General features: G+C 72.2%; 47 protein-coding genes, 1 pseudogene and 2 riboswitches (1 of these 50 running past the window's edge). Of the genes and pseudogenes, 27 read left to right on the forward strand and 21 right to left on the reverse strand.

Annotated features, from left to right (window positions below; translation table 11 throughout):
• The 4 genes and pseudogenes from PV410_RS36550 to PV410_RS36565 all read right to left on the reverse strand — a co-directional run.
• Positions 1 to 319, reverse strand: a pseudogene (locus PV410_RS36550) (1,4-alpha-glucan branching enzyme); the annotation flags it as partial.
• Between the two features lie 37 nt (positions 320 to 356).
• Positions 357 to 1,814 (reverse strand): maltokinase N-terminal cap-like domain-containing protein, encoded by a 1,458-nt coding sequence (locus tag PV410_RS36555; protein WP_500330382.1) that lies wholly within the window; start codon positions 1,812 to 1,814, stop codon positions 357 to 359.
• Positions 1,815 to 2,067: 253 nt separating this feature from the next.
• Positions 2,068 to 3,768 carry a maltose alpha-D-glucosyltransferase gene (gene treS, locus PV410_RS36560; protein ID WP_499514093.1) on the reverse strand — a complete coding sequence of 567 codons (1,701 nt, stop codon included), beginning with the start codon at positions 3,766 to 3,768 and terminating at the stop codon, positions 2,068 to 2,070.
• A complete protein-coding gene (locus PV410_RS36565; RefSeq protein ID WP_500330384.1) occupies positions 3,765 to 5,762 on the reverse strand; it encodes an alpha-1,4-glucan--maltose-1-phosphate maltosyltransferase in 1,998 nt (665 codons plus the stop codon). The genes treS and PV410_RS36565 overlap by 4 nt, the downstream gene beginning before the upstream one ends.
• A gap of 567 nt (positions 5,763 to 6,329) precedes the next feature.
• Here PV410_RS36565 and glgP point away from each other — a divergent pair.
• Positions 6,330 to 8,966 carry an alpha-glucan family phosphorylase gene (gene glgP, locus PV410_RS36570; RefSeq protein ID WP_500330385.1) on the forward strand — a complete coding sequence of 879 codons (2,637 nt, stop codon included), beginning with the start codon at positions 6,330 to 6,332 and terminating at the stop codon, positions 8,964 to 8,966.
• Positions 8,967 to 9,056: 90 nt separating this feature from the next.
• Here glgP and PV410_RS36575 read toward each other — a convergent pair whose 3' ends face one another.
• The 5 genes from PV410_RS36575 to glgX all read right to left on the reverse strand — a co-directional run bounded on the left by PV410_RS36575 (position 9,057) and on the right by glgX (position 19,073).
• Positions 9,057 to 11,432, reverse strand: coding sequence for a M4 family metallopeptidase (locus tag PV410_RS36575; RefSeq protein WP_500330387.1), 2,376 nt, complete (start codon positions 11,430 to 11,432; stop codon positions 9,057 to 9,059).
• Between the two features lie 339 nt (positions 11,433 to 11,771).
• On the reverse strand, positions 11,772 to 13,667 hold the full coding sequence (locus PV410_RS36580) for an ABC transporter ATP-binding protein (RefSeq protein WP_500330388.1): 1,896 nt from the start codon (positions 13,665 to 13,667) through the stop codon (positions 11,772 to 11,774).
• A complete protein-coding gene (locus PV410_RS36585; RefSeq protein WP_500330389.1) occupies positions 13,664 to 15,508 on the reverse strand; it encodes an ABC transporter ATP-binding protein in 1,845 nt (614 codons plus the stop codon). The genes PV410_RS36580 and PV410_RS36585 overlap by 4 nt, the downstream gene beginning before the upstream one ends.
• Before the next feature lie 34 nt (positions 15,509 to 15,542).
• Positions 15,543 to 16,742 (reverse strand): MFS transporter, encoded by a 1,200-nt coding sequence (locus PV410_RS36590; protein ID WP_500330469.1) that lies wholly within the window; start codon positions 16,740 to 16,742, stop codon positions 15,543 to 15,545.
• Positions 16,743 to 16,877: 135 nt separating this feature from the next.
• On the reverse strand, positions 16,878 to 19,073 hold the full coding sequence (glgX, locus tag PV410_RS36595; RefSeq protein ID WP_500330471.1) for a glycogen debranching protein GlgX: 2,196 nt from the start codon (positions 19,071 to 19,073) through the stop codon (positions 16,878 to 16,880).
• Between the two features lie 334 nt (positions 19,074 to 19,407).
• Between glgX and PV410_RS36600 the strand changes: the two genes are divergently transcribed.
• The 5 genes from PV410_RS36600 (at position 19,408) to PV410_RS36620 (ending at position 24,695) form a co-directional block, all read left to right on the forward strand.
• Complete coding sequence (locus PV410_RS36600; protein ID WP_500330473.1) at positions 19,408 to 20,559, forward strand: L,D-transpeptidase; 1,152 nt, start codon at positions 19,408 to 19,410, stop codon at positions 20,557 to 20,559.
• A 202-nt stretch (positions 20,560 to 20,761) separates the two neighbouring features.
• Complete coding sequence (locus PV410_RS36605) at positions 20,762 to 21,940, forward strand: L,D-transpeptidase (protein WP_500330475.1); 1,179 nt, start codon at positions 20,762 to 20,764, stop codon at positions 21,938 to 21,940.
• Between the two features lie 58 nt (positions 21,941 to 21,998).
• The gene (locus PV410_RS36610; protein WP_500330390.1) at positions 21,999 to 22,766 is read left to right on the forward strand and encodes an enoyl-CoA hydratase/isomerase family protein; all 768 of its coding nucleotides are present in this window, start codon (positions 21,999 to 22,001) and stop codon (positions 22,764 to 22,766) included.
• A 254-nt stretch (positions 22,767 to 23,020) separates the two neighbouring features.
• Positions 23,021 to 23,518: an ATP-binding protein gene (locus tag PV410_RS36615; protein ID WP_499514100.1), complete on the forward strand. Its 498-nt coding sequence runs from the start codon at positions 23,021 to 23,023 to the stop codon at positions 23,516 to 23,518.
• Positions 23,519 to 23,807: 289 nt separating this feature from the next.
• Positions 23,808 to 24,695, forward strand: coding sequence for a scabin-related ADP-ribosyltransferase (locus PV410_RS36620; RefSeq protein WP_500330391.1), 888 nt, complete (start codon positions 23,808 to 23,810; stop codon positions 24,693 to 24,695).
• 217 nt (positions 24,696 to 24,912) lie between these two features.
• Here the strand turns inward: PV410_RS36620 and PV410_RS36625 are convergent, their stop codons facing one another.
• A complete protein-coding gene (locus PV410_RS36625; RefSeq protein ID WP_500330393.1) occupies positions 24,913 to 26,550 on the reverse strand; it encodes an FAD-dependent oxidoreductase in 1,638 nt (545 codons plus the stop codon).
• 53 nt (positions 26,551 to 26,603) lie between these two features.
• Entirely contained in the window at positions 26,604 to 26,822 is a 219-nt protein-coding gene (locus PV410_RS36630; RefSeq protein ID WP_500330483.1) for a hypothetical protein, read from the reverse strand.
• Here PV410_RS36630 and PV410_RS36635 point away from each other — a divergent pair.
• The 10 genes from PV410_RS36635 (at position 26,742) to PV410_RS36680 (ending at position 35,548) form a co-directional block, all read left to right on the forward strand.
• The gene (locus PV410_RS36635) at positions 26,742 to 27,797 is read left to right on the forward strand and encodes a SchA/CurD-like domain-containing protein (RefSeq protein ID WP_500330477.1); all 1,056 of its coding nucleotides are present in this window, start codon (positions 26,742 to 26,744) and stop codon (positions 27,795 to 27,797) included. The genes PV410_RS36630 and PV410_RS36635 overlap by 81 nt on opposite strands.
• Positions 27,798 to 27,877: 80 nt before the next feature.
• Entirely contained in the window at positions 27,878 to 28,315 is a 438-nt protein-coding gene (locus tag PV410_RS36640; RefSeq protein ID WP_499514104.1) for a cupin domain-containing protein, read from the forward strand.
• On the forward strand, positions 28,312 to 29,580 hold the full coding sequence (locus tag PV410_RS36645; RefSeq protein ID WP_500330395.1) for a beta-ketoacyl-[acyl-carrier-protein] synthase family protein: 1,269 nt from the start codon (positions 28,312 to 28,314) through the stop codon (positions 29,578 to 29,580). Before PV410_RS36640 ends, PV410_RS36645 begins: the two co-directional genes overlap by 4 nt.
• On the forward strand, positions 29,577 to 30,797 hold the full coding sequence (locus PV410_RS36650; protein ID WP_499514106.1) for a ketosynthase chain-length factor: 1,221 nt from the start codon (positions 29,577 to 29,579) through the stop codon (positions 30,795 to 30,797). Before PV410_RS36645 ends, PV410_RS36650 begins: the two co-directional genes overlap by 4 nt.
• Positions 30,798 to 30,825: 28 nt before the next feature.
• Positions 30,826 to 31,083: an acyl carrier protein gene (locus tag PV410_RS36655; protein WP_500330397.1), complete on the forward strand. Its 258-nt coding sequence runs from the start codon at positions 30,826 to 30,828 to the stop codon at positions 31,081 to 31,083.
• 2 nt (positions 31,084 to 31,085) lie between these two features.
• Positions 31,086 to 31,547, forward strand: coding sequence for an SRPBCC family protein (locus PV410_RS36660; RefSeq protein WP_500330399.1), 462 nt, complete (start codon positions 31,086 to 31,088; stop codon positions 31,545 to 31,547).
• Positions 31,544 to 31,876, forward strand: coding sequence for a TcmI family type II polyketide cyclase (locus PV410_RS36665; RefSeq protein WP_499514109.1), 333 nt, complete (start codon positions 31,544 to 31,546; stop codon positions 31,874 to 31,876). Before PV410_RS36660 ends, PV410_RS36665 begins: the two co-directional genes overlap by 4 nt.
• Positions 31,869 to 33,557 carry a carboxyltransferase subunit alpha gene (gene accA / locus PV410_RS36670; protein ID WP_500330401.1) on the forward strand — a complete coding sequence of 563 codons (1,689 nt, stop codon included), beginning with the start codon at positions 31,869 to 31,871 and terminating at the stop codon, positions 33,555 to 33,557. The genes PV410_RS36665 and accA overlap by 8 nt, the downstream gene beginning before the upstream one ends.
• Positions 33,554 to 34,195 carry an acetyl-CoA carboxylase biotin carboxyl carrier protein gene (locus PV410_RS36675; protein WP_500330402.1) on the forward strand — a complete coding sequence of 214 codons (642 nt, stop codon included), beginning with the start codon at positions 33,554 to 33,556 and terminating at the stop codon, positions 34,193 to 34,195. Before accA ends, PV410_RS36675 begins: the two co-directional genes overlap by 4 nt.
• 6 nt (positions 34,196 to 34,201) lie before the next feature.
• The gene (locus PV410_RS36680) at positions 34,202 to 35,548 is read left to right on the forward strand and encodes an acetyl-CoA carboxylase biotin carboxylase subunit (RefSeq protein WP_500330404.1); all 1,347 of its coding nucleotides are present in this window, start codon (positions 34,202 to 34,204) and stop codon (positions 35,546 to 35,548) included.
• A gap of 4 nt (positions 35,549 to 35,552) precedes the next feature.
• Here the strand turns inward: PV410_RS36680 and PV410_RS36685 are convergent, their stop codons facing one another.
• The 3 genes from PV410_RS36685 to PV410_RS36695 form a co-directional block, all read right to left on the reverse strand.
• Positions 35,553 to 36,629, reverse strand: coding sequence for a methyltransferase (locus tag PV410_RS36685; protein WP_500330405.1), 1,077 nt, complete (start codon positions 36,627 to 36,629; stop codon positions 35,553 to 35,555).
• A complete protein-coding gene (locus PV410_RS36690; protein WP_500330406.1) occupies positions 36,626 to 37,693 on the reverse strand; it encodes a right-handed parallel beta-helix repeat-containing protein in 1,068 nt (355 codons plus the stop codon). The genes PV410_RS36685 and PV410_RS36690 overlap by 4 nt, the downstream gene beginning before the upstream one ends.
• Positions 37,694 to 37,783: 90 nt before the next feature.
• On the reverse strand, positions 37,784 to 38,827 hold the full coding sequence (locus PV410_RS36695) for a hypothetical protein (RefSeq protein ID WP_500330408.1): 1,044 nt from the start codon (positions 38,825 to 38,827) through the stop codon (positions 37,784 to 37,786).
• Between the two features lie 184 nt (positions 38,828 to 39,011).
• Here PV410_RS36695 and PV410_RS36700 point away from each other — a divergent pair, with 184 nt between their 5' ends.
• Positions 39,012 to 39,569 carry a sigma-70 family RNA polymerase sigma factor gene (locus tag PV410_RS36700; protein WP_500330409.1) on the forward strand — a complete coding sequence of 186 codons (558 nt, stop codon included), beginning with the start codon at positions 39,012 to 39,014 and terminating at the stop codon, positions 39,567 to 39,569.
• Positions 39,566 to 40,264, forward strand: a complete 699-nt coding sequence (locus PV410_RS36705) for an anti-sigma factor family protein (protein WP_500330411.1) — start codon at positions 39,566 to 39,568, stop codon at positions 40,262 to 40,264. Before PV410_RS36700 ends, PV410_RS36705 begins: the two co-directional genes overlap by 4 nt.
• A gap of 61 nt (positions 40,265 to 40,325) precedes the next feature.
• Here the strand turns inward: PV410_RS36705 and PV410_RS36710 are convergent, their stop codons facing one another.
• Positions 40,326 to 40,778: a MarR family winged helix-turn-helix transcriptional regulator gene (locus PV410_RS36710; protein WP_500330413.1), complete on the reverse strand. Its 453-nt coding sequence runs from the start codon at positions 40,776 to 40,778 to the stop codon at positions 40,326 to 40,328.
• 69 nt (positions 40,779 to 40,847) lie between these two features.
• On the opposite strand from PV410_RS36710, the gene PV410_RS36715 reads away from it, so the two are divergent.
• Both PV410_RS36715 and PV410_RS36720 read left to right on the forward strand, forming a co-directional pair.
• Entirely contained in the window at positions 40,848 to 41,936 is a 1,089-nt protein-coding gene (locus tag PV410_RS36715; protein ID WP_500330415.1) for a YhgE/Pip domain-containing protein, read from the forward strand.
• An 85-nt stretch (positions 41,937 to 42,021) separates the two neighbouring features.
• On the forward strand, positions 42,022 to 42,807 hold the full coding sequence (locus PV410_RS36720; protein WP_500330417.1) for a hypothetical protein: 786 nt from the start codon (positions 42,022 to 42,024) through the stop codon (positions 42,805 to 42,807).
• A 57-nt stretch (positions 42,808 to 42,864) separates the two neighbouring features.
• Here the strand turns inward: PV410_RS36720 and PV410_RS36725 are convergent, their stop codons facing one another.
• From PV410_RS36725 to gcvT, 4 genes are all read right to left on the reverse strand, one after another.
• Positions 42,865 to 44,247, reverse strand: coding sequence for an L-serine ammonia-lyase (locus PV410_RS36725; RefSeq protein ID WP_500330419.1), 1,383 nt, complete (start codon positions 44,245 to 44,247; stop codon positions 42,865 to 42,867).
• Between the two features lie 155 nt (positions 44,248 to 44,402).
• On the reverse strand, positions 44,403 to 45,674 hold the full coding sequence (gene glyA / locus PV410_RS36730) for a serine hydroxymethyltransferase (protein WP_500330421.1): 1,272 nt from the start codon (positions 45,672 to 45,674) through the stop codon (positions 44,403 to 44,405).
• A 64-nt stretch (positions 45,675 to 45,738) separates the two neighbouring features.
• Positions 45,739 to 46,119 (reverse strand): glycine cleavage system protein GcvH, encoded by a 381-nt coding sequence (gene gcvH, locus PV410_RS36735; protein ID WP_499514124.1) that lies wholly within the window; start codon positions 46,117 to 46,119, stop codon positions 45,739 to 45,741.
• 85 nt (positions 46,120 to 46,204) lie between these two features.
• Positions 46,205 to 47,317: a glycine cleavage system aminomethyltransferase GcvT gene (gene gcvT, locus PV410_RS36740; RefSeq protein ID WP_500330422.1), complete on the reverse strand. Its 1,113-nt coding sequence runs from the start codon at positions 47,315 to 47,317 to the stop codon at positions 46,205 to 46,207.
• A gap of 51 nt (positions 47,318 to 47,368) precedes the next feature.
• Positions 47,369 to 47,495, reverse strand: a riboswitch (glycine riboswitch).
• Between the two features lies 1 nt (position 47,496).
• Positions 47,497 to 47,598, reverse strand: a riboswitch (glycine riboswitch).
• 172 nt (positions 47,599 to 47,770) lie between these two features.
• Here gcvT and PV410_RS36745 point away from each other — a divergent pair.
• Entirely contained in the window at positions 47,771 to 48,448 is a 678-nt protein-coding gene (locus PV410_RS36745) for an AAA family ATPase (protein ID WP_500330424.1), read from the forward strand.
• A 34-nt stretch (positions 48,449 to 48,482) separates the two neighbouring features.
• Here the strand turns inward: PV410_RS36745 and PV410_RS36750 are convergent, their stop codons facing one another.
• On the reverse strand, positions 48,483 to 49,238 hold the full coding sequence (locus PV410_RS36750) for a hypothetical protein (RefSeq protein ID WP_500330426.1): 756 nt from the start codon (positions 49,236 to 49,238) through the stop codon (positions 48,483 to 48,485).
• 183 nt (positions 49,239 to 49,421) lie between these two features.
• Here PV410_RS36750 and PV410_RS36755 point away from each other — a divergent pair, with 183 nt between their 5' ends.
• Complete coding sequence (locus PV410_RS36755) at positions 49,422 to 50,204, forward strand: enhanced serine sensitivity protein SseB (protein ID WP_500330428.1); 783 nt, start codon at positions 49,422 to 49,424, stop codon at positions 50,202 to 50,204.
• Positions 50,205 to 50,281: 77 nt separating this feature from the next.
• Positions 50,282 to 51,067, forward strand: coding sequence for an enhanced serine sensitivity protein SseB C-terminal domain-containing protein (locus tag PV410_RS36760; protein ID WP_500330429.1), 786 nt, complete (start codon positions 50,282 to 50,284; stop codon positions 51,065 to 51,067).
• Positions 51,068 to 51,240: 173 nt separating this feature from the next.
• Here PV410_RS36760 and PV410_RS36765 read toward each other — a convergent pair whose 3' ends face one another.
• Positions 51,241 to 52,752 (reverse strand): DUF885 family protein, encoded by a 1,512-nt coding sequence (locus tag PV410_RS36765; RefSeq protein WP_500330431.1) that lies wholly within the window; start codon positions 52,750 to 52,752, stop codon positions 51,241 to 51,243.
• Positions 52,753 to 53,075: 323 nt separating this feature from the next.
• Here PV410_RS36765 and PV410_RS36770 point away from each other — a divergent pair, with 323 nt between their 5' ends.
• The 4 genes from PV410_RS36770 to PV410_RS36785 form a co-directional block, all read left to right on the forward strand.
• Entirely contained in the window at positions 53,076 to 54,068 is a 993-nt protein-coding gene (locus PV410_RS36770; protein WP_499514131.1) for an ABC transporter permease, read from the forward strand.
• Between the two features lie 104 nt (positions 54,069 to 54,172).
• Positions 54,173 to 55,951, forward strand: coding sequence for an ABC transporter substrate-binding protein (locus tag PV410_RS36775; protein ID WP_500330433.1), 1,779 nt, complete (start codon positions 54,173 to 54,175; stop codon positions 55,949 to 55,951).
• A gap of 105 nt (positions 55,952 to 56,056) precedes the next feature.
• Positions 56,057 to 57,055: an ABC transporter permease gene (locus PV410_RS36780; RefSeq protein WP_500330435.1), complete on the forward strand. Its 999-nt coding sequence runs from the start codon at positions 56,057 to 56,059 to the stop codon at positions 57,053 to 57,055.
• Positions 57,052 to 57,671, forward strand: partial view of an ABC transporter ATP-binding protein gene (locus tag PV410_RS36785; RefSeq protein ID WP_500330437.1) — the 5' portion only. 496 nt of this gene lie beyond the right edge of the window; 620 of the gene's 1,116 nt are visible here — the first part of the coding sequence; its start codon is at positions 57,052 to 57,054; its stop codon lies beyond the right edge, outside the window. Before PV410_RS36780 ends, PV410_RS36785 begins: the two co-directional genes overlap by 4 nt.

The raw sequence follows: 57,671 nt of genomic DNA on the forward strand, positions 1-57,671 counted from the left end.
CGCCAGGGTCGTAGCCCCGCGCGACGGCCTCGGAGGAGCCGGACGCCTCCGGTCGCGGGCGGTCCGCTGCGGCCGGGCGGGCGCCCTCGGACGCGGGTTCCGCGCCGACGGTCTTCCCCCCACGTGCGGGCTTCGCACCGGCGGCCTTCTGCGGCCCGGCGGCCGAGGCCGGCGGGGTCTGCGGGGCGGCGGGGGGCGGCGGGGGAGCCGAGCCCTCGGACCCGGTGCCGCGTGCGGGACGTGCGGCGCGGGCCCTCCCGTTCCCGCCCGGGCCGGGGGTGCCGGGGGTGGAGTCGGGGAACGGCTGGCGATGGGTCACGGTCAGGTCCTCCTCGGATGGGCGTGGGGGCGCCCGGTCAGGGGGTGCGGCCGTGCGGCGGCTGCGCGAGGCGGCGCACCGCGGCCATGGGGATGGGGAGCCAGGCCGGCCGGTGCCTGGCCTCGTAGAGCACTTCGTAGACGGCCTTGTCGGTCTCGTAGGCGCGTATGACGACGGGCTCGTCCCTCGGATCGGTCCCGGTGGCCTCCGCGTAGCCCGCGCAGAAGGCGGCGCGCTGCGTCTTGGCCCATTCGGGCGCCCCGGAGGCGGACGGGTCGTGGTGCCGGGCGGCGTAGTCGAAGGAGCGCAGCATCCCGGCGACGTCCTGCACCGGGGACGCGGGACGGCGGCGTTCGGGCAGCGGCCGCGCCGGCTCGCCCTCGAAGTCGATCAGCACCCACCCTCCGGGCCCGGTCCGCAGGGCCTGGCCGAGGTGGAGGTCGCCGTGGATGCGCTGGGCGGCCAGCGTCGTGCCGAGCGCCCCGAGTGCGGCGAGGTCGTCGAAGGCGGCCCGCAGCGCCGCGCGGTACGGCCGCAGGGCGGGCACCGCCGCGGCGGCGGCGTCCAGCCGTCCGGCCATCGCGGCGGCGAGCAGTTCGATCTGCGGACGGCGCAGGGTGCTCGTCGGCAGGGCACGCGCCAGCGCCAGGTGGACCTCCGCGGTCGCGCGCCCCAGCGCGTGCGCCTCGCCGGAGAAGTCCGTGCCGTCCTCCACCGCCTGCAGGGCGAGTTCCCAGGCCCCGGCGGAACCGGGCAGGAAACGCTGCAGCACGCCGAGCGTGGCGGGCTCGTCGTACAGGCCCAGCGCCTCGAACCAGGCGGCGGGCGCCGCGACGCGCCGCGAACCGGCCCGCGCGAGGGCGAGCGACAGCTCCAGGTCGGGGTTGGGGCCCGGGGCGACCCGCCGGAACAGCTTGAGGATGAACGTGTCGCCGTAGATGACCGAGCTGTTGGACTGCTCCGCGGTGGACAGCCGCGGCGCCAGCCCCGCCGGGATCGCCGCAGCGGGCTCGGAGCCGAAGCGCAGGTGCCCGGTGCGGCCGGGCGCCCGCAACCGCTCCAACAGCAGGGACGTCAGACGCGGGTCGTGCAGCGCCTCGTAGATGGTGAGGCCGTCCAGGGGTCCGCCGACGGCGTGCCCGACGAGCGCCGGGGCCAGCGCGGGCGGCAGCAGCGCCCGGGTGCCGAGCAGCAACTGGTAGGTGTCGGCCGGCTTCCCGTGCCCGGTGCCCGGCATCCGCTCCTGCACGTCCTGGTGGACGTTGAGCAGAAGATGGAGCAGTCCTGGGGTGCCGAGCCGCCCGTCGGCGGGCAGCAGCTCGGTGGCCGAGACCAGCCCGAAGCCGCTGATCGGCCGCCCCTTCCCGGCGAACCACCGCTGCCGGGGCAGCCATTCCCGCAGCAGCGGGCCGAGCGCGGAGAGCAGTCCCGGTGCCGGGGGCACGGTGGTCCCCGGCCGGACTGCTGAGGTGCGAAGCCACGAGGTGTCCGACATGACGTCCTTTCCTCGGGTGCCGGGCCTGCTGGTTCCCTAAGTGAAGGGGCGCGCTGCGGCGATGGTCCGACGAGTGGGACGTGTCGGACGAATATCATCCGAGCCGGTGGAGCAATTGGCGTACTTGGCGTACGAGGGACAAGGGCCCGTACAGCATCCGATTTGACGCTGGATCCGGCAGGGGGAGCCTGCCCCGGCGGCCCGGCACGAAACCGTGCCGGGCCGCCGGGTCGCCGTCACCCGGCAGGTCCGCCTACGCCACGTCGCGGCGGAGCCGGAACCAGTAGAAACCGTGACCGGCGAGGGTGAGCAGGTAGGGCCACTCGCCGATGGCCGGGAAGCGCACCCCGCCGATCAGCTCGACGGGATGCCGGCCGGTGAAGGCCCGCAGGTCGAGTTCGGTGGGCTGGGCGAAGCGCGAGAAGTTGTTCACGCACAGGACGAGGTCGTCCTTGTACTCGCGCAGGAAGGCCAGGACGGCCGGGTTGGTGGAGGGCAGCTCGGTGTACGAACCGAGTCCGAAGGCCGGGTTCTGCTTGCGGATCTCCACCATCCGGCGGGTCCAGTGCAGCAGCGAACTCGGCGAGCTCATCTGCGCCTCGACGTTGGTGACTTGGTAGCCGTAGACCGGGTCCATGATGGTCGGCAGGTAGAGCCGGCCCGGGTCGCAGGAGGAGAAGCCCGCGTTGCGGTCCGGGGTCCACTGCATCGGCGTGCGCACCGCGTCGCGGTCACCGAGCCAGATGTTGTCGCCCATGCCGATCTCGTCGCCGTAGTAGAGGATCGGCGAGCCCGGCAGGGAGAGCAGCAGGGCGGTGAAGAGCTCGATCTGGTTGCGGTCGTTGTCCAGCAGCGGGGAGAGCCGGCGCCGGATGCCGATGTTGGCCCGCATGCGCGGGTCCTTGGCGTACTCCGCGTACATGTAGTCGCGCTCTTCGTCCGTCACCATCTCGAGCGTCAGCTCGTCGTGGTTGCGCAGGAAGATGCCCCACTGGCAGTTGTGCGGGATGGCCGGGGTCTTGGCCAGGATCTCCGAGACCGGGTAGCGGGACTCCCGGCGCACCGCCATGAAGATGCGCGGCATGACCGGGAAGTGGAAGGCCATGTGGCACTCGTCGCCGCCCTTGGCGTAGTCGCCGAAGTAGTCGACCACGTCCTCGGGCCACTGGTTGGCCTCGGCGAGCAGGACGGTGTCGGGGTAGTGGGCGTCGATCTCCTCGCGCACCATCTTCAGGAAGCCGTGGGTGCGCGGCAGGTTCTCGCAGTTGGTGCCCTCCTCCTGGTACAGGTACGGCACCGCGTCCAGCCGGAAGCCGTCGATGCCGAGGTCCAGCCAGAAGCGCAGGGCGGCCAGGATCTCCTCCTGGACCTTGGGGTTCTCGTAGTTGAGGTCCGGTTGGTGCGAGAAGAAGCGGTGCCAGTAGTACTGCTTGCGTACCGGGTCGAAGGTCCAGTTGGAGCTCTCGGTGTCGACGAAGATGATGCGGGCGTCCTGGTACTGCTTGTCGTCGTCCGCCCAGACGTAGTAGTCGCCGTAGGGGCCGTCGGGGTCCGTGCGGGACTGCTGGAACCAGTCGTGCTGGTCGCTGGTGTGGTTGACGACGAAGTCGATGATCACGCGCATACCGCGTTGGTGGGCGGCGTCCACGAACTCCACGAAGTCGGCCAGGTCCCCGAACTCCGGCAGCACGGCCGTGTAGTCCGAGACGTCGTAGCCGCCGTCGCGCAGCGGCGAGGCGAAGAACGGCGGCAGCCACAGGCAGTCGACCCCGAGCCACTGCAGGTAGTCCAGTTTGGCGGTGAGCCCTTTGAGGTCGCCGATGCCGTCGCCGTTGCTGTCCTGGAAGGACCGTACGAGCACTTCGTAGAAGACGGCCCGCTTGAACCAGTCGGGGTCCCGGTCCTTGGCCGGGGTGTCTTCGAACGTGTCAGGTACGGGTTCGTTGACGATCAAGTGGGTGACCCTCCTGTCGATGGAGTAGGTCGCAGGGTGAGGATGTGCGCGGGCGCGCGGCCCGGCTCGAGGCGCACATAGTTGTCCCTGCCCCAGTGGTAGGTCTCGCCGGTGAGCTCGTCGCGCACCGGGGTGGACTCGTGCCACGCGAGGCCGAGTTCCGGCATGTTCAACGACACGGTCGCCTCCTGGGTGTGGTGCGGGTCCAGGTTGACGACCACCAGTACGACGTCGCTGCCGTCGCCCGAGCGCTTGGAGTACGCCAGCACCGCGTCGTTGTTCACGGGGTGGAAGCGCAGGTCGCGCAGCTGCTGGAGCGCGGGGTGGCGGCGTCGCAGCCGGTTCAGCGTGGTGAGCAGCGGAGCCAGCGAACGGCCTTCGGCCTCGGCTGCCGCCCAGTCACGGGGCTTGAGCTCGTACTTCTCCGAGTGTAGGTACTCTTCGCTTCCCTCGCGCACCGGCGCGTTCTCGCAGAGCTCATATCCGGCGTACACCCCCCATGTGGGGGAAAGGGTCGCGGCGAGTACCGCGCGCGCCTCGAACGCCGGGCGGCCGCCGCGCTGCAGGTAGGCGTGGAGGATGTCCGGGGTGTTGACGAAGAAGTTGGGCCGCATGTAGGCCGCGGCCTCACCGGACAGTTCCGTCAGGTACTCCGTCAGTTCCTGCTTGCCGTTGCGCCAGGTGAAGTAGGTGTACGACTGCTGGAAGCCGATCTGGGCCAGTGTGTGCATCATGGCCGGACGGGTGAACGCCTCCGCCAGGAAGATGACGTCGGGGTCGGTGCGGTTGATGTCGGCGATGACCTTCTCCCAGAAGACCACCGGTTTGGTGTGCGGGTTGTCGACCCGGAAGATCCGCACCCCGTGGTCCATCCAGTGCCGCAGCACCCGCTCGGTCTCCTGCACGATGCCGCTGAAGTCGGCGTCGAAGGCGATCGGGTAGATGTCCTGGTACTTCTTCGGCGGGTTCTCGGCGTACGCGATCGAGCCGTCCGCCCGGGTGGTGAACCACTCGGGGTGCTTGCCGACCCACGGGTGGTCCGGCGAGCACTGCAGCGCGAAGTCCAGCGCGATCTCCAGGCGCAGCTCACGGGCCCGCTCCACGAAGAAGTCGAAGTCCTCGATCGTCCCGAGGTCCGGGTGCACGGCGTCGTGGCCGCCCTCCGCGGAGCCGATCGCCCAGGGCGAGCCCACGTCGTGCGGGCCGGGGTCGAGCGTGTTGTCGGGCCCTTTGCGGAACGCTGCGCCGATCGGGTGGACGGGCGGCAGGTAGACCACGTCGAAGCCCATCGCGGCGATCGCCGGCAGTCGCTGGGCCGCCGTGCGGAAGGTCCCGGACCTCGGTGGCCGGCGGCCCGTGGGGTCCACCACGGCGCCTTCGGACCGGGGGAACATCTCGTACCAGGACCCGAACAGCGCCCGCTGCCGCTCCACCTGGAGGGCCGCCGGCCGCGAGGCGCTCACCAGGTCGCGCAGCGGGTGCCGGTCGAGCACCGCCACCACGTCCGGTGCGAGGGCGGCGGTGTGCCGCTCGGCGGCCGTACGGGAGGTGTCGCGCAGGGCGTCGACCGCGGCCAGCACCACGGCCCGGCCGTCCTTCTTCGGTACCCCGGCCGCCGCGCGCTCGTGCAGCTCGGCCCCCTCGGCGAGGACCAGTTCGGTGTCGATGCCGGCGGGGACCTTGATGCCCGCGTGGTGCCGCCAGGTGGCCACCGGATCGCTCCAGGCCTCCACCGTGTACGTCCAGCGGCCCTCCGCGGTGGGCGTCACCTCGGCGCCCCACCGGTCGGTGCCGGGGGCGAGTTCGCGCATGGGGATCCGTGGCCCGGAGCGTCCCGCGGGGCTGCGCAGGACCACGTTCGCCGCCACCGCGTCATGTCCCTCCCGGAACACCGTGGCGGTGACCTGGAAGGTTTCGCCGACCACGGCCTTGGCGGGGCGGCGGCCGCAGTCGACCAGCGGGCGGACGTCCAGGACGGGGATGCGACCGATCATTGCGCCTCACCAGTTTGTGCGGGTGGCCGGACGGGTACCTTCCGCTCTTTTTATCTGCTCCTTGGGATGCCTGCCTGTGGGCATGACCGCTCCTGTCCGCGTTCACTCGGGTGGGCGGATACGAGTTGTGGTGTGGGAGGGTTCGGCGCCGCGTCGCGCAAGGGTGAGCCTGCCCATTGGATGACGGTCGAATACTCCCCGGGAAGGGGTACTGGCGCGTAAGTTGCGCGCCGGGCGGCCCCGGAGGCGCCCGGACGCAGACAACCGGCCACCGTCCGGCGCCCCGGCGCGCGCGGCCGCCGGGGCGCCGGGTCCCGCCCGTGCCCCGGTCCTGGCCGCCGGTCGTAGCTCCCGCGGTGCGCCCCGGCCCGGGGGTCGTGCTGCGGCTGTCGTAGGCGCCGCCCGACACGCTGACGAGGCGTCCGCCGGGCCGCGCGCGGGTGCGTCGGGACGCCCGGCGCGTCCTGGTGCGCCAGGCGACGGGTGCCGCGCGGCGGCGCCGGGCCGAGGGGTGTTGGGGCCCCGGTTGTCACCACCGCACCGAAAGATGCCGCTACCGTCGGAGATGTGAAGGCTATTCGTCGATTCACCGTGCGAACCGTCCTGCCCGAACCACTACGTCCCCTGGGGGAGCTCGCGCAGAATCTGCGCTGGTCCTGGCACAACGAGACCCGTGAGCTGTTCCAGTCCGTCGACCCCGAGGGCTGGAGAGCGGCGGCCGGCGACCCGGTGCGGCTGCTCGGCGCGGTCTCGAAGGACCGGCTGAACGCCCTCGCCAAGGACCGCAGGTTCCTCCGCCGGCTCGGCACCGCCGTCGAGGACCTCCACGACTACCTCGGCAACCCGCGCTGGTACCAGGGCGCCGCCGAGGCCGGGGAACTCCCCGCCGCCATCGCCTACTTCTCGCCCGAGTTCGGCATCACCGCGGCGCTGCCGCAGTACTCCGGCGGCCTCGGCATCCTGGCCGGCGACCACCTCAAGGCCGCCAGCGACCTGGGCGTGCCGTTGATCGGCGTCGGTCTGCTCTACCGGCACGGCTACTTCCGCCAGTCCCTGTCCCGGGACGGCTGGCAGCAGGAGCACTACCCCGTGCTCGACCCCAACGAGCTGCCGCTGTCGCTGCTGCGGGACGAGGACGGCGGCCCCGTCCTGATCGCCCTGGACCTCCCCGGCGGGCGCAGCCTGCGCGCCCACGTGTGGCTGGCCCGGGTCGGCCGGGTCCCGCTGCTGCTGCTCGACTCCGACGTCGAGGAGAACCACCTCAACGAACGGGACGTCACCGACCGCCTCTACGGCGGCGGCAGCGAGCACCGGCTGCTCCAGGAGATGCTGCTCGGCATCGGCGGCGTCCGTGCCGTGCGCACCTACTGCGCGCTGACCGGGCACCCGGCGCCCGAGGTCTTCCACACCAACGAGGGGCACGCGGGCTTCCTCGGCCTGGAACGCATCCGCGAGCTCGCGGCCGACGGAGAAGGGCTGGATTTCGACTCCGCCCTGGAGGCCGTGCGGGCCGGCACGGTCTTCACCACCCACACCCCCGTACCGGCCGGCATCGACCGCTTCGACCGCGAGCTGCTCGCCCGGCACCTGGGCGACGACGGCGAGCTGCGCGGCGTCGACGTCCAGCGGGTGCTGGAGCTGGGGATGGAGACCTACCCCGGCGGCGACCCCAACGTCTTCAACATGGCCGTGATGGGGCTGCGGCTGGCGCAGCGCGCCAACGGCGTGTCCACCCTGCACGGCGGTGTCAGCCGCGAGATGTTCGCCGGGCTGTGGCCGGGCTTCGACCCGGAGGAGGCGCCGATCACCTCCATCACCAACGGCGTGCACGCCCCCACCTGGGTCGCGCCCGAGGTGTTCCGGCTCGGCGCCCGGCAGGCCGGCGTCCAGAACGCCGAGGACGCGATGACCACCGGGCTCGCCGACACCTGGGAGAGCGTCTTCCGCATCCCCGACGCCGCGATCTGGGAGCTCCGCCGGGAGCTGCGCGAACAACTGGTGCGGGAGGTGCGCCGCAGGGTGCGCGCCTCCTGGCGGCAGCGCGGCGCCGGCTCGGCCGAGCTGGGCTGGGTCGACGACGTCCTCGACCCGGACGTGCTGACCATCGGCTTCGCGCGCCGGGTCCCGTCGTACAAGCGGCTCACCTTGATGCTGCGCGACCAGGACCGGCTGATGGAGCTGCTGCTGCACCCGACCCGGCCGATCCAGATCGTCGTCGCGGGCAAGGCGCACCCGGCCGACGACAGCGGCAAGCGGCTGGTGCAGGAGCTGGTGCGCTTCGCCGACGACCCCAGGGTGCGGCACCGCATCGTCTTCCTGCCGGACTACGACATGGCCATGGCCCAGCACCTCTACCCCGGGTGCGACGTCTGGCTCAACAACCCGTTGCGGCCGCTGGAGGCCTGCGGCACCTCCGGCATGAAGGCCGCCCTGAACGGCTGCCTCAACCTGTCCGTCCTGGACGGCTGGTGGGACGAGTGGTTCGACGGCAACAACGGGTGGGCGATCCCCACCGCGGACGGCTTCGGCGCGGCCGGCGACCCCGACCGCCGCGACGACATCGAGGCGGCCGCCCTCTACGACCTGGTCGAGAACCAGGTCGCGCCCCGGTTCTACGACCGCGGCACGCACGGTCTGCCGGTCCGCTGGATCGAGATGGTCCGGCACACCCTGAGCACCCTGGGGCCGAAGGTGCTCGCCGGGCGCATGGTCCGCGAGTACGTGACCCGGCTGTACGCGCCCGCCGCCCGCGCCCACCGCCTCGCGGGCGGCGGGGAGTCCGTCGAACTCGCCGCGTGGAAGCGGCGGGTGCGGGAGCAGTGGCCGCTGGTCGCGGTCGACCACGTGGAGACCGGTGCCTCGGTCGGCGGCTCCCCGGAGCTCGGGACCACGCTCACCCTGCGCGTCCAGGTGGCCCTCGGCGGCCTGGAGCCCGGGGACGTGGACGTCCAGGTGGTGTCCGGGCGCGTCGACGACTCCGACCGGATCGCCGATCCGACCGTGGTCTCCCTCAAACCGGGCGGGCGGCCGGACCTGGAGGGCCGCTGGCTCTACGAGGGCCCGCTCACCCTCGACCGCACCGGCCCCTTCGGCTACACCGTCCGCGTGCTGCCGATGCACCGGCTGCTCGCCTCGGTCGCCGAGCTCGGGCTGATCGCGGTGCCGCCCGAGGCGACGGGGATGACGGCCGGCGTGCTGCGCTGAGCCGGACGTCCCCGGAAGCGGGAACGGGACCGGGCCCCGGCCGTCGTTGACGACGGCCGGGGCCCGGCGTGTGCGGTCAGCCGACGGGGATCAGCTGCTGGTGTTCACCGCGGTGTCGTCGACCACGAAGCTCGTCTGCAGCGAGGAGTCCTCGGTGCCGGTGAACTTCAGGGTGACGGTGGAGCCTGCGAAGGAGTTCAGGCTGAAGGACTTCTGGGTGTAGCCCGAGGCCTTGTTGAGGTTGGAGTAGGTGGCCAGGGTGGTCGACCCGGCCGTGACGGTCAGCTTGTCGTACTGGGTGCTGGTGGTCGTCTCGGCGGAGTCGATGTGCAGCCAGAAGGTGAAGGTCGCCTTGCAGCCGGCCGGGATCGTCACCGACTGGGTGAGCGTGTCGGTGTGCGTCGAGCCGTAGCCGTCCAGCCACGCCTTGTACGAACCGCCGTGGGCGGCCTGGCTGCTGGAGTTGGTGATCACACCGCTGGTGGCCGTCCAGGAGGCGCTGCCGGACTCGAAGCCCGGGTTGCCGAGCAGCTGGCTGGAGGCGCAGCTACCGGGGGTGGTGACGGTCCAGGTGAAGGAGGCGGTGCCGGTCTTGGACGCGGAGTCGGTGACCGTGACCGTGGTGTTGTACGTGCCCGCGGCGGACGGGGTGCCGGAGATCAGGCCCGTGGAGGCGTTGATCGACAGACCGGTGGGCAGGCCGCTCGCGGCGTAGCTCAGCGCGCCGCTGTTGGTGCTGCTGGCCTGGATCTGCAGGCTGGCGGCGGTGCCGACGGTGCTGCTCTGGTTGCCCGGGTTGGTGACCGTGACGCCCGAGACGGGCGCGTGGCTGCCGACACCGATGCCCGCGAAGGCGTTCTGCACGCCCGCGTACTGGGCGGAGCCGGCGCCGTACAGGGCCGTCGCGGCGTTCAGGGCGGCGGTGCGGGCGGCCGCGTAGTTGGTGCTGCTCGTCATGTACGTGCTCAGCGCCTTGTACCAGATCTGCAGCGCGGCGGCGCGGCCGATGCCGGCGACGGCGATGCCGTCGGCGGTCGGGCTGTTGTAGCTGACCCCGTTGATGACCTTGGCGCCGCTGCCCTCGGAGAGCAGGTAGAACATGTGGTTCGCCGGGCCCGAGGAGTAGTGGACGTCCAGGTTGCCGATGCCGGAGTACCAGTTGTCCGGCGAGGTGCCGTCGCGGGACGGTTTGTCCTGGTACCGCAGCGGGGTGCCGTCGCCGTTGATGTTGATCTCTTCACCGATGAGGTAGTCACCGATGTCGTTGCTGTTGTTGGCGTAGAACTCGACGCCCGTGCCGAAGATGTCGGAGGTCGCCTCGTTCAGGCCGCCGGACTCGCCCGAGTAGGTGAGGTTCGCGGTGGCGGAGGTGACGCCGTGGCTCATCTCGTGGCCCGCGACGTCCAGCGAGGTCAGCGCGTGGGTGTTGCCCGAGCCGTCGCCGTAGGTCATGCAGAAGCAGCTGTCGTCCCAGAAGGCGTTGACGTAGCCGCTGCTGTAGTGGACCCGCGAGTACGCGGCGACACCGTCGTTGCGGATGCCGCTGCGGCCGAAGGTGTTCTTGTAGAAGTCCCAGGTCGTCTGGGCGCCGTAGGCGGCGTCGGCACCCGCGGTCTGGGTGTTGGAGCCGGTGCCGTCGCCCCAGACGTCGTCGGCGTCGGTGAACAGCGTCCCGGTGCCGGAGGTGCCGCGGTTGAGGTTGTACGTCTTGTGGCCGCCGCGGGTCGTGTCGTACAGCTGGTACGTCGAGCCGGAGAGCGTCGTGGTCAGCGACACCTGGCCGCTGTACTGGGTGTTGCCGGTGCCGGTCTTGATGTCCTGGTACCGGTAGAGCTCCTTGCCGGTCACGGCGTCGGTGACGACGTGCAGCCGGCTCGGCGTGCCGTCGTCCTGCAGGCCGCTCACGACGGTCTCCCAGGCGAGCTTCGGCGTGCCCTGGCCGGCCCAGATCACCTTGCGGGCGTCGTCGGCCGCGGGCGCCTGGGCCTTCAGCGTCTTGGCGGTCTTCAGCGCGGCGGTCGTCGCGGCGGACTCGGCGACCTTCGGCGTCGTCGAGGCGACCGTGATCCTCTGGTTCGTGTTGAACGTCGTGCCGACCGTTCCCGTGCCCTTGGCCGGCGTGTGCACCACGAGGTCGCCGCCGAGCACCGGGAGCCCGGCGTAGGTGCGCTCGTAGCGGGTGTGCAGCGTGCCGTCGGCGTCCTTGACGACGTCCTTGACGACCAGCTTCTCCTTGCTGCCCAGACCCAGCGACTGCGCCGTGACGGCCGTGCGGTCGCTCGCGCTCTTGATGAGCGCGGTGCGCTGGGCGGGGGTGAGCTTCGCCTCGAGGGCTCCGGTGCGGAGCTGGCTCGTGTGGGGGGCGGCGTTCGCCGTGGCGGAGGTGGCCGGTATGCCGACGGCGATGAACGCGGCGGTGGCGACCACACTGGCGGCCGCGACTGCCTTGCGGGGGGATCGTCTCACTCGGACTCCTACTGCGTCGGCCGCGGTTGGCGGCCGGGGACAGCCGGGCAGACGGGGTGTGCTGCCCGGGCGGAACTAGCCGTGCGGGTGGGACGTGCGGAGTTCGGCCGGTGCGTCAGTACGAAGCGGTGCGGTGTGTGGGCGTACTGACGGCCGACGGGGGGAAGAGTGCCACTGTTCATGGCTTGGTGTCATGTACGTGGCGAGAAGTTGGCCGAATTCGTCCTTTGAGGGGGACGTCGGGTTCGCATTCCGGACAGGGCGGGGCGAAGCGTGCCGGAAAGCGGCCGGGGCGTGCGGGGCCGGCCGGCCTCGCACGCCCTGGAAGGAGCCGGTGGCTCAGACGAGGCTGTCGCGCCAGGCCTGGTGCAGATCGGCGAAGCGGCCCGCGCCGGAGACGAGTTCGGCCGGGGTGCCGTCCTCCACGACGCGGCCCTGGTCCATCACCAGCACCCGGTCCGCGATCTCCACCGTCGACAGCCGGTGGGCGATGATCACGGCGGTGCGGCCGCGCAGCACCTCGCGCATCGCCTGCTGCACCGCGCGCTCGCCCGGGACGTCCAGCGAGGAGGTCGCCTCGTCCAGGATGAGCACGGCCGGGTCGGCGAGCAGGGCGCGGGCGAAGGCCACCAACTGGCGCTGGCCCGCCGAGATGCGGCCGCCGCGCTTGCGGACGTCGGTGTCGTAGCCCTCGGGCAGCGCCGCGATGAAGTCATGGGCGCCGATCGCCCTGGCCGCGCCCTCGATCTCCTCACGGGTGGCCTCCGGGCGGCCGATGGAGATGTTCTCGGCGACCGTGCCGGAGAAGAGGAACGCCTCCTGGGTCACCATCACCACCCCGCGGCGCAGCTCCGGCAGGGCCAGCTCGCGCAGGTCCACCCCGTCCAGGGTGACCCGGCCGTCGGTCGGGTCGTAGAACCGGGCCAGCAGCTTGGCCAGCGTCGACTTGCCCGCGCCGGTGGCGCCGACCACCGCGACCGTCTGCCCGGCGGGCAGCCGCAGGTCGAAGCGGGGCAGCACCTCGCCGCCCGTGCGGTAGGCGAAGCGGACCCCCTCGAAGGCGACCTCGCGGCCCGGGATGTCCGCCTGCGTGGCCGGTAGCGCCCGCGGTGCCTGCGGCTCGGGCACCGTCGGCCGCTGGGCCAGCAGCCCGGCGATCTTCTCCAGCGAGGCGGCCGCCGACTGGTAGGAGTTGAGGAACATGCCGAGCGGGTCGATCGGCGCGTACAGCCGCCGCAGGTAGAGCACGAAGGCGGCGAGCACGCCCAGCGCGAGCGAGCCGGAGGCGACGCGGTACGCGCCCCACAGCACCACCAGCGCCACCGAGGTGTTGGCGATCAGCCAGGAACTCACGGTGAAGCGGCCCATCTCCAGGATCGCGTCACCGTTGGCCTGCCGGTGGGCGGCGTTGAGCTCGTCGAACGCCTCGTCGTTCGCCTCCTCGCGGCGGAAGGCCTGTACGGGCCGGATGCCGTTCATCGTCTCGGTGAAGCGCACGATGACGGAGGCGATCGCCGCGGAGCGGCGTGTGTAGACCGTGGCCGACCGGCGCCGGAAGATCCGGACGGTCACCACCAGCGGCACAGCGGTGGCGAGCGCGAACAGGCCGAGCCCCCAGTCCAGCCACAGCAGGACCGCCGAGATGTAGAGCACCGACAACCCGACGTTCAGCAGCTCCTGGAGGCCCTCGGTCAGCAGCTCCCGGATCGACTCCACGTCGGAGGTGGCGCGGGCGATGATCCGGCCCGAGGTGTAGCGCTCGTGGAAGTCCAGGCCGAGCGCCTGGGCGTGCCGGAAGATCCGGCCGCGCAGGTCGACCAGCACGTCCTGGCAGACCCGGCCGGCCTGCCGGACGAACGTCCGCTGCAGGAGACCGCCGGCGACGGCGCAGCCGATGTAGCCGACCGCTACCGCGATCAGCGGGCCGTGGTCGTCGCGGCGCAGCGCCGGGATGGCCCGGTCGATGGCCACCGCGACGATGAGCGGGCCCGCCTGCACGGCCGCCTGCTGCAGCAGCAGCACCACGGCCGCCAGCCACACGCGCCGCCGGTGCGGCCCGACCAGTTCCCGCAGCAGGGCGCGTGACGCCCCCTCGGGCGCCGGGAGCCGGTCCCGGTCGAAGAGGTCGTCCTCCCGGGCTTGCCGGGCCTCCCGGGCCTCCTCGGTCTCCCGGTGCCCCGCCGGTTCCCCGTCGGCCGACTGTTCGGCAGGCTGCGACTCCGCGACGGAGGTCATCGGGTGCTGCTCCCTTCGAATTGCGGACGGTCCGGCGCGGCGGGCGCGCTCCCGTCCTGGCCGGACATCAGGCGGCGGTAGACCGCGGAGGAGGACAGGAGCTCCTGGTGGGTGCCGACCGCGGTGACCCGGCCCTCCGACAGCAGCGCCACCCGGTCGGCGAGCATCACCGTGGAGGGGCGGTGGGCGACCACCAGCGCCGTCGTGGTGGCCAGCACCTGGCGCAGGGCCGCCTCGACGAGGGCCTCGGTGTGCACGTCGAGCGCGGACAGGGGGTCGTCCAGCACCAGGAAGCGGGGGCGGCCGACGACCGCGCGGGCCAGTGCGAGCCGCTGCCGCTGACCGCCGGACAGGCTCAGGCCCTGCTCTCCCACCTGGGTGTCCACACCCTGCGGCAGCTTGTGGACGAAGTCGCACTGGGCGATCTCCAGCGCCCGCAGCAGGTCCGTCTCGCCTGCGTCGGGAGCGCCCATGAGCACGTTCTCCCGCACGCTGGCGGAGAACAGGGTCGGTTCCTCGAAGGCCGTCGCGACCAGGGAGCGCAGCGCGGACCGGGTGAGCTGCGCGGCGTCGGTGCCGTCCAGCGTGATGCGGCCGCCGGTCGGCTCGTACAGCCGCGGGATGAGCGAGGTCAGGCTCGTCTTGCCGCTGCCCGTCGCGCCGACCAGCGCCACGGTCTCGCCGCTGCGGATGTGCAGGTCGATCCCGGTGAGCAGGTCGGGGCTGCCCTCGGGGGCGTCGGGGTAGCGGAAGCGCACGGCGCTGAAGCGGATGCCGTCGGCGGGCCGCCCGTCCTCGCCGTCGACCGGGCCGGTCCCCGTCCCCGAGCCGGTCTCCGGCGGGATCTCGGTGTCCAGGACCTCGAAGACGCGGTCGGCGGCGGTGGCCGCCTCGTTGCTGAAGGAGAGCAGCCAGCCCAGCGACTCCACCGGCCAGCGCAGCGCGAGCGCCGTGGACAGGAAGGCGACCAGCGTGCCCGCCGACAGGTCGCCGTCGGCGACCTGCACCGCGCCCAGGACCAGCGCCGCGCCCAGCGCCACGTCCGGCAGCGCGGTGATCACCATCCACAGGTCCGCCAGCAGCCCGGCCTTGCGCAGCTCGGTGCCGCGCAGTTCGCGCGACTGCCGGTGGAAGGCGTCGGCCTGGCTGCGGTGCCGGCCGAAGGCCTTGATGATGCGGATGCCGAGCACCGACTCCTCGACCAGCGTGGTCAGGTCGCCGACCTGGTCCTGCGCGGTGCGGGAGGCGACCTGGTAGCGCGCCTCGAAGTACGAGCAGAGGATCACCAGCGGCACGACCGGGCCCAGCAGGATCAGCCCCAGCGACCAGCGCTGCACGAACAGGATGCCGAAGCCCGCCGCGATGGTGGCCGTGTTGACCGCCAGGAAGACCATCGGGAAGGTCAGGAACATCCGCAGGATCTGCAGGTCGTTCGTGGCCCGTGAGAGCAGCTGGCCCGAACCCCACCGGTCGTGGAAGGACACCGGCAGGCGCTGCAGCCTCCGGTACAGCTCGGCCCGCATCCCGGCCTCCAGCGCGGCCATGGGGCGCGCCACCAGCCAGCGCCGTACGCCGAAGAGCCCGGCCTCCAGGAGACCGAGCAGCAGCACCAGCCCGCCGCCGAGCCACACCCCTGACGGCTCGTGGTCGGCGACCGGGCCGTCCACGATCCACTTCAGGACCAGCGGGATCAGCAGCGCCAGGCACGACGCGACCACGGCCACGCCCGCGGAACCGAACAGCCGGTGGCTGATCGGCTTCACGTACGGCCACAGGCGCAGCAGTGAGCGCACGGCGGATCGGGAACGTTCGGGCTCGGGTTGGTTGGTTGGCTCAGGCATCGTTTCAGAGACTACGTGCGACCACCGACAACCCTCATCCGGATTTTCGGCCGAGGTCGCGCACGGCGGGCACCGCCAGCAGCGCCACGCACACCAGCAGGGTCACCGCACCACCGGCCACCAGCACCGGGCGCGCCCCGAAGACACCCGCCGCCGGCCCCGCGAGGGCCTGCCCGACGGGCAGCATGGCGACCGAGCCGGCGACCTCGTACGCGTGGATGCGGTTGAGGATCTCGCCGGGCACCTGGGTCTGGACGCTGGTGGCCCACATCACACTCCAGAACGCCCAGGCCGTCCCGGCGACCAGCACCGCCGCCGCGACCGCCGGCACCGGCAGCCCGGCGCCGACCGCGGCCGGGTAGAGCGCGAAGCCGAACAGCGCCACGGCCCCGCCCCGCAGCGGCCGGGCCGGCCGCAGCCGTATCGCCAGCAGCCCGCCGAGCGCGGTGCCCGCCCCCAGGGCGGAGGAGACCAGGCCGTACGCCTTCGGGCCGTGCGCCGGCAGGATCTCGCCGGCCGCCAGCGGGGTGACCGGGCCCATGACGAGGATCATGAAGCCCATCCAGATGACGATCACCGACCACATCCAGGTGCGGGCCCGGAACTCCCGCCACCCCTCGACCAGGTCGGCCCGGAAGCTGCTGCGCCGGGCGGCGTCCTGCGGCTCCCGCGCGGTCCGGGCCGGCAGCCGGAGCAGCAGCAGGCAGAGGGCGCTCACCGCGTACGTGGCGGCGTGCGCGGCGAACACCCCGCCCGCCGAGGTGAAGGCCACCAGCACGCCGGCGAGCGCCGGGCCGGCCAGCGCCATCAGCGACTCGGCGGTGCGGACCACCCCGTTGGCCTCCTGGACGTCCCGTGCCACCTGGGGCACCGTGCTGGCCACCCCTGGCTGGAACATGGCGCCCGCCACGCCGTTGACGGCGCCGATCAGGCAGATCTGCCAGAGCACGACGTGCCCCGAGAAGAAGAGCCAGGCGGCCAGGGACTGCGTGCCGACCCGCACCAGGTCGGCGCCGATCATCAGGCCGCGGGCGCTGAACCGGTCGGCGAACACGCCGCCGAGGACGACCAGCCCGGCGAAGCAGGCGGTGAAGGAGGCCATGGCGTAGCCGATGTCGCCGGCGCCGTAACCGTGCTGGAGCAGCCCGGCCGACAGGGCGACGGGCAGCATCGAGTCGCCGAGCATGGCGACGCTGCGGGCGGTGAAGTACAGGCTGAACCCCCGTGACCACAGGCGGTCCCGGGGGGTGGCCGGCAGGGCGTGGCCGGAGGCGCACGGCGGCGAGGGCGGGGGTGCGGAGGTCACGGACGACCAGTGTGGACTGGACCAATCGGCCGAGTCCACACCTTTGCCGCCGCGTCTCGTCCCTCAGACGGCGCGCAGCAGCAGCACCGTCCTCCCCGGCACGGTCAGCGCCTTCCCGCCGCGGTGCCGGCTGCCCGGTGCTTCCGTCTGGTCCTCACGGGAGGTGTCGAGCAGCAGCTCGTACTCCCGGGCCCACGGCCCGCCCGGCAGCGTGAAGCGGACCGGGCGGTGCGAGGCGTGGAAGACCGCCAGGAAGCTGTCGTCGGTGACCGGGCGGCCGCGCGCGTCGCGGTGCGGGATGTCGGCGCCCGACAGGTACATCCCGAGCGTGGACGTGGGGCTGTACCAGTCGCCGTCGGTCATCTCCCGGCCCTGCGCGGTGAACCAGGCCAGGTCCCGCAGGCCCTCGGCGGACTGCGGCCGGCCGGAGAAGAAGGCCCTCCTGCGCAGCACGGGGTGGGCGCGACGCAACGCGATCAGCCGGGCCGTCAGCTCGCGCAGCGAGGCCCAGTCCGGATCCTGCGGCAGCGACCAGTCCAGCCAGCTGATCTCGTTGTCCTGGCAGTACGCGTTGTTGTTGCCGCCCTGGGTGCGGCCCGTCTCGTCACCGGCCACCAGCATCGGCACGCCGGTCGACAGCAGCAGCGTCGAGAGCATGTTGCGCAGCTGACGGCGGCGCAGCCCGCCCACGGCCGGGTCGTCGGTCTCGCCCTCGTGCCCGCAGTTCCAGGCGCGGTTGTCGTTGGTGCCGTCGCGGTTGTCCTCGCCGTTGGCCTCGTTGTGCTTGCGCTCGTAGCTCACCAGGTCGCGCAGGGTGAAGCCGTCGTGCGCGGTGATGAAGTTGACCGAGGCGTACGGACGGCGCCCGCCCCAGGCGTACAGGTCGCTGGAGCCGGACAGCCGGTAGCCCAGGTCGCGCACGTCGTGCTGGGTGCCGCGCCAGAAGTCCCGGACGGTGTCGCGGTAGCGGTCGTTCCACTCCGTCCACAGCGGCGGGAAGGCGCCGACCTGGTAACCGCCGGAGCCGACGTCCCAGGGCTCGGCGATGAGCTTGACCCGGCGCAGCACCGGGTCCTGGGCGATGACGGCGAGGAAGGGGGAGAGCATGTCGACGTCGTGCATCGACCGGGCGAGCGCCGCGGCGAGGTCGAAGCGGAAGCCGTCGACGCCCATCTCGGTCACCCAGTAGCGCAGGGAGTCGGTGATCAGCCGGAGCACCTGGGGCTGGACGACGTGGAGGGTGTTGCCGCAGCCGGTGTAGTCGGCGTAGCGGCGCGCGTCGCCCGGCAGCCGGTAGTAGCCGCGGTTGTCGATGCCGCGCAGGGAGAGGGTGGGCCCGAACTCGCTCCCCTCGGCGGTGTGGTTGTACACGACGTCGAGGATCACCTCCAGCCCCGCGTCGTGCAGGGCGCGCACCATCCGCTTGAACTCGCCCACCTGCTGTCCGCGGGTGCCGGTGGCGGCGTAGCCGGCGTGCGGGGCGAAGTAGCCGATCGAGTTGTAGCCCCAGTAGTTGCGCAGGCCCCGGCGCAGCAGGTGGTCCTCGTGCGCGAACTGGTGCACCGGCAGCAGTTCGACGGCGGTCACGCCGAGGCCGGTGAGGTACTCGATCGCCGCCGGGTGCGCCAGCCCGGCGTAGGTGCCGCGCAGTTCGGGCGGGATGCCGGGGTGGCGCATGGTGAAGCCGCGCACGTGCAGCTCGTAGATGACCGAGTCGGCCCAGGGCGTCTTGGGCCTGCGGTCGTCCGTCCAGGGGTCGTCGTCGTCCACCACGACGCCCTTGGGCACGTACGGGGCCGAGTCGCGGTTGTCCCGCACGGTGTCGGCGACCTCCTGCTCCGGCCAGTCGCGGACGTGGCCGTACACCTCGGGGGGCAGCGTGAAGTCGCCGTCGACCGCCCGCGCGTACGGGTCCAGCAGCAGCTTGGCCGGGTTCCAGCGGGCACCGGTCCACGGGTCCCAGCGGCCGCCGACCCGGTAGCCGTACCGGTGGCCGGCCAGGACCCCGGGCACGAAGCCGTGCCAGATCTCATGGGTCAGCTCGGTCAGGGGGACCCGGGTCTCGGCCCCCTCGTCGTCGAACAGGCACAGCTCCACCGACTCGGCGCCGCCCGCCCACAGGGCGAAGTTGGTGCCCGGGCGTCCGTCGGGGCCGGTGTGGAAGCGTGCCCCCAGGGGCTGCGGGCTGCCCGGCCACACCAGCGTGTCCCCGGCCCCGGCGGGCCCCGGCACGGCCGGCGCGGTCTCCGGGCGCGGCAGCGGCACGGCCACGGGGGCGGTCCGGTGGCCGTTCGGGCGCAGCTTTCCGGCCCGGTCGACCGATTCGTCCTCGCGCGTCTCCGACACGTGCTCGCCTCCTGCGGCTCGGGGGACGCCGGACCCGGCCGGCGCCGGCCGTGCCCGTGCGCGGCGCGGTGTCCCTCCGCGCGCGCGTCGCGCCCTCCCGCTTTACCTTCCCGTTCACCCTGCGGCGTCACACGCGTGATCGATCGGACGCGTCGCAGACGTTTCCCCGGGGCCGTCCGGTCGTTGACCGAGCGTGACGACTGCGGTGCGGCGCGCTCTGCGCGCGGGGGCGGGGCTTGCCACCGCCATGTGGCTGGCGGGGATGCTGACGGCGTGCGGGCTCGGGTTCGGGCCGGCGGACAGCGGTGCGGTGGCCGACGACACCCCGAAGGTGTCCGAGGCGAGGATCAGGATCACTCCGGGGGACGGTGCCCGTGACGTGGAGGCGGACGACCCGCTGACGGTCGAGGCCGAGGACGGCCTGCTCACCTCCGTGCACGTCGAGGACGGGGAGGGGGAGGTGGTCGAGGGCGTGTTCACCGCCGACCGTTCCCGCTGGCACGCCCGGTCCAGGCTGTCGCTGTCGGAGAAGTACACGGTGGACGCCGTCGCCGAGGACACGGGGGGCCGGCGCGCCGCCAAGCACGCGGTGTTCACCACCCTCGTCCCCAAGAACACCCTCATCGGCTACTTCACCCCCGAGGACGGGCAGACGGTCGGCACGGGCATGATCGTCTCCCTTGACTTCAACCGGCCGGTCACCGACCGCGCCGCCGTCGAGCGCGCCGTCCGCGTCGCCTCCTCGCCCGCCGTCGAGATCGCCCCGCACTGGTTCGGCGACCGGCGCCTCGACTTCCGCCCCCGCGAGCGCTGGGTCCCCGGCACGAAGGTGACGCTCTCGCTGCGGCTGCTCGACGTCGAGACCGGCCCCGGGGTCTACGGGGTGCAGTCCAAGGACGTCACCTTCGACATCGGCCGGGACCAGACCAGCACCGTCGACGCCGCCGCGCACACCCTGACGGTGCGCCGCGGCGGGCAGGTCACGCGCGTCCTGCCGATCTCGGCGGGCGCCCCGTCCAACCCGACGTACAACGGCGCGATGGTCATCTCCGAGAAGCTCCGGCTGACCCGGATGAACGGGGACACGGTGGGCTTCGGCGGCGAGTACGACATCCCCGACGTCCCGCACGCCATGCGGCTCACCCGCTCCGGCACCTTCGTGCACGGCAGTTATTGGGCCACCCCCGGCACCTTCGGCGCGGCCAACACCAGCCACGGCTGCGTCGGCCTGCTCGACGTGAAGGGCGGCGGGACGGCCACCCCGGCGGGCTGGTTCTTCGCGCACTCGCTCGTCGGCGACCTCGTCACCGTCGTCAACTCCCACGACCGCACCGTCGCTCCCGACAACGGCCTGGGCGGCTGGAACATGGCCTGGGAGCAGTGGGCGGCCGGCGGCTGAGGGCGGGCCCCGCGACTGGGACGGAACGGTGACAATACCGGGATCCACAACACCGGTTCCGTGTGGTTCTCTAAGCGCTAGGTGAGGGGGACTCACCCTTGGGCCACGGGGCCACGGGCCGGTTTTGGGGAGACGTGAGTTGAAGGCGATACAGGGCGCGCCGGGCGCAAGGCGGACCACCTTGGCCCTCGCGGTGGGGGCGATGCTGCTCCTGGTCAGTGCGTGCGGGGGCAGCGCCAGCGGCGACAGCAAGGGCGGGGACAAGGCCAGGCCCGGTGCCTCGGCCTCGCAGGGCGGCAAGGGGGACACGACCGAGTCGCAGGCCGTCGTGACCATCGCGCCCGAGGACGGGGCCGACGAGGTGGCCACGACGGGGGACCTCAAGGTCACCGCGGGCAAGGGCAAGCTGACCTCGGTCGTGGTCAAGAGCGGCAAGGGCGACCCGGTCGAGGGCAAGATATCCGCCGACGGCAGCAGTTGGGAGCCGACCGAGACGCTCGGCACCTCCACCGAGTACTCGGTGGACGCGATAGCCAAGGACGGCGCGGGCCGCGAGTCGGCCAAGCACGCGAGCTTCACCACGGTCACCCCGAAGGACACCTTCATCGGCTTCTTCACCCCCGAGGACGGCCAGACGGTCGGCGTCGGCATGCCGGTCTCGCTCAAGTTCAACCGGGCGATCACCGACAAGAAGGCGGTCCAGGAAGCGATCGAGGTGACCGCGAACCCCTCGGTCCCCGTCGTCGGCCACTGGTACGGCGACCAGCGCGTCGACTTCCGTCCCGAGAAGTACTGGGCCAAGGGCACCAAGATCACGCTCTCCCTGCGGCTGAACGGGGTCGAGGGCGCGAAGGGCGTCTACGGCACCCAGTCCAAGGACGTGCACTACACCATCGGCCGCAGCCAGGTCAGCATCGTCGACGCCGCCAAGCACACGATGAAGGTCTACCGCGACGGCAGCCTGCTGAAGACCATCCCGATCACCTCGGGCGGGCCCGGCACGACGACCTACAACGGCAAGATGGTCATCACCGAGCGGTACAAGGTGACCCGCATGAACGGCGACACCGTGGGCTTCGGCGGTGAGTACGACATCAAGGACGTGCCCAACGCCCAGCGCCTGACCACCTCGGGCACCTTCATCCACGGCAACTACTGGGCCTCGCCCGGCACCTTCGGCAACGCCAACGTCAGCCACGGCTGCGTGGGCCTGCGGGACGTGCGCGGCGGCAACGGCGACACCCCGTCCTCGTGGTTCTACAACAACTCGATGATCGGTGACGTCGTGCAGGTCAAGAACTCCCACGACAAGACCGTGCAGTGGTGGAACGGGCTCAACGGCTGGAACCTGCCGTGGAGCCAGTGGACCCCCGCCTCCTGACGCGCCCCGTGAGGCACGTCGCAGCGTAAACGGGCGTTCACGGATACCCTCGTCGGCCATGACAGTTAATCTCGAGGTCGACGAGGGTGTCGGCACCATCCGCCTGGACCGCCCCCCGATGAACGCCCTGGACGTCGCGACCCAGGACCGGCTCCGCGAAGTGGCGGAGGAGGCCTCCCGGCGCGAGGACGTACGGGCCGTCGTGATCTGGGGCGGCGAGAAGGTGTTCGCGGCGGGCGCGGACATCAAGGAAATGCAGGTCATGGATTACGAGGCCATGGCCGTGCGGTCCCGCGCACTGCAGGACTCCTTCACGGCGGTCGCCCGGATCCCCAAGCCGGTGGTGGCCGCCGTGACCGGTTACGCCCTCGGCGGCGGCTGCGAACTCGCGCTCTGCGCCGACGTCCGGGTCGCCGCGGAGGACGCCAAGCTCGGCCAGCCGGAGATCCTGCTCGGCCTCATCCCCGGCGCGGGCGGCACGCAGCGGCTGTCGCGCCTGGTGGGTCCCGCCAAGGCGAAGGACCTGATCTTCACCGGCCGGATGGTCAAGGCCGACGAGGCGCTCACCATCGGCCTGGTGGACAAGGTGGTCCCGGCCGGGCAGGTGTACGCCGAGGCCCGCGCCTGGGCCGAGCGGCTGGCCCGGGGGCCGGCGCTGGCGCTGCGCGCCGCCAAGGAGGCCGTGGACGCCGGTCTCGAGACCGATCTGGAGACCGGCCTCACCATCGAACGGAACCTGTTCGCAGGGCTGTTCGCGACCGAGGACCGTACGACGGGCATGCGCAGCTTCGTCGAGGAGGGTCCGGGCAAGGCGAAGTTCCGCTAGACCCAACCCGGTTGAGTGACAGCCGGCGCCTGTCGGGTCGCCTTAAGCCGACCTTAAGAGGACCTTAAGGCGACCTGCGCCGGATTCCTCGACCGTTCGTCGTCGGCGCCCCCTTCGCGCAGGTGGGAAGGGTTGTGTGAGATCCATCATTGCCCTTGACATATGCCAGTACGGCAACTCGGAATGACGCGTTCCGCCCCGCCAATTCCCCCGATCCGCCCCGAACCGCCGTCGCGTACGGCCATCATGAGAGCATGGCGGGGCAGCAGGGAGCATCTGAGCAGCCGCAGCGGGTAACGGTCCCGGCGGCGGGGTGGCCGCCCACGGCGGTCGACGATCTGGCGGCGACGTCCCTCGATCTGTTGGGGAATCCCTCCGTGGACGAGGTGCGGCTCTCCTCGCGCCCCGAGTCCGCGGCCACAGCCCGGCGGCTGAGCCGTTCGGTGCTCCGGCTCTGGGGTCTGCCCCAGTTCAACGACGTCGTCGAGTTACTCGTCTCCGAACTCGTCGGCAATGCCGTGCGTCACACCGGGGCCCGTACCTTCGGCCTGCGCATGCTGCGCCGCCGCGGCTGGATCCGGGTGGAGGTGCGCGACCCCTCGCGGGCGCTGCCCTGCCTGATGCCGGTGCGCGAGATGGACGTGAGCGGGCGGGGTCTCTTCCTGATCGACAAGCTCGCCGACCGCTGGGGGGTGGATCTGCTGCCACGCGGCAAGACCACCTGGTTCGAAATGCGGGTCATGGACCGGTGAACGCCAAATGAACAGCTAACCTGCGTTTACAAGGTCAGTGTCCCACCTCACTCCCACATCGTGAGGTTTCAGCTGCGATGTCTCGTATAGTTGTGGAGCAACGACCCCCATGACCCGGGCTCGGTCGTCCCATGGCGTCGTGGATCACACCCCCTGGCTCCACGACGAATCGAGAGGCCCCAGCAGCGTCCCACAACGATGCGCAGGGGCCTCTTTCGTCTTCCGGCGGGACACGCCGACAAGGGTGACCATTCCGGCGACCGGGCGATACCGGGGTGATCGTGGGCATATGATCGCACTGCGCACGCTGCGCCGGCTTTGCGCCGCCGCCCTTTCCCTGGGGGTGCTCGCACTCCCCGTCTGCACGGCCGCCGCGGCCGTCGCCCCGGGTCTTCCACGCGACCCGGCCGTCCCCGAATGGTGCCCCGTCGTTCCCGACCGGCTCTACGCCGCCGCGGACACCAGCGTCGACCTCGACCGGATCAGGCCCGACGAGCCGGCCTGGCGCTCCAACTGCAACGCCCTCTTCCGTGGCGACGACCGCCCTCCGGAGACCGTCTTCAAGGACGGCCTGCGTCCCGAGGACGTGGGCGACGGCGAGTACGACCTGCAGGCCTACGCCCGCCGGGAGCAACCCTCGCCGTTCGTGGCCACCACCTACGACCGCGAGGCCCTGCGGCAGCAGACGGCCGCCTACCACTACTACATCGACGCCCCTGGCGGCATCGAGCTCGACGAGACCCTCGGTACCCGTGAACTGCGTTCGGCCCGTACCGGCGTGGTCTTCCCCGGGGGCATCGCCCGCCAGTTCGTCGTGAAGGCCTGCCCGGTGGACAAGGCCACCAAGGCCGAGCTCACGGCCCGGTGCGTGGTCAACCCCGCGTACTCGCCGTGGCGCGGCTGGCCGGCCCCCGACTGGACGGGGGTGAAGGAGCCCGCCGGCCCCGCTGCACCCGCTGCCCCCTCCGCGCCTCCCGCCGCCCCGTCGGCGCCTCCGGCGGCCAAGCCGGGTGCGTCACCGGCCGGCCGGCCCTCCGCGCCTCCGGCGGCCAAGCCGGGTGCGTCACCGGAGGTCCGTCCCTCCGCACCGCCCGCCGTCCCGCAGGGGACACCGCCCGCCGCCCAGCCGGGCGCGCCACGGTCCTCGGTGGAGGGCGGGGACGGCCCGGTGGGCTGAGGGCGGCCTTCCCGCCGTGCGGTGCGGTGACCGGCCCCGGCCGGTCACCGCACCGCGTCCGGCGGGGGAGACGTCGAACTCCGGCGGCGGCGCCCCCGGGCCGAGGGCGCCGGCGAACGGGAACGGCGGCCACCGGCGCTCCGTGAGCGTGGTGGCCGCCGTTCGTACGGTCAACCGTCCCCCCGTGCCGTCTCCTCGGCAGCCTGCGGCGCGACGGTCAGCCGAGCCGCAGCACCGAGGTCAGGACCTTGTCCAGGGTCGCCGCGGGGTCCTCCACGGCCTCGCGGCTCCGCCAGGCGACGAAGCCGTCCGGGCGGACCAGGATCGCGCCGCTCGGCGTCATGCCGTGCACCGCGGTCCAGTCCGTGCCCGCCTCGGGCACCAGGTCGGCCTGCGTGGACTCGCCGAGCCGGTACGCCTGCAGCGGCACCCCGAGGCGCTCCGCGACCGTGCGGGCCGCGTCGTGCCAGGCCGTGCCCTTCGGCCCGTCGCCGGTGAGCAGCACCATGGAGCGCTCGTACAGGTCCAGCGTGGAGCGGCGCTCGCCGTCCCGGGTGGTCACCCACACGTGCGGGGAACGGCCACCGGGTTCGGCGACCGGCCGGAAGTCCTCGGGGACGACCGGCCGCCCCGGGTCCGCGCCCAGGAACGCGCCCTCGGGGTAGCGGTAGCCCAGCGCGACCACCAGGACCCCCTTCTGGGGCCCGCCGCCGGCCGGCGGCGCGTAGCCCGGGTGGGCGTGCTCGGCGGAACGGGCGGAGGCCCGCTCGCTGGTGGCCACGGCGACCGGGCGGCGCTCGGCCTCGTACGTCTCCAGCAGCTCCGGCCCGGCCCAGCCCCCGGTCACCGCGGCGAGCTTCCACGCCAGGTTGTGGGCGTCCTGGATGCCGGTGTTGGAGCCGAAGGCGCCGGTGGGGGACATCTCGTGGCACGAGTCGCCGGCGAGCAGCACCCGCCCGCGCCCGTAGGAGTCCGCGACCCGCTCCGCGGCCCGCCAGGGGGCCCGGCCGGTGATCTCGATCTCCAGGTCCGGCACGCCCACCGCGGTGCGGATGTGCGCGGCCAGCCGCTGGTCGGTGAAGTCCTCCGGCGACTCGCCCCGCTCGGGGTGCCAGGGCGCGTGGAAGACCCAGTTCTCCTGGTTGTCGACCGGCAGCAGCACGCCGTCGGCGTCCGGATTGGTCAGGTAGCACGCGATGAAGTAGCGGTCGCCCACCGCGTCGGCCAGCCGCTTGGCGCGGAAGGTCGCGCTGATGTTGGCGAAGAGGTCGCCGCGTCCGGTGTGACCGATGCCCAGGGCGCTGCGCACCGGGCTGCGCGGACCGTCGGCCGCGACGAGGTAGTCGGTCCTGACGGTGCTGCGGTCGCCGGTCTCCCGGTCCATCAGCTCGCAGGTGACGCCGTCCTCGTCCTGGGTGAACGACACCAGCTCGGTGCTGAAGCGCAGGTCGCCGCCGAGCGTGCGGGCGTAGTCCAGGAGCACCGGCTCCAGGTCGTTCTGGCTGCACAGGCACCAGCCGCTGGGGCTGATGCCGGACAGCCGGCCGCCCGGGTCGATCTCCCGGAACAGCCATTCGGCGTTGTCGGAGGTCAGCGAGTCGGCCTGCAGGATGCCGTGGTTGTCGGCGAGTACGGAGGCGGCCTGCCGGATCAGCGGCTCGGCCCCGGCCGTACGGAACAGCTCCATGGTCCGCAGGTTGTTGCCGCGGCCACGGGGGTGGATGGAGGTACCCGGGTGCTTCTCGACGAGGACGTGCCGGACGCCGAGCCGGCCCAGGAAGACTGAGCTGGAGAGCCCGACGAGGGAGCCCCCCACGATGAGGACCGGAACCCGGTCTTCGGCCTGTGGAGTCATAGCTCCCTTGATGCCCGATTACCGGGGGTATTTTCGCCCGTCACCCAATTGGATCACATATCTCGCACCGGTTGGGCCACCACAGCACGATCGTTGGACGACGGACCTCGGGGGTTGCTCGCTCTCGGAAGAGGTGGAATATGCCGGCCCAGGCCGAAAAGGTCTCGCAGTCCGCGCTCGATGGCAATCGCCTGCGCGTCGTCCTCATGCTTGATGTTGAAGACGACGCCGAGCAGCGGTTTCTTGACGCGTATGACCAGATGTGCCGCCACGTCGCTGCCGTGCCCGGACACGTCAGCGACCAGCTTTGCCAGTCGATCGAAAATCCCTCGCAATGGCTGATCACCAGTGAGTGGGAGAGTGCGCTGCACTTCCTCGCCTGGGTGGACAGCCCGACCCACCTGGAGATGGTGCAGCCGATGCACGGCTGCGTGAAGGACACCCGCTCGCTCCGCTTCGGGGTGCTGCGGGAGACCCGTACCTCCTACGAGTCCGGTCGCATGCAGACCGTGCCGAGGGTCGGGGACGGGATCATCCGCCACGCCATCACCTTCACCGTGAAGCCCGGCAGCGAACAGCAGGTGGCGGACATCCTGTCCGGTTACACCTCGCCGCAGGCCGTGGTCGACGAGAACACGCGGCTGCGCCGCACCTCGCTGTTCATGCACGGCAACCGTGTCGTGCGCGCCGTGGAGGTGGAGGGCGACCTGGCCAGGGCACTGCGCCATGTCGCCCGCCAGCCCGAGGTGCGGGCGGTCGAGGAAGCCATCAACCCCTACCTGGAGGTGGACCGGGATCTCAACGACCCGGGCTCGGCACGGGAGTTCTTCGCCCGCGCCGCGCTCCCGGCCGTGCACCACGTCGCCAAGGGCACCGACCGGCCGGAGGACCTGAGCCGTCACGCCCTGATCTACCCGGCCAAGGCGGGCTCCGGCCAGGCCGTCGCCAAGATGCTCGCCCAGCAGGACGAGGAGGCCGTGGACGTCCGCAAGGGGCCGCTCGCGCGCAGCACCGTCTTCCTGCGCGAGAGCGAGGACATCGTTGTGCGCCTGGTCGACCTGCGGGTCCCGGTCGAGGAGGCCTCGCTCATCGCCGTGGGCGCCGCCGGCAAGCACAAGGCTGGCGTCCTCGCCAGGCTGCTCGACCTCGGTCCCGACTGGGACCTCGCGGACGAGCAGGGCCTGAAGCGGTTCCTCGTCGAATACGACATGCGCATGGTCACCGACCGCAGCGCGGCCACGTCCTGACCCGTACGAGCCATCGGCAGCCGGCAGGTACCGGCCGGCCCGGGGTGCGCCCCGGGCCGGCCCCGCCGGAGGAGGCAAGCATGGATGATCTTCTGACCAACGAACGGAACGTCCCGTTCACGCCGACCATCGTGAACCTGGGGGACACCCCGCACAACCGCCGTCGCGGCGGCGACCTGCGGGCGATGCTCACCCCGACCGCGTGCGGCGCCACCAGCGGCTTCATGGGCGTCGCGCTCGTGGAGCCCGGTGACCGGATCGGCGAGCACTACCACCCGTACTCGGAGGAGTTCGTGTACGTGGTGTGCGGTGCGCTTGAGGTGGACCTCGACGGGGAGCCGTACGTGCTCCGCCCGGAGCAGGGCCTGATGATCCCGCCGTACGTCCGCCACCGTTTCCGCAACGTCGGCGACACCGAGGCCCGGCTCGTCTTCCACCTCGGTCCGCTCGCTCCGCGCCCGGAGCTGGGCCATGTCGACACCGAGCCCACCGAGCAGACCGAGGACGCGGCGTCATGACCCGCCGGGTGGCGGTCACCGGGGCCGGTGTCGTCGCCCCCGGCGGTGTCGGGGTCCCCGCTTTCTGGGAACTGCTCACCGCCGGCCGGACGGCGACCCGCGGGATCACGCTCTTCGACCCGACGGGCTTCCGGTCCCGCATCGCCGCTGAGGTCGACTTCGACGCGGCGGCCTGCGGGCTGAGCCCGCGGGACCTGGAACGCGCCGACCGGTACGTCCAGTTCGCGCTCGTCGCGGCCGCCGAGGCGGTCCGCGACGCCGGGCTGGAACTGGACGAGGAGGACCCCTGGCGGGTCGGGGTCTCCCTCGGCACCGCCGTCGGAGGCACCACCCGGCTGGAACACGACTACATACGCGTCAGTGAACGTGGCACCCGCTGGGACGTCGACCACCGGCAGGCGGGTGCGCACCTGCACCGGGCGTTCGCGCCCAGCGCGCTCGCCTCGGAGATAGCCGAACGGCACGGCGCCCGCGGTCCCGTGCAGACCGTCTCCACGGGCTGCACCTCCGGCCTGGACGCCGTGGGCTACGCGTTCCAGACCATCGAGGAGGGACGCGCCGACATCATCATCGCCGGTGCGTCGGACTCCCCGATCTCACCCATCACGGTGGCCTGCTTCGACGCCATCAAGGCCACCTCCCCCAACAACGACGACCCGGCCCACGCCTCCCGTCCCTTCGACGCCCGCCGCGACGGCTTCGTCATGGGCGAGGGCGGCGCCGTGCTGATCCTGGAGGAACTGGAGCACGCCAAGGCCCGCGGTGCCCGGATCTACTGCGAGATCGGTGGCTACGCCACGTACGGCAACGCCTACCACATGACCGGGCTCACCACCGACGGCCTGGAGATGTCCGAGGCCATCGACCAGGCACTGGACCACGCCAGGATCGACCCGTCGGGCGTCGACTACGTCAACGCGCACGGCTCGGGCACCAAGCAGAACGACCGCCACGAGACCGCGGCGGTGAAGCGCTCGCTGGGCGCGCATGCCTACTCCACGCCCATGAGCTCCATCAAGTCCATGGTCGGCCACTCCCTGGGTGCGATCGGCGCGATCGAACTGGCCGCCTGCACCCTGGCCCTCGCCCACGGCGTGGTGCCACCGACCGCCAACTACGAGACCCCGGACCCGGAGTGCGACCTGGACTACGTCCCGCGCACCGCCCGTGAGCTGAAGCTGCGCACCGTGCTGTCGGTCGGCAGCGGATTCGGCGGGTTCCAGTCCGCGGTCGTCCTCAACCGACCGGAGGGGAGCCAGCGATGAACACGCAAGCGGTGGTCACCGGCATCGGCGTCGTCGCGCCGAACGGCATCGGAGCCGACGCCTTCTGGAAGGCGACCAGGGAAGGTGTCGCCGTCCTCGACGCGGTCACCCGCGAGGGATGCCGGGACCTGCCGCTTCGGGTCGCGGGGGAGGTCCGCGGCTTCGAGGTGTCGGCGGTCGTCGAGGACCGCTACACCGTGCAGACCGACCGGTTCACCCACTTCGCGATGGCGGCCGCCGACCAGGCCATCGCCGACTCGGGCCTGCGCTTCGACGAGGAGTCACCCTTCGACATCGGAGTGGTGACGGCGGCCTGTTCCGGCGGTGGCGAGTTCGGCCAGCGCGAACTGCAGCACCTGTGGGGCAAGGGGCCGAACTTCGTCGGCCCGTACCAGTCCATCGCGTGGTTCTACGCGGCGAGCACCGGTCAGATCTCGATCCGCGGCGGCTTCAAGGGCCCCTGCGGCGTGGTGGCCAGCGACGAGGCCGGTGGTCTCGACGCCATCTCCCACGCCTGCCGCAACATCACCCGTGGCAACGGCACCCGGGCCGTCGTCGTCGGCGCCGCCGAGGCGCCGCTGGCGCCGTACTCGGGTGTCTGCCAGCTCGGATACGAAGAACTCAGCCTGGAGGAGGATCCCGAACGGGCCTATCTGCCCTTCACCCGGCACGCCCGCGGTTTCGCCCCCGCCGAGGGCGGCGCGATGCTCGTGGTCGAGGACCCCGAGCACGCCGCCGGCCGCGGGGCCGAGGTGCAGGCCGTCATCGCGGGGCACGGTGCCACCTTCACCGGGGCCTCGCGCTGGGCGGAGTCCCGTGAGGGACTGGCCCGCGCCATCCGCGACGCCCTCGCGGAAGCCGGGTGCGCACCCGGGGACATCGATGTGGTCTTCGCCGACGCACTCGGCACCCCGGAGGCCGACCGCGCCGAGGCGCTGGCCCTGGCCGACGTGTTCGGCAAGCGCGCCCGGAAGATTCCCGTGACCGCCCCCAAGACCGGCACCGGCCGCGCCTACTGCGGCGCCCCGGTGCTCGACGTGGCCGCAGCCGTGTTCGCCCTGCGGCACGCAGTCGTGCCCCCCACCCCCAACATCACCGACACCTGCCACGACCTCGACCTGGTCATCGGCCGGCCCCGGCCGGCGGAACTGCGGACCGCGCTGGTGCTCAGCCGCGGCCTCATGGGTTCCAACTCGGCCCTGGTTGTCCGGGCGTAGCGCAGGCGCAGTGAAGGAGAGCTCTTCCATGAGCAAGGAACTGACCTACGGCGAACTCGCCACCCTGATGAAGTCCAATGCCGGCATCACCGTCGACGTGGCCCTGCTGAGCGGCCACCCGGAGACACCCTTCGCCGAGTACGGCCTGGACTCGCTCGGCCTGCTCGGCATCGTCGGCGCCCTGGAGAACGACCGGGGCATCCCGATCGCCGGCGACGCCGACTCGTGCAAGACCCCCGGCGCCTTCATGGACGTCGTCAACACCTCACTCAAGGCAGGAGTCTGACCATGCCCGGCCACACCGAGAACGAGATCACCATCCCCGCCCCGATGGACGTCGTCTGGGACGTCACCAACGACGTGGAGGGCTGGCCGGACCTGTTCAGCGAGTACGCCTCCGTGGAGATCGTGGAGCGCGAGGGCGACCGGGTCGTCTTCCGGCTCACCATGCACCCCGACGAGCACGGCCAGGTGTGGAGCTGGGTCTCCGAGCGGATCGCCGACCGCGCCACCCGCACGGTGCGCGCGCACCGGGTCGAGACCGGCCCGTTCCAGTACATGGACATCCACTGGCAGTACGAGGAGGTCCCCGGCGGCACCCGGATGCGCTGGACCCAGGACTTCGCCATGAAGCCCGGCGCCCCCCTCGACGACGAGGCGATGACCGCCCGGATCAACGACAACTCCAAGATCCAGCTGGAGCTGATCCGCGAGCGCATCGTGCAGCGCCACGGGGGCGGCGCGGCATGAAGACCTACCGCAGCCTGATCGTGGCCAGGATGAAGCCCGGCGTCGAGGAGCAGGTGGCGCAGGTCTTCGCCGAGTCCGACAAGGGCGAACTGCCGGGTCTGATCGGGGTCACCGGACGCAGCCTGTTCCAGTTCGGCGACGTCTACCTGCACCTGGTCGAGGCCGAGCGGCCGCCCGGCCCGGAGGTCGGCAGGTACAAGGACCACCCGGCGTTCCGGGACATCAGCGACCAGCTGTCGTCCTTCATCTCCGCGTACGACCCCGAGACCTGGCGCGAGCCCAAGGACGCCATGGCCCGGGAGTTCTACCGCTGGGAGCGCAGTGGCTGACACGGCCACCGCCGAGCCGGACTGGGTGCGCTGCGAGCGCTGTGCCGCGCTCGTCTACGGCAAGCGCTACACCCGTACGCTGCGCGTCTGTCCCGAGTGCGGCGCGCACGGCCGGCTCACCGCCCGGCAGCGGCTCGACCAGCTGCTGGACCCCGGCTCCTGCCGGCCGCTCGCCGCGGAGCGCGGCGAGCGGCCGGCGGAGCACGACCCGCTGGGCTTCACGGACACCCGCCCGTACGCCGAGCGGCTGCGCGAGGCCCGCACGGCGACCGGCCTGGACGAGGCCGTCGTCTGCGTGCACGGCACCGTCGAGGGACAGCCGGTCGTGGTCGCCGCGATGGACTTCCACTTCCTCGGCGGCAGTCTCGGCCTGGGCGTCGGCTCGCACATCACCCGGGCCGCCCGGACCAGTCTGCGACGGCGCGTCCCCCTGCTGCTCGTGACCGCCTCCGGCGGCGCCCGTATGCAGGAGGGCGCCCTGTCGCTGATGCAGATGGCCAGGACCGCCCAGGTGCTCACCGAACTCGACGAGGCGGGCGTCCTGGTGGTGTCCCTGGTCACCGACCCCACCTACGGAGGCGTCGCCGCCTCCTACGCGACCCTCGCCGACGTCATCATCGCCGAGCCCGGCGCCCGGATGGGCTTCGCCGGGCCGCGCGTCATCCAGCAGACCACCGGCCAGCGGCTCCCCGAGGGCTTCCAGACCGCGGAGTTCCTCCTCGCGCGCGGCCTCATCGACGACGTCGTCCCCCGCGCCGCGCTCCGCCCGACGCTGGCCCGGCTGCTGCGGCTGCGCTCCGGCGGCGCCGCGGCGGACCGGGAGCGCGGGCCCGCGGTCCGCGTCGTCCGCACGGCGGACGAACTGCCGGAGCGGGACGCCTGGGAGGCGGTACGGCTGGCCCGGCACCCGCTGCGGCCCACGGCGGCCGACTACGCGGCCCATCTGCTCCAGGACTTCCACGAACTGCACGGCGACCGGCTGGCCGCCGACTGCCCGGCCGTCATCGGCGGTCCTGGCCTGCTCCACGGCAGCCCGGTCATGCTGATCGGCCACCACAAGGGCGGCCCCGGGCTGGAGGAGCGCAGGCGGCGGCACTTCGGCATGGCCACCCCGGCCGGCTACCGGAAGGCGGCCCGCCTGATGCGCACCGCCGCCAAGCTGGGCATGCCGGTGGTGACCCTCATCGACACCCCGGGCGCCAACCCGGGGCCGGAGGCGGAGAGCGGCGGCCAGGCCCTGGCCATCGCCGAGACCCTGCGGCTGATGGCCCGGCTGCCCGTGCCGGTCGTCGCCGTGATCACCGGCGAGGGCGGCAGCGGCGGCGCACTGGCGTTCGCCGTCGCCGACCGGGTCCTGGTCAGCGCCAACGGCATCTACTCCGTGATCAGCCCCGAGGGCTGCGCCGCGATCCTGTGGAAGGACCCCGGCGCCGCCCCCGCGGCGGCGGCCGCCCTGCGGCTGCACGCACGCGATCTGCTCCGGCTGGGCATCGTCGACGGTGTGGTCCCCGAGCCGCCCGACGGCGCCCACGGGGACCACGCCCACGCGGCCGCCCTCGTCGGCGGCGCGCTCTCGGCCGCCCTGGACGAACTGCGTCCCTGGGCCCCCGACCGGCTGCTGGCCGAGCGCCGCGACCGGTTCCACCGTTTCGGCCGACTGGAGGAGGAGGCAGCACCGTGACACTCCACGGCGACGACAGGACGGCCCGCCCCCCGGGCGCGGGCAAGGCCCTCAACGGAACGTCCCCCGGCAGTGCGCCGGCCGCGCTCCCGGTGCTGGATGCGGTCTGCCGCAGCGCCACCGAACTGGCCCGCTCCATGCCCACCCCGCCGCAGCGGATCAGGCTGCGGCACGGGCAGACGGCGGTCGAGATCGAGTGGCCGCAACCGCAGGCGGAGCCGCCCGCGTCCACTGCCGCGCACATTGCCGCACCCGCTCCGGCGGCGGAGGCGGCCGCGGCACCGGCGACCCCTCCCGCGGCCGCCCCCGCACCGGCGTCCTCCGCAGGCCGGGCCCAGGGCGCACCGGAGGCGCAACAGGCGCACGGAGCGCACGACTCCACGTCGCTTCACTACGTCTGCGCCCCCACTGTGGGCACCTTCTACCACGCCCCGGAACCCGGCGAGCGCCCGTGCGTGAGCCTCGGCGACCTCGTACGCCCCGGCCAGCCCGTGGGCGTCCTGGAGGTCATGAAGATGATGAGCGTCGTCGAGGCGGACGTGGCCGGCCGGGTCGTGGAGGTCGTCGTCCCGGACGGGCAGCCCGTCGAGTTCCAGCAGGCGCTGATCGCACTGGAGCCGATACCGGTGGGGGAGTGAGGGCCGGTGTTCTCCACCGTCCTGGTCGCCAACCGTGGCGAGATCGCGCTGCGGGTCGCGCGCGCCTGCCGTGAACTCGGCATCCGGACCGTCGCGGTGTACTCCACCGCCGACCGCGACTCGGCCGTCGTGCGCTTCGCCGACGAGGCCGTGCACATCGGACCGCCCCCGGCGAGGGCGAGCTACCTCAACATCCCCGCCGTCGTCGAGGCCGCCCGCCGCACCGGCGCGCAGGCCGTCCACCCCGGTTACGGCTTCCTGTCCGAGGACCCCGACTTCGCCGAGGTCTGCGAGGCCAACGGCCTCACCTTCATCGGGCCCTCCCCCGAGGTGCTGTCCCGGCTCGGCGACAAGGCCGCCTGCCGCGCGCTGATGGCCGAGGCCGGACTGCCCGTGCTGCCCGGCAGCACGGGCCCGCTGGCCGGCGCCGCCGACGCGAAGGAGGCGGCGCAGCAGACCGGTTACCCGGTGATCCTCAAGGCCGTCGCGGGCGGCGGCGGACGCGGCATGGCCGTGGTCACCGACCCGGACCGGCTGCTGGACACCTACAAGCGCACCGCGGCGCACGCCCGCGCCGTCTTCGGCGACGACCGGCTCTATCTGGAGCGGTACGTCGAGCGGGCCCGCCACGTGGAGGTGCAGGTGCTCTGCGACCGGCACGGCGCGGTCGTCCACCTCGGCGAGCGCGACTGCTCGGTGCAGCGGCACCACCAGAAGCTGGTCGAGGAGACCCCCGCCCCCGACCTGCCGGCGCGGTTGCGGTCGCAGATGTGCGACGCGGCCGTGCGCGGCGCCCGGGCGGTCGGCTACACCGGCGTGGGCACCTTCGAGTTCGTGCTCACCCCGGAGCGCGACTTCCATCTGATGGAGGTCAACTGCCGGCTCCAGGTGGAGCACCCGGTCACCGAGATGGTCACCGGGATCGACCTGGTCCGTGAGCAGATCCTGGTCGCCGCGGGCCATCCGCTGACCCTGCGCCAGGAGGACGTCGTGCACCGTGGGGTCGCCGTCGAGTGCCGGGTCAACGCCGAGGATCCCGCCCGGGACTTCGCGCCGACCCCGGGTCTGCTCACGGAGTTCGAGGTGCCCGGCGGGCCCTTCGTACGGGTGGACACCCATGCCTTCCCCGGCTGGCGGATCGGCCCCGACTACGACTCCCTGCTCGCCAAGGCCGTCGTCTGGGCCCCGGACCGGGAGCGGGCGCTGGCCCGGATGGACCGCGTCCTGGAGGAACTGCGGGTGCGCGGCGAGGGTGTGCGCACCACGGCGGGCTTCCTGCGCAAGGTGCTGGCCCGCCCGGAGTTCCGGGCGGGCCGGCACACCACCTCTCTGGTGGGGGAGATGACCGGCTAGCGGGTCACCGCGCCCCGCCGACCGTGCTGTGCAGGGCGTGCAGGTAGGCGTTGACCGGGGCCACCTCGCCCACCTGCAGCCCGGCCTCCGTCATCAGCTTCACCATGCTGTCCCGCGTGTGCTTCTGGCCGCCGACGTTCAGCAGCAGGAGCAGGTCCATGGCGGTGGTGAAGCGCATGGAGGGCGTGTCGTCGACGAGGTTCTCGATGACGATCACCTTCGCGCTGGCGCCGCCCGCTGCGACGACGTTGCGCAGCGTGCGGCGCGTGCTGTCGTCGTCCCACTCCAGGATGTTCTTGATGATGTACATGTCGGCGGCCACCGGGATGTCCACCCGGCAGTCCCCGGGCACCAGCCGGGCCCGCGCGGCGAGCGGACCGCCCTCGCGCAGCCGCGGGTCGGCGCCAGCCACGACCTTCGGCAGGTCCAGCAGCGTGCCCTGCAGGTCGGGGTGCTTCTCCAGCAGGGCGGCCAGCACGTGCCCCTGGCCGCCGCCGATGTCGGCGACCGAGCGGACGCCGGACAGGTCGAGCAGCGCCGCGATGTCCTCGGCGGACTGCCGGCTGGAGGCGGTCATGGCGCGGTCGAAGACCCGGGCGCTGTCGCGGGCGTCGTCGTGGAGGTACTCGAAGAACTCCTTGCCGAAGACCTCCGGGAAGATGTTGCGGCCGCCGCGCACCGCCTCGTCCAGCCGCGGCCAGACCTCCCACGTCCACGGCTCGGTGCACCACAGCGCGATGTAGTGCAGGGTGTTCGGGCTGTCCTTGCGGAGCATCCGGGACATCTCGGTGTGGGCGAAGCGGCCGTCCGCCTGCTGCTCGAAGACCCCGTACGCGGCCAGGGCGAGCAGCAGCCGGCGCAGCTGGCGCGGCGCCGTGTCGACCATGGCCGCGAGCTCGTCGACGGTCGAGGGCTCCTTGCCGAGCGCGTCCGGCACGCCGAGCCTGGCCGCGGCCCGTACGGCGGCGGCGCAGGCGGCGCCGAAGACGAGCTCGCGCAGGCGCATCGCCGGCGGCGTGGCGGACTCGGCGGGCGCCGCGGTCGCGGTGCCGTCCGCGTTGGTGGCTTCTGTCAAGGTCATTCCTCGCACAACCCCTTCGGTTCGGAGACGCGGCACTTGTTGTCACGGAGGACATTCACGGTGCCCTGGTCACGGTCGGCCAGATCGGCCGGGCGGTTGCCCAGGGTCGTGTTGCCCCGGACGGTGTTGCCGGTGTCGGGGGCGCCCACCACGCTGCGGAAGAGCACGATCCCGCCGGACATCGGTGAGGTGCCGTGGTTGTCCACGACCCGGTTGCGGACCACCAGGGTCCGCTCTGCCCCTGTCAGCACGATCCCGGCACCCTGGATGAAGGGGAGCCGGGCGTTGGGCGGGCAGTACTTGTTGTTCGCCGCCACGAGGTTGTCGGAGACGGTCAGGCCCCCGGCACGGGGGACGCCCTCGTCCCCGACGACGAAGACGCCGCCGCAGTTGGCGGTGATGTGGTTGTCGACGACCCCCAGGTTGCGCACCCGGCGCAGCACGACCCCGATCCGGTTGCCCGTCAGCTCGTTGCCGCTGATGCGGGCGCGCTCGGTGTCCAGCGCGCCGCCCTCCGAGTCCGCGGTGTTGGCCAGGAAGATCCCCGACTCGCCGTTCTGCCGGGAGACGTTGTCCCGCAGCAGCGTCCGCACCGAGTGCTGGACGCCGATGCCCTGGTGCCCGTTGTCCTCGGCGGTCACGTCACTGACCTCGAGACCGTCGGTCCACGAGGCGTCGACGCCGTTCTTGCGGAAGCCGGAGACCGAGAGCGACATCAGCCGCACACCGTCCAGCCCGCTCTGCTCCGTTCCGGTGACGCACAGCCCGTGGCCCGCCAGGGCGCAGGCGTTCTGGTCGCTCCGGCCGGCCGGGGTGAGGACGGTGTCGGTGCCGTGGCCGATCAGCGTCAGCCGGGGCTTGGTCACGTTGACGCTGCCCGGGTAGGTCCCGGGGAGGATCTCGATGACGTCGCCCGGCCGGGCCCGGTCCACCGCAGCCTGGACGGACTCCCCGGGCCGGACGACGAGCGCGCCCGGCGCGGCCTCGGCCCGGGGGACGGCGCACAGCCCCAGCGCGCTGACGACCGCGACCACGGCGGCCGCCTGGGGCCGACGAAGTGTCATGACTGCCGTACCTGCTTTCCGGGTGACGTCCGAGTCACCTGAAATCTGACGCTATGAGTGGTTCTGCCGTATCGCCACTCTGCCGGGGCATCAGAGGCGGCAGCGGACGGAGGGCCGCACGGGCACCACCACCCGGTGACCGAGCACGCCCGCGTCCACCGTTCCGTCGGCCGCCGCGTACCAGCGCCAATGGGCGCCCGGGACATGGCCGACCGTCAGGACCGTCCAGCCGCCGCCCTTCGGGCCCGCCAGCGTCGCCAGCACGCGGGCCTCCTCGGCGTCCGGCCGGTGCAGCAGCACGACCAGCCCCGCCGGGACCTGCGGCGCCCCCGCGCCGCGCAGCGCGGCGATCTGACGGACGCTCCGGACCCGGACCACGGCGGGCGGCCCGGGCAGGTCACGGGCACCGGGACCGACGGCGACCACCACGGTGCGGCCCGCGGGCGCCGCCTCCAACACCCCGTCCACCAGGGCGAGCACCGCGTCCCGCGCGACCGCGGGATCCCCGAGCACGCTGAGGACGCCGCCGATCCGCGCGAGGTTCACCAGCAGCTGCCCCCGGCCGACCGCGCCCAGCCTGGTCAGTTGGGGGAGCGGCCCCGGGCCGGTGGCGGCCGTCTCGGCCGGTACGAGACCCGTGCGCTCCCAGCGGGTCGGGGTCAGCGCCGTCCACGGCGCCGGGGCGGGCCCGCACGCCGAGACCGTGGCCAGCACCCGGCCAGGCTCGGCGAGCACGCCCCGCACCCGGACCGGGCTGCCGGGCCGTCCCGCCAGGGCCAGTTCACGCAGTGCGTGCCGCACCACCAGCGGGGTACGGGTGTCCGCCGCGAGCCGGCGGCCGAGCGCCGCCCGCCGGCGCCGTCGCAGCGCCCGCAGCAACGGACGGCGGCCCACGGCGAGGCCGGCCAGCAGCACCACCACGCCGACCCCCGCCGCCGCCTCGTACGGCGGCAGGCCGGCGTCACCACGGGACGGACGGGGCGCACCGGCGGCGGTCGCCGGTCCTTGTGGCACCAGCCGTACGGGGGCGGCGGGGGAGCGGCCCGCGGCGGTGCCGGGGGACGGGGCGACGGCGAACAGCAGGGCGGCCGCCGCCAGCAGGCGGACCGTCCTCATCGCGGGGCTGTACCGCATCGTTCCTCTCCTCCTGTGGACCGGCCGGGCACGCGGGGGCGTGTGACCAGACACGGCCCGCGCCGGACGGCGGTTCAATGCCGGGCCGCGCGGTGTGAGGCGGCTCACCTGAACCCGCCCCGGGCGGGGGCCGTGTCTGCCTCGAGGCACCGCGGCACGGTCGGTGGGCGGACGGAGTGAGCGGATGGCGGCAATGCGGCCCCGTACCCGGCAGAGCCGGAGCACGAGCGACGAGGCGCTCGTCAGGGCGCTCTACGAGGAACACGGCAGGGCCCTGCTCGCGTACGCGACCCGCCTCACCGGCGACCGCGCCGCGGCCGAGGACGTCGTCCAGGAGACCCTGATCCGCGCCTGGCGCCATCCCGACGCGCTGCTCAACGGCAAGGGCTCGGTGCGGGGATGGCTGCTCACCGTGGCGCGCAACATCATCACCGACCGGCACCGGGCCAGGGCCGCCCGCCCCACCGAGGTGGCCGAGTCGACGGCCACCGGGCCGGTGGAGCGCGACCACGCGGAGGCGGTGGTGGACGCCGTGGTCGTCATGGAGGCGCTGGAACGGCTCTCCGCGGACCACCGCGACGTGCTGTACGCGCTCTACTTCCGTGGGCAGAGCGTCGCCGAGGCGGCCAGGTCCCTGGGCATCCCGCCGGGCACGGTGAAGTCCCGGTCGCACTACGCCCTCAAGGCGCTGCGCGACTTCTGCCGGCAGGGGCCCGTCTATATGGGGGAGGTCGCGGCATGAGCACGGGGGAGCGGCACGACGGGGAGGCGCTCACCGCCCGTGTCCTGGGCGCGCTGAACGAGGAGGAGGCCCGCGCCGTGGACGAGCACGTCGTGTCCTGCCGGCCCTGCGCCGCCGAACTCGGGGAACTGCGCTCCCTGGCACAGGCCTTGGGCGGCGTACCGCCGGAGGCCTTCCTGGACGGCCCGCCCGAGGACGGGGAGTTGTTGCTGCAGCGGACGTTGCGTCAGGTGCGCGCCGAACGCGCGGGCGCGCGGCGCCGCCGGTGGGCGGCCGCCGGGGTCGCGGCGGCGGTGGTGGCGGCCGGTCTCCTCCAGGGCGGTGTGCTCATCGGGGAGCACCGGGCCGGGCAGGCGGTCCGGCCGCCGGCCGCGGCCACGCCGCCGGGGGCCGCCCGCACCGCCTCGGCCACCGATCCGTCCACCGGCGCCCGGTTGACCGTGCGGCTCACCCCGGCCGCCGCCTGGGTGCGGCTCCACGCCCGCGTCGGCGGCATCCCGGCGGGGGAGCACTGCCTGCTGGTCGTGGTGGCGCGGGACGGCTCCCGGCAGATCGCCGGAAGCTGGGTGGTGTCGCCGACCGGGGAGGGCCACGGCGTCAGCCTGGACGGCTCGGCGGCGGTGGCCCCGGACGACGTCGCCGCCGTGCTCGTGGAGACCGCCGACGGCACGGCCTACGTGTCGGCGAAGCCCTGACCATCCCGGGAGCCGGGGGTCAGGCGGCCTGCGATGCGGGCGCCGGAGTCGACGTGAGCGTTCAATCACCCTCGGACAGCGCGTGCGGGTTGAGGGTCCCCAGCATCCGCTGCAGGTCGGCCCGGACCCGCTCGCGCTCGTGCGGGGCGAAGGGGGAGAGGGCCTCCTCCTCCGCGGGGGCGATGGCCCGCTCGGCGTGGAGCGCGAGCTCCTCGCCCTCGGGGGTGACGCTGATCTCGATGATCCGGCCGTGCGTCGGGTGTGCCCGCCGCATCACCAGTCCGCGCTCGGCCAGCCCTTGTACGGCGGTGCCCATGGACTGCGGTGTGACCCCGCACCGGCGCGCCAGTTCGGCGCTCGACATGGCCCCGTTCACGCTCAGGCGCATCAGGGCGCTGAACTGCGCCTGGGTCAGTCGCAGCGGACGCAGTGCCTGCTCGATGCGGATCGCGTACGCCTGCGAGAGCTGCCAGATCAGATAGCCGATGTGCTCGCCGGGGTCGCGCAAGGGCATGCCGGGCGCCTTCCTTTTGTCTGTTAACTTATATAAGTCAGCTTACATGTGTTCGGGAGGAGCTTCTCCGTGGCCGACAGCGTGCTCATCACCGACGCTCAACCGCCGGCGGAGCAGCCTCCATCACGCCACCGGCACCGGCACGTCCCGGGACCGCAGACCGACGCACCGCCCGCCCGGGCGGGACTGACCGGTCCGAAGGCCGTGATCACCCCGGTGATCACGGTGCTCGTCGTCGGGCTCTCCTTCGTGAGCGTCTTCCTCGCCGCCTTCCACACGCCCACGGCGCACCGGCTGCCGGTGGCCGTCGTCGCCTCGGACCACTCGGCGGCCCTGTTCGACGTCCGCCTCCAGCGCATCGCGCCCGAGGCCTTCCAGGTCGACCGGTACCCCGACGCGGCGTCGGCCCGGCACGCCGTGGAGCACCGGCAGGCCTACGCGGCCTACCTGTCCGAGGACGGCGAGCAAGAGGTCGTCTACGCCGGCGCGAACGGCCCCGCGGTGTCCGGCCTGCTCACCCCCCTGGCATCCGTTCCGCACGGCGAGGGCCACAAGATCCCCGTGGTCGACATCCTGCCGCTGTCGTCCGGTGACAGCAGAGGGCTGTCGGTCTTCTACGCCTCCTTCGGGCTGATCCTGGCAGGGTTCCTGTTCGGCCAGCTGACCTACCAGGTCGCGCCACGGCTCTCCTTCAACCAGCGCGTCCTGAGCATCGGTCTCTTCGCCGTCCTGGGCGGCCTGGCCACCACCCTGATCGCGTGTACGGCCTTCGGCGCGATCCCCGGTTCCTTCCTCGGGATCTTCGGCGTCGTCACGCTCATGGCCGGTGCGGTCGCCGCCGCCACCGTCGCGCTCATCCGCGTCTTCGGCCCGGCCGGGGTGCTCCTGGGCTCCATCTTCATGCTCATCATCGGGAACGCCACCAGCGGCGGCGTCCTCCCGCCGTCCTTCCTGCCGCGCTGGCTGGAGCCACTGGCCTCCGTCATGCCGGCCGGTGTGGGCGTCCGTGCCATGGACGGACTCGCCTACTTCCACCACGACGGCCTGACCCGCGGGATCGTCATCCTCTGCTGCTGGATCGCGGCGAGCGTGGGCACCATGTTCCTGCTCGACCGCATCGCGTCCACCTCGGGGATCGTGCACGCGGCCACCCGCTGAGCGCGGACGGCTGCTCCCCGGGTCGTACCCCGCCCGCCTTCCCCGGGAGGACGACCGGCCGCGCCGGCCCCGGCAGGCTGGGCCCATGGCGACGACCACCACCCCCGCCGTGCCGGGACGGACGCAGGACGGCCCCGGCGCGGCCGACCGCCTGTGCCACGCGACCGGAGCGCTGCTGATCCTGTCGGGCCTGTTCCACCTCGGCGTCCTCGCGGTGGACGGCGGCCCGTGGGACGGGCCGGTGTCCTGGCGCAAGCCCGTGACCTTCGGGCTCTCCTTCGGCCTGACCCTCGTCGCGGTCGCCTGGGTCACCTCGTACCTGGACGTCGGAGCGCGCCTGCGCACCGTCCTGCTCGCCGTGTTCGCCGCCGACTGCGTGCTCGAGGTCGGCGGCATCACCTTGCAGGCGTGGCGGCACGTACCCTCGCACCTCGACATGGAGACCGGCTTCGACACCGCCGTCTCCATGACGCTCGCGGCCGGCGGCGCCGTGCTCGTCGCCGTCCTGTCGGCCTTCGCCGTCGCGTCCTTCCGGCGCCGCCCCACCGGCCCCGACGGCATGCCCCTCGCCCTGCGCTCCGGATTCGCGATCCTGCTCGTCGCCCTGCTCTCCGGCGCCGCCATGATCGCCCGCGGCGTCCACCTCACCCGCACCGGCCACCAGAGCGCCGCCTACGCCTCCACGGCCCCCCTCAAGCCCCTCCACGGCGTCAGCCTCCACGCCGTCCTCGTCCTCCCCGCCCTCGCCCGGCTGCTGTCCCGCACCCGGCTGGCCGCCCCGGCGAAGACGCGCATCCTCCGCGCCGCCGTCGCCCTCTACGTCCTCGCGGTCGCCGCGACCGGCGTGTGGGCGGTGCTCACGTACCGCTGACGTCGCCCACGGGGACGACGCTCCCGCGGTCCGGGCGGGCCGGGGTCCGGGGCGGCGTCAGCACTCGATGACGTTGACCGCGAGGCCGCCGCGGGCGGTCTCCTTGTACTTGACCTTCATGTCGGCCCCGGTCTCCTTCATGGTCTTGATGACCTTGTCGAGGGAGACGTGGTGCCGCCCGTCCCCGCGCATCGCCATGCGCGCGGCGGTGACGGCCTTGACCGCGGCCATGCCGTTGCGCTCGATGCAGGGGATCTGGACGAGCCCGCCGACGGGGTCGCAGGTGAGCCCGAGGTTGTGCTCCATGCCGATCTCGGCGGCGTTCTCGACCTTCTCCGGGCCGCCGCCGAGGACCTCGGCGAGGCCGCCCGCGGCCATGGAGCAGGCGGAGCCGACCTCGCCCTGGCAGCCGACCTCGGCGCCGGAGATGGAGGCGTTCTCCTTGAAGAGCATGCCGATCGCGCCCGCAGCGAGCAGGAAGCGGACGACGCCGTCCTCCTTCTCCGCCTCCGTCGACTGCCCGGCCACGAAGTTCACGTAGTAGTGGAGCACGGCCGGGATGATGCCGGCGGCGCCGTTGGTGGGGGCGGTGACGACGCGGCCGCCCGCGGCGTTCTCCTCGTTGACGGCCATGGCGTAGAGGGTGACCCACTCCATGGCGTGCGCCACCGTGCTGCCCTCGGCGCGCAGCTGGCGGGCGGTCGCGGAGGCGCGGCGGCGGACCTTGAGGCCACCGGGGAGGATGCCCTCGCGGGTCATGCCGGCCTTCACGCAGTCCTGCATGACCTGCCAGATCTCCAGCAGGCCCGCGCGGATCTCGGCCTCGGTGCGCCAGGCCTTCTCGTTCTCCAGCATCAGGCCGGAGATGGAAAGACCGGTCTCCCGGGTGAGCCGGAGCAGTTCGTCCCCCGTGCGGAACGGGTACTTCAGCACGGTGTCGTCGAGCTTGATCCGGTCCTCGCCGACCGCGTCCTCGTCGACGACGAAGCCGCCGCCCACCGAGTAGTAGGTCTTCTCCAGCACGGGCGCACCGCCCTCGTCGTACGCGAAGAGCGTCATGCCGTTGGCGTGGTAGGGCAGCGAGCGGCGTCGGTGCAGGATCAGGTCGTCCGAGACGGAGAACGGGATCTCGTGGACGCCGAGCAGGCTGATGCGGCCGCTGCCGCGGATGTGCTCGACCCGCTCGTCGGCGGTCTCGACGTCGACGGTGCGGGGGGAGTGGCCCTCCAGGCCCAGCAGCACCGCCTTGGGGGTGCCGTGGCCGTGGCCGGTCGCGCCGAGCGAGCCGAACAGTTCGGCGCGCACGGAGGCCACGCCCGCCAGCAGGTCGTCGTTCTTCAGCCGCTGGGCGAACATCCGCGCGGCGCGCATCGGGCCCACGGTGTGGGAGCTGGACGGGCCTATGCCGATCGAGAAGAGGTCGAAGACGGAGATGGCCACGGTGCGATGACTCCTCGGGTTCGCGGACCCCGTTGTCCGCGGGCGGCCGGCGGGATCACCGCCGGGGTGGTACGTGTTGCGGCGTGGGTGCGCCGCACCTGTTCCAGTGTGCGGGACCGCCCTCGTGGCCGGCCCCGCACACCGGGTGACGCTCGCTACTTCAGGCCGGGGTACAGCGGGTGCTTCTCGGCCAGGGCGGTGACCCGGGCGCCGAGCGCCTCGGCGGTCCCCGCGTCGAAGCCCGGCTTGAGGGCCTCGGCGATGACGTCGGCGACCTCGCGGAAGTCCTCCGCGTCGAAGCCGCGGGTGGCCAGCGCCGGGGTGCCGATGCGCAGACCCGAAGTGACCATCGGCGGACGCGGGTCGTCCGGGACGGCGTTGCGGTTGACCGTGATGCCGATCTCGTGCAGCCGGTCCTCGGCCTGCTGTCCGTCGAGCTCGCTGTGGCGCAGGTCGACCAGGACCAGGTGCACGTCGGTGCCGCCGGACAGCACCGAGACGCCCGCCCCGGTGACGTCGGGCTGCGTCAGCCGCTCGGCGAGGATCTTCGCGCCCTCCAGGGTGCGGACCTGGCGGTCCTTGAACTCCTCGGTCGCCGCGACCTTGAAGGCGACCGCCTTCGCCGCGATGACGTGCTCCAGCGGGCCGCCCTGCTGGCCGGGGAAGACCGCGGAGTTGATCTTCTTGGCGAGCTCGGCCTTGGACAGGATGACGCCGCCGCGCGGGCCGCCCAGCGTCTTGTGCGTGGTCGTGGTGACGACGTCCGCGTACGGCACGGGGGAGGGGTGCAGCCCCGCCGCCACCAGGCCGGCGAAGTGCGCCATGTCGACCATCAGGTACGCGCCGACCTCGTCGGCGATCCGCCGGAAGGCCGCGAAGTCCAGCTGCCGCGGGTACGCCGACCAGCCGGCGATGATCAGCTTCGGCCGGAACTCCTTGGCGAGGCGCTCGACCTCGGCCATGTCGACCTGACCGGTCTCGGCGTCCACGTGGTAGGCGACCACGTCGTACAGCTTGCCGGAGAAGTTGATCTTCATGCCGTGGGTCAGGTGCCCGCCGTGGGCGAGGTTCAGACCCAGGATCGTGTCGCCGGGGTTCAGCAGCGCGAACATCGCGGCCGCGTTGGCCTGCGCGCCCGAGTGCGGCTGGACGTTGGCGTGCTCGGCGCCGAACAGCGCCTTGATCCGGTCGATCGCGAGCTGCTCGACGACGTCGACGTGCTCGCAGCCGCCGTAGTAGCGACGGCCGGGGTACCCCTCGGCGTACTTGTTGGTCAGCACCGAGCCCTGGGCCTGGAGCACCGCGACCGGAGCGAAGTTCTCCGAGGCGATCATCTCAAGGGTGGACTGCTGGCGGTGCAGTTCGGCGTCGACGGCGGCGGCGACGTCGGGGTCGAGCTCGTGCAGTGAGCGGTTGAGAAGCGACATCAGGGGGGTCATCCGTCCGGAGGTCGGAGTGGACAGGGCGCAGCGGTCGGGAGGTCCCGAGCGGTCAGTTGCCGGTGAAGGCGGTGTACTCGTCCGCGGAGAGCAGGTCGGCCGGCTCCTCGGAGATCTTCACCTTGAACAGCCAGCCGCCCTCGAAGGCCGCCGAGTTCACCAGCGAGGGGTCGTTGACGACGTCCTCGTTGACCTCGGTGACCTCGCCGGAGACCGGGGCGTACAGGTCGCTGACCGACTTGGTGGACTCCAGCTCACCGCAGGTCTCGCCCGCGGCGACCGTGTCGCCGACCGCCGGGAGCTGGACGTAGACGACATCGCCGAGGGCGTTCGCCGCGTGCTCGGTGATGCCCACCGAGGACACACCGTCCGCGTCGGCGGCCGAGACCCACTCGTGCTCCTTGCTGTACCGCAGCTGCTGAGGGTTGCTCATGGCGTGAATTCTCCTGGATGACGGTATGTGCTGGTGAACGGCTGTCTTGACAGGTGGGACGGCTGTGCCGGATGTGACCGGTGCCTCAGCGCTGCCGCTTGTAGAACGGTAGGGCGACCACCTCGAACGGCTCATGCGTACCGCGGATGTCCACGCCCACGCCGGAGGCGCCCGGGGTGGCGTGCGCGGCGTCCACGTAGGCCATGGCGATCGGCTTGCCCAGGGTCGGGGACGGGGCGCCGGAGGTGACCTCGCCGACCACCTCGCCGCCCGCCACCACCGGGTAGCCCGCGCGGGGGACCCGGCGGCCCTGCGCGACCAGGCCGACCAGCTTGCGCGGCGGCGCGGCCTCGGCCTTCGCGGCGGCGGCGGTCAGGGCCTGCCGGCCCACGAAGTCACCCGGCTTGTCGAACTTCACGACCCGGCCGAGCCCGGCGTCGAAGGGGGTGAGCGCGGTGGTCAGCTCGTGCCCGTACAGCGGCATGCCCGCCTCCAGGCGCAGCGTGTCGCGGCAGGACAGGCCGCACGGCACCAGGCCGGCGTCCGCGCCCGCCTCGGTCAGCGCCTGCCAGAGCTTCTCCGCGTCGGCCGGGGCGACGAACAGCTCGAAACCGTCCTCGCCGGTGTAGCCCGTGCGGGCGATCAGCGCGGGGACGCCGGCGACGGTGCCGGGCAGGCCCGCGTAGTACTTCAGCCCGTCCAGGTCGGCGTCGGTGACCGACTTGAGGATCCCGGGGGACTCCGGGCCCTGGACGGCGATCAGCGCGTACGCGTCCCGGTCGTCGCGGACGGCGGCGTCGAAGCCCGCCGCGCGCTCGGTCACCGCGTCCAGGACGACCTGGGCGTTGGAGGCGTTGGCGACGACCATGTACTCCTGGTCGCCGAGGCGGTAGACGATCAGGTCGTCGAGGATGCCGCCGTCCGGCGCACAGATCATCGTGTAGCGCGCACGGCCCACGGCCAGCGCCGAGATGTGGCCGACCAGCGCGTGGTCCAGGGCCTCGCCCGCGGCCGGACCGGTGACCGTGATCTCGCCCATGTGGGACAGGTCGAAGAGACCGGCCCGGGTCCGCACGGCGGTGTGCTCGTCGCGCTCGCTGGCGTACCGCAGCGGCATGTCCCAGCCCGCGAAGTCGGTCATGGTGGCGCCGAGGGCGCGGTGCAGCGCGTCCAGTGCGGTACGGCGGGGTTCACTCATCGGGCGGGCTCCCAAGGCAAGGAAACGACGGATAGGGCCATGACGGGCAGGCCCTCCCCATCTGTCATCGGAACCTGAGAGGTTCACCTGGACCCTCCGAGCGGAGGAGTCCCGGTTTGCACCTTGGGTGGGACGGCGCCCCGTCGGCCGGGGCGGACTCGTCCGCTTTTCAGATGTGCCTCGGACGCGCGGTATCTGTGCCTGAGAGATTCAAGGGAGGACTTGCTCCTTCGGCGCCCCACCCCGCCGTAGCGGTGCGGAAACTCTCCCGCGCGGCCTCGAACGGCCGGTATGAGATTGAGGCCGCCATCATTGCACGGGCTCCCGCCGTTGTCGCGATCGCGTCCCGGATGTCCCGGTCCGGTTCCGATCCGGTAGTAACCCCGCCGTTCCTCTGGGTAGGCAAAGACACAGGATTTACCATTTCTTGAACGTCGGACCCGGAGGCGAGCTGTGCGGTGGCAGAGTGCGTATGCGACGGCCGGAGGCCCGGCCGTGTCCCGGCCGGTACCGGCGCGGGCCGGGGGAGCGCGCCGCGGGGGCCGGGCCGTGCGGCCGCGCCGGCTCCTCGACCTGCGGCGGGGGCGCCGGCCCGTGCGCACCCTGCGCTACCCGGCGGGCGACGTGCTGGTCGTCTCCGGCCTCCCGGGCGGCGGGAAGAGCACCCTCATGCGGCGCGCGACGGGCGGTGCCCGCCTGATCGACTCTCAGGACGTACGGGAACGCTGGCAGGCCCGGCTGCCGCGGCAGCTGCCGTACGCCCTCTACCGCCCCCTGGTGCGGATCGCGCACTACGCGGGGTTGTGGCGGGCGCTGCGCTCCGGCGACAGCGTCGTCCTGCACGACTGCGGCACCCTGCGCTGGGTGCGCGCCTGGGTCGCCCGTCAGGCCCGGCGCCGCGGGCGGGGCATGCACCTGGTGCTGCTGGACGTCCCCTTGCGGACCGCGCTGGACGGCCAGCGCGAACGCGGCCGGGGGGTGTCGACGTACGCCATGGTCCGGCACCGCAACGCCTCCCGCCGCCTGCTGGCGGAGGCGGAGGCCGGCCGGCTGCCCGCGGCGTGCGCCTCGGTGGTCCTGCTGGACCGCGAAGCGGCCCGGGAGCTCGAGGCCATCGACTTCGACGGCTGAGCGGCCGGGCCGCGACGCGTGAGGGACGGTACCGCTACGGAACCTGCGGTTCCGCCGCGCCCTCCGGCGAGAGCTGCCCGTCGGGCGAGAGCTGCCCGTCGGGCGAGAGCTGCTGCCCCTGGTCGTTCAGGGGGAGCGGCAGCGGGATCGGCAGCGGCAGTGCGCCGGTGAGCAGCTTCGGCACCGCCAGCAGCAGGGCCTGCAGGTCGGCGACGACGGTGGCGACACCGGCCGTCACACCCGCGAGGTCCTTGGCCAGCACCTTGGCCAGCAGGTCCGTGACGTCCTGGACCAGCTTGGTGAGCGCGTTCTTGACGTCGGTGACGGCGTCCGCGGCGCCCTGGTCGCCCGGCCCGCCGATCTGGTCGACGGCGCTCAGGTCACCCGGCTGGCCGGGATCGGCCGGCTCCGGGCCCGGTTGTGGCGCGCCCGGATCGTAGGCCGACGGGTCGGTGACACCGGGAGATACCGCACCAGCCTGGTCGAGAACCGAGGCCAGCTGCTGGCTCGCCTCTTCCAGACCCCTGCGGAGTTCCTCCAGTTTCGCCGAGTCAGGGGCTTCGACCTGGGCTTCCTGGGTGAGCTTGGCACCGATGGACAGCGTGTCACCCAGCTTGGCGATGAGTTCGGCGTTGCCCGTCTGCGCCGCGCGGGCGGCGAGGTGCTCGACCTCGACGGCCGTGCTCCGGGTGGGGGCGTGGGCACTCGCGACACCGCCGGTGAGGCCCATCGTCAGCGAGGCGCAGACAGCCGCCGCTATGAGGGTGGAGTTGATCCTGGTGATGCGCATGTCGAGATATCTCCCGGTTGAGGGTTTTCTCCTTGCTCGTCCTACCTTCGGAGCCGTAGTGACGCTTCGCAACCGGACGATCGCATCGTGTGACGACCGCGGGATGCGGGGGTCGCGCGCGCCCGTCGCCGGATAGGGTTTCCACGGAGCGCACCACCACAGGAAATTGCGAGGCGAGACGCAGTGAACATCCCGGGGCAGCGGATACCGGACGGCTTCGCCCCGGCGGGCCACGGTGGGGGCGGCTGGCCCGCCAACGAACTCGAGGAAGTGCTCTCCGCGGCACTCGGCGACCCGGGTGCCACGGCCCGCGTCCTGGAGGTACTCGGGCGCTCGCAGTTGTGGATCCCGCTGCCGAACGGCGGCGGCCCCGACAGCACCGACCTCGACCTGCCGACCCTCGAACTCGAAGGCGGCGTCTACGTGCCGGTCTTCAGCTCCGAACAGCAGTTCCTCGCCGCCGGTTCCGGCATGAGCTTCGCCGTCGCCCCCGCCCGCGAGTTCGCCCGCGGGCTGCCCCCGCAGCTCGGGATCGCCGTGAACCCCGGTGGCGCGGTGGGCATCCCGCTGCCGCCCGCCGCCGTGATGGAGCTGTGCCGCACCGACCGCGAGCCCGGCACCCCGACCGGGGCCCGGGTCCGGCTGTGGGAACCCTCGCCGGACGAGGAGCCGGTCGACTTCCTGGCCGCCGCCGCGGGCGAGTTCGCCGTGCTCCCCGTCGTGCTCTCCGCCCGCCGCGCGCTGGCCAGCGTCGAGGGCGATCCCGCCACGCTCTTCGTCGGCGTCGAGCTCGACCGCTGGCAGGAGGAGGACCGGGCCGCCGCCATGGCCGCCCTCGGACGCGCGCTCGGCGCCGTACCGCTGCCCTGGCAGGTCAACCTCGTGCTGCTGGACGTCGCACAGGACCCCATCGGCGACTGGATGCTGGAGCGCGTGCGACCCTTCTATGTCGGCACGGGCGCATAACCTGGGTCCGACACGACACCCGAGGCATTCGGCGAAGCAGACGACGCGGACGAGGCAGACGCGGAAGGGCGGGACACGTGAGCGCCGGCGTGGGAGGGGGCGGGGGCCTGGAGCATGCGCTCCGGCAGGTGACGCCCGGTAGGTACGACGCCTACGAGGAAGTGCTGCGGACCCTCGCCGACAGCCAGGTGTGGATGCTGCTCTGGCAGGGCACCCCCGGCGGGGCGGACGCGCAGTACGGCAACATGGAGGTCGCCGGCCACGGCTACGCGCCCTGCGTGACCTCACCGCAGGAGTTCTCCGCCTGCGGCTGGAACCGGGCCCACGAGGTGGTCTCCGGTCGGGAGATCGCGGCCTCGCTCTTCCCCGACCGGTGGGGCCTGTGGCTCAACCCGCACACCCCCGGCGGCGGCGTCGGCATCCCCTGGCTCGACCTGCGGCGCGTCTGCCTCGGGCTCGACCGCTCCCCGGCCGGACCGCTGCGGATCGGCGAACCGGCGCTCCAGATCCCCCAGTACTACGCCCTGTTGTCCCAGCAGGCCCATCGCACCCCGGCCGTCCGCTCGCTGCGGCGCGCATGGGTCCAGCCCGCGCTGGGCGAGCCGTACCTCGCGATCGGCGTCGACCTCTACGACGCCGGGCCCCAGGCCGCGGAAACGGTGCGCCTGATGATGCAGTCCGCCCTCGGGGCGGTGCCGCAGGGGCTGCCGGTCGCCACGGTCGCGCTCACGGACGAGTACGACCCGGTGGGCATGTGGATGCGGGCCTCCGCGCAGCCCTTCTACTCCCGCGACGCCCACGGCGCACCGGGTGCGCCCGGTGTCCCCGGTACGACGTACGGCTGGGCCCCCCAGCCCTACTGACGCCTCCGGCGGTTTCCGCCGTCCGGTGCGTCGGTCCGCCGGCGGCTTGCGCGCCGTCGCGCCTGCGGCGGACTTTTCCCGCCCGCCCACCCGTGCGGCGCCGTCGGCGGCAACGGGCGGGCGGGAGACAGCCCACCACGACCCGCCCCGCACGGCGCGCCGCAGGCCACCCCTCACAGGACCGCGTCGATGAGCCCCAGCGGCGGGCTCCCCAGCTCCAGCAGCGCCCCGTGGAACCGCTGCAGCGAGAACTCGGGCCCCCAGGCGCGCCTGGCCCGCTCGCGCAGCCGCATGATCTCCAACTTGCCCCAGGTGTAACGGCCGTACGCCGCGTCGAAGGTGCCGCGCCGTGCCTCGGAGGCCGCGCCGGCCCGGGCGAGGTGGGCGTCCCGCATGAAGCGCTGCGTGGCGTCCTCCAGCGTCATCGCCCCCGTGTGCAGCCCGATCGCGCACGCGAGCCGGGTGACGCGTACGAGCGCCTCCAGGGCGACGCCGATCGCGAAGCGGGGGTCGCGGGCCCGGAAACCCTCCTCGAGGCAGACCTCCTCGACGTAGTGCGCCCAGCCCTCGCAGAAGGACAGCGAGTGCAGGACCCGCCGTACCTGCGTGGGTGCGTGCCGCAATGCCCTGCCGTGGGCGAAATGGCCGGGCGCCACCTCGTGGACGGTGATCGCCGGCAGGCTCGTACGGCTGAAGACCGAGAGCCACTCCTCGCGTTCCTCCTCCGGCCAGTCCGGCTCCGGCGGGGTGACGTGGTACCAGGAGGCGGAATCGGGCTCCTCCGGGGCGGCCCAGGTCATCATCGCCATGGACCAGCGGCGCGACGGCGGCGCCGGCCCGACGAGGCAGTCGCCGTCGAGCCAGGGCACGAGCCCCCGCTGCCGGGTGAACTCGATGACCTCGTCCGTGAGCCGGGCGGCCTCGGGGATGACCCCGTCTGCGTCCGGATGGTCGGCGAGCAGCCGGGGGATGAGCTCGTCCACGGTGGCCTTGGGGTCCAGTCGTCCGCAGGACTCCGTGAGGAGCCCGGTGAGCCGGTCCCGCTCGCGCTCGGCCTCGTCGGCGAGTGCCGACAGGTCGACCCGCAGGCCCTCCTGACTGCCCATCAGGAGCGTCAGCGCCTCCCCGCCGAGCCGTGGGTCGGGGTCGCCGGTCTCCGCGGCGCGGGCGATGTGGTCGACCAGCCGGGCGTGCGCGGCGAGCGCGGGACCGGCCTCCGGCTCCCGGTCCGGATCGAGGTCGGCGGCCAGGCCGCGGACCGCCCCGAGGAGTGCCCCGGCGACCGGCGCGCTCACCCGGTCGAGCGATGCGATGGCGGCGTCGACGGCGTCCGGCCACTGCTGGAGGTGGCGGCTGCGGGCCTGGGCCAGCTCCTCGCGGGGCGCGTACTCGCGGTCGTACGCGGTGAGTTCGAGGTTGGACAAATGCGGATATGGGTCACGCCGGTGCAGTTCCAGCTCGCCGTACTGGACCTTGAGGGTGTCCTCGAAGACCGACAGGTGCCGCTCGTCGTGGGGGTCGGGAAGGGCCGGTTCGCGCAGCCGGGCGTGGGCGAGCGAGGACAGTCCGCGGCGGACGCCGTCGGGTGACAGGTCCTGCACCTGGCCGTCGTACTCGTGGAGTCCCGCCATCTCCCTGACCACGGGGACCATCAGGTCGCACACCGAGCGAAGCCGATCATTCATGGCATCGAAGGTAGCGACTCCTCTTGCATCGCGGCGATCTGTCAACGCGCGTAACACTGCGGTAATAACGGACGAAGGCTCACCACATCACGGTTGCGCATCGCTTCCCTGTGGGGTCTGGCGCGTGATCCACGCCCCATGAAGACTCGCGCACCAAGGCCGCTCACACGTCGCCTTAACGATTCATCACAAGCCAAACACACAGCCCAGCGCCACCGCACCACCATCAAGAGCTGCGCCCGACATGGTCGGTCCGCTCCGTCGACCCGGGCGGACGGCCAGGCGAAGCCGGCCACCGCCGGCAGGGGGATGCACGAGGAGACATGACAGCACCGCTGCACGACACCGCCGAGACGGCCGTCGCCGACGTCGCCGCCGACATACCCGCGAAGGCCATCGAGGGGCGTTCGCCCGGGCGTATCGCCTGGATGCGCCTCAAGCGCGACAAAGTGGCGCTGGCAGGCGGCGTGATCGTCGTCTTCCTCATCCTGGTCGCGATCTTCGCCCCCCTCATCGTCAGCGCCCTCGGTCATCCGCCGAACGACTTCCACGAGAACAAGATCGACCCGCTCTTCGGCACCCCCACCGGCAAGTGGGGCGGCATCAGCGGGGATTACCTCTTCGGTGTGGAGCCGGTCAACGGCCGCGACGTCTTCAGCCGCATCGTCTACGGGACGCGGATCTCCCTGCTGGTGGCCTTCCTGTCGGCGGTCGTCGCGGTGGTCCTCGGCACCTTCTTCGGCATCATGGCCGGTTACTTCGGCGGCTGGGTCGACGCCGCCATCGGCCGCGTGATGGACGTCCTCCTGGCCTTCCCCCAGCTGCTCTTCATCATGTCCCTGGTCTCGGTCATGCCGAACTCGCTGCTGGGCTTCAGCGGCACCGGCGTGCGCATGGGCGTCCTGGTCGTCGTCATCGGGTTCTTCGGCTGGCCGTACGTCGGGCGCATCGTCCGCGGCCAGACCCTGAGCCTGAGGGAACGCGAGTACGTCGACGCTGCCCGCAGCCTCGGTGCCGGCCGCGGCTACATCCTCTTCCGGGAACTGCTGCCCAACCTCGTCGCCCCGATCACCGTCTACGCGACGCTGATGATCCCGACGAACATCCTCACCGAGGCCGCCCTGAGCTTCCTCGGGGTCGGCGTGAAGCCGCCCACCTCGTCGTGGGGACAGATGCTGTTCAAGGCGCTGTCCTTCTACGAGACGGACCCGATCTTCATGCTGATCCCGGGCCTGGCGATCTTCATCACCGTGCTCGCCTTCAACCTCTTCGGTGACGGCGTACGGGATGCGCTGGACCCGAAGGGCTCCCGCTAGCCCTCGCACACCGCCCCTGCCATTCCCGTCAGGTGGCTTCTCACCGAGAAGGACCGCAGGTCCGCCGAAAGTCGCGGACCGCGAATCACGGAGGTTACGAAAAAGTGACATCCCCACGCTCATCGAGGCGCAGGCTGGCCGCAGGGACGGCCGTCGTGGTCGCCGCACTGCTGTCCACCGCCGCTTGCGGCGGCGGAGGCGGCGGTGGCGGCAAGTCCGACGGCAACGCCAAGGCCCCCGGATTCAACGCCGCTGTCAACAAGGTGGCGAACGCGTCCGACAAGAAGGGCGGCACGCTCAAGTTCATCGGCACGCAGGACGCCGACTCCTGGGACCCGCAGCGTGGCTACTACGGCTTCATGTGGGACTTCGCCCGGTACTACACCCGTCAGCTGGTCTCCTTCACCCCGGAGCCGGGTCTGGGCAGCACCACGCTGAAGCCGGACCTCGCGACCGGCCTCGCGAAGGTCAGCGACGGCGGCAAGACCTACACGTACACCCTGAAGGACGGCCTGAAGTGGGAGGACGGCTCCCCGCTGACCTCCAAGGACGTCAAGTACGGCATCGAGCGCATCTGGGCGCAGGACGTCATCTCCGGCGGCCCGATCTACCTGCAGCAGGTGCTCGACCCCAAGGGTGAGTACAAGGGCCCGTACAAGGACACCTCGCCCGACAAGCTCGGTCTGAAGGCCATCGAGACGCCGGACGACAAGACCATCACCTTCCACCTGGCGACGCCGAACAGCGACTTCGAGCAGATGCTCGCGATGCCGTCCGGCTCCCCGGTCCCCGCGGCCAAGGACACCGGCGCGAAGTACGGCCTCAAGCCGTTCTCCAGCGGCCCGTACAAGTTCGAGTCGTACACGCCGAACAAGTCGATGGTCCTGGTCCGCAACACCAACTGGAGCGCGTCCACCGACGACCTCCGCAAGGCGCTGCCGGACAAGATCACGGTCACCCTGACCACCAACGCCGACGACATGGACAAGCGCCTGATCAACGGCGACTACGACCTGGACCTCAACGCCACCGGCGTCGGCCAGGCCGCGCGCGCCGAGGTGCTCGGCAAGAACAAGGGCAACGCCGACAACCCGGACACCGGCTTCATCCGTTACGCGGTCTTCCCGACCACGGTCAAGCCGATGGACAACATCCACTGCCGCAAGGCGGTCATCCTCGCGGCCGACCACAAGTCGCTGCAGACCGCCCGTGGCGGCCCGCAGGCCGGTGGCGCCATCGCCCCCAACATGCTCCCGCTGGGCATCAAGGGCGCCGACGCCAACTACGACCCGTACAACGTCCTGAAGGACACCTCGGGCAACGTCGAAGAGGCCAAGAAGGAGCTCAAGGCCTGCGGCCAGCCCAACGGCTTCAAGACCACGATCGCGGTCCGCAACAACAAGCCGATCGAGATCGCCACGGCCGAGTCGCTGCAGGAGTCGCTGAAGAAGGTCGGCATCACCACCGAGCTCGACGAGTTCGACGGTGCGCAGACCTCCGGCATCATCGGTGCCCCGAAGACGGTCAAGTCGAAGAACTACGGCATCATCATCATGGGCTGGGGCGCCGACTTCCCGTCGGGCCAGGGCTTCCTCCAGCCGCTGGTCGACAGCCGGTTCATCCTGGAGAGCGGCAACAACAACTTCGCCGAGATCAAGGACAAGTCGATCGACGGCCTGTTCGACCAGGCGCTGCAGCAGACCGACCCGAACGCCGCGGCCGATCTGTACAAGCAGATCAACCAGAAGGTCTCCGAGGGCGCGTACTACCTGCCCTTCACCTTCGAGAAGAACATCATCTGGCGCAGCTCCCGCCTGACCAACGTCTACACGGCCGACGCGTACAACGGCCGCTACGACTACGCGTCGCTGGGCGTGCAGTAACAACCCTCGAATCGATCGAGTGCCACACCCGCTAGGCACGAAGGGCAGGTGATGGCCGCGTGCGGCGGCCCGGGGAACCCCCGGGCCGCCGCCGGGCCGAGCACAGTGCTTGCATACATCATCCGGCGACTGTTCGCTGTCGTCGTCATGTTGCTGGTCATCACGTTGGTGACCTTCGGGATCTTCTTCCTGATCCCCAAATGGGTCGGAGTCGACCCCGCCACCTACTTCATCGGGAAGCAGGCGGATCCGGCCTCCCTCGAGGGCATTCGGAAGAAGATGGGCCTCGACGATCCCATCCTCGTGCAGTTCGGCAAGTTCCTGTGGGGGCTGTTCGCCGGGCGTGACTACGCCAACGGCGCGGACGTCACGCACTGCCCCGCTCCTTGCTTCGGCTACTCCTTCCGCAACGAGCAGGCGATCTGGCCGGTCCTGACGGACCGTCTCCCGGTGACCCTGCAGCTGGCCGCCGGCGCCTGCGTCATCTGGGTGATCGTCGGCGTTGGCACCGGTGTCGTCTCCGCCCTCAAGCGCGGCTCCGTACTGGACCGCTCCCTGATGACGGTGGCGCTGGCCGGCGTCTCGCTCCCCATCTACTTCACCGGCATGATCGCCCTCGCGGTGGTCGTCTACGGGCTCGGATGGATCGACGGCCAGTACGTGCCGTTCGGTGATTCACCATCCGGCTGGTTCGGCGGCATGCTCCTGCCCTGGATCACGCTCGCGTTCCTCTACGCCGCCATGTACGCCCGGATGACCCGGGCCACCATGCTCGAGATCATGGGCGAGGACTACATCCGCACCGCGCGTGCCAAGGGCCTGCGCGAGCCGGTCGTCATCGGCAAGCACGCCATGCGCTCGACGATGACCCCGGTGCTCACCATCCTCGGCATGGACCTCGGCGCCCTCGTCGGCGGCGCGATCCTCACCGAGACGACGTTCAGCCTGCCCGGCATCGGCCAGGCGGCGGTGAAGGCGATCTCGGACAAGGACTTCCCGCTGATCCTCGGCGTCACGCTGATCGCGGCCGTCGCCGTGGTGGTGGCCAACCTCCTCGTAGACCTGCTGTACGCCGTCGTCGACCCGCGCGTGAGGCTGTCATGACCGACCTCCCCATCCAGAAGTCCGGCACCGGGGCGGATGCCGCGCCGAACGAGCCGGTGGCCGGGAAGGCGGGGCAGCCCGCGGCGTTCCTGGAGGTCCGCGACCTCAAGGTGCACTTCCCGACCGACGACGGTCTGGTGAAGTCCGTCGACGGCCTCTCCTTCCAGCTGGAGAAGGGCAAGACCCTCGGCATCGTCGGCGAGTCCGGCTCCGGCAAGTCGGTGACGTCCCTGGCGATCATGGGTCTGCACCGGGCCGGCCAGTACGGCCGCAGCAGGGCCCGGATGTCCGGCGAGATCTGGCTCGACGGCAAGGAACTGCTCTCGGCCGACCCGGACGAGGTCCGTCGGTTGCGCGGCAAGGACGCCGCGATGATCTTCCAGGACCCGCTGTCCGCGATGCACCCCTACTTCACCGTCGGCGCGCAGATCGTCGAGGCGTACCGGGTGCACCACGACGTGTCCAAGGCCGTGGCCCGCAAGCGCGCGATCGAGATGCTCGACCGCGTCGGCATCCCGCAGCCCGACAAGCGCGTCGACGACTACCCGCACCAGTTCTCCGGGGGCATGCGGCAGCGCGCGATGATCGCCATGGCGCTGTCCAACAACCCCGACCT

This window comes from Streptomyces sp. PA03-5A (assembly GCF_033792725.1).
Taxonomy (GTDB): Bacteria; Actinomycetota; Actinomycetes; order Streptomycetales; family Streptomycetaceae; genus Actinacidiphila.

Coding starts and splice junctions, on each gene's coding strand:
- PV410_RS36555 (WP_500330382.1), bottom strand. CDS start 1,814: ATGTCGGACACCTCGTGGCTTCGCACCTCAGCAGTCCGGCCGGGGACC.
- PV410_RS36565 (WP_500330384.1), bottom strand. CDS start 5,762: ATGATCGGTCGCATCCCCGTCCTGGACGTCCGCCCGCTGGTCGACTGC.
- PV410_RS36580 (WP_500330388.1), bottom strand. CDS start 13,667: ATGACCTCCGTCGCGGAGTCGCAGCCTGCCGAACAGTCGGCCGACGGG.
- PV410_RS36585 (WP_500330389.1), bottom strand. CDS start 15,508: ATGCCTGAGCCAACCAACCAACCCGAGCCCGAACGTTCCCGATCCGCC.
- PV410_RS36600 (WP_500330473.1), top strand. CDS start 19,408: ATGTGGCTGGCGGGGATGCTGACGGCGTGCGGGCTCGGGTTCGGGCCG.
- PV410_RS36605 (WP_500330475.1), top strand. CDS start 20,762: ATGCTGCTCCTGGTCAGTGCGTGCGGGGGCAGCGCCAGCGGCGACAGC.
- PV410_RS36610 (WP_500330390.1), top strand. CDS start 21,999: ATGACAGTTAATCTCGAGGTCGACGAGGGTGTCGGCACCATCCGCCTG.
- PV410_RS36615 (WP_499514100.1), top strand. CDS start 23,021: ATGGCGGGGCAGCAGGGAGCATCTGAGCAGCCGCAGCGGGTAACGGTC.
- PV410_RS36620 (WP_500330391.1), top strand. CDS start 23,808: ATGATCGCACTGCGCACGCTGCGCCGGCTTTGCGCCGCCGCCCTTTCC.
- PV410_RS36625 (WP_500330393.1), bottom strand. CDS start 26,550: ATGACTCCACAGGCCGAAGACCGGGTTCCGGTCCTCATCGTGGGGGGC.
- PV410_RS36640 (WP_499514104.1), top strand. CDS start 27,878: ATGGATGATCTTCTGACCAACGAACGGAACGTCCCGTTCACGCCGACC.
- PV410_RS36645 (WP_500330395.1), top strand. CDS start 28,312: ATGACCCGCCGGGTGGCGGTCACCGGGGCCGGTGTCGTCGCCCCCGGC.
- PV410_RS36650 (WP_499514106.1), top strand. CDS start 29,577: ATGAACACGCAAGCGGTGGTCACCGGCATCGGCGTCGTCGCGCCGAAC.
- PV410_RS36655 (WP_500330397.1), top strand. CDS start 30,826: ATGAGCAAGGAACTGACCTACGGCGAACTCGCCACCCTGATGAAGTCC.
- PV410_RS36660 (WP_500330399.1), top strand. CDS start 31,086: ATGCCCGGCCACACCGAGAACGAGATCACCATCCCCGCCCCGATGGAC.
- PV410_RS36665 (WP_499514109.1), top strand. CDS start 31,544: ATGAAGACCTACCGCAGCCTGATCGTGGCCAGGATGAAGCCCGGCGTC.
- PV410_RS36685 (WP_500330405.1), bottom strand. CDS start 36,629: ATGACCTTGACAGAAGCCACCAACGCGGACGGCACCGCGACCGCGGCG.
- PV410_RS36690 (WP_500330406.1), bottom strand. CDS start 37,693: ATGACACTTCGTCGGCCCCAGGCGGCCGCCGTGGTCGCGGTCGTCAGC.
- PV410_RS36695 (WP_500330408.1), bottom strand. CDS start 38,827: ATGCGGTACAGCCCCGCGATGAGGACGGTCCGCCTGCTGGCGGCGGCC.
- PV410_RS36700 (WP_500330409.1), top strand. CDS start 39,012: ATGGCGGCAATGCGGCCCCGTACCCGGCAGAGCCGGAGCACGAGCGAC.
- PV410_RS36705 (WP_500330411.1), top strand. CDS start 39,566: ATGAGCACGGGGGAGCGGCACGACGGGGAGGCGCTCACCGCCCGTGTC.
- PV410_RS36710 (WP_500330413.1), bottom strand. CDS start 40,778: ATGCCCTTGCGCGACCCCGGCGAGCACATCGGCTATCTGATCTGGCAG.
- PV410_RS36720 (WP_500330417.1), top strand. CDS start 42,022: ATGGCGACGACCACCACCCCCGCCGTGCCGGGACGGACGCAGGACGGC.
- glyA (WP_500330421.1), bottom strand. CDS start 45,674: ATGTCGCTTCTCAACCGCTCACTGCACGAGCTCGACCCCGACGTCGCC.
- gcvH (WP_499514124.1), bottom strand. CDS start 46,119: ATGAGCAACCCTCAGCAGCTGCGGTACAGCAAGGAGCACGAGTGGGTC.
- gcvT (WP_500330422.1), bottom strand. CDS start 47,317: ATGAGTGAACCCCGCCGTACCGCACTGGACGCGCTGCACCGCGCCCTC.
- PV410_RS36750 (WP_500330426.1), bottom strand. CDS start 49,238: ATGCGCATCACCAGGATCAACTCCACCCTCATAGCGGCGGCTGTCTGC.
- PV410_RS36765 (WP_500330431.1), bottom strand. CDS start 52,752: ATGAATGATCGGCTTCGCTCGGTGTGCGACCTGATGGTCCCCGTGGTC.
- PV410_RS36770 (WP_499514131.1), top strand. CDS start 53,076: ATGACAGCACCGCTGCACGACACCGCCGAGACGGCCGTCGCCGACGTC.